Raw genomic sequence first — 56,096 nt, 5'->3', positions numbered from 1 at the left:
GACTTCGACAGGGCCGCGATGCCCAGCTTGGCGGCGGAGTAGTTCGCCTGGCCGAAATTGCCGATCAGGCCCGAGGTGCTGGTCATGTGCACGAAGGAACCGCTTTCCTGCTTGCGGTAGAATTCCGCCGCGGCGCGGGAGACGAAGAAGCTGCCGTTCAGGTGCACGGCGATGACCGAGAGCCATTCCTCCGGCGTCATGCGGTGGAAGATCTGGTCGCGCAGGATGCCGGCGTTGTTCACGACGATGTCGATGCGGCCGAAGCTGTCCACGGCGCACTGGACGATGCGCTTGGCGCTCTCCCACTCGGCCACGCTGTCGGTGTTGATCACGGCCTGGCCGCCGCGCTGCTCGATCAGGGCCTTGGTCTGCTCGGCCGGAGAGGCGGAGAAGCCCTCGCCGCCCAGGGAGGCGCCGACGTCGTTGATGACGATCTTGGCGCCGGCGGCTGCCATGGCCAGGGCGATCTCACGCCCGATGCCGCCGCCGGAGCCGGTGACGACCGCGACTTTGCCTTCGAGAAGCATGCTGCGTTTCCTCTAGTTGTTGCGCTGCTGTGCAAACGCTAACCCGAGGCGGGCGCGGCGTGAAGCCCCGGCGCGCGGCCTACCGGCCGGTCAGTCCGGCTTCACATCCGCCGCCCGGATCACCTGGCCCCAGCGCTGCCGCTCCGCCGCCAGGAAGGCGCCGAAATCGCCCAGGCCCTCACCCGTCACCTCGGTGCCGATGCGGGTCATCTTCTCGATCACCTCGGGCGTCTTCAGCGCGGCGGCGAAGCCCGCGTGCAGGCGTGCGGCAACCGGGACGGGCGTCGCGCGCGGCAGCACGATGCCGTGCCATTGGGAGCCGCTGAGATAGGCCTTGCCCAGCTCCGCGCTGCACGGCACCTCGGGCAGCTGGGGGTGGCGGGTGCTGCCCACCACCATCAGCGTGCGCAGGCGGCCGTCGCGCTGCAGCGGCTCGATGGTGGAAACGCCGTTGAACATCATGTCCACATGGCCCGCCACCAGGTCGTTCATCGCCGCCGCGCCCCCGCGATACGGGATCAGCTCGAACCGCACCCGCTCCTCCAGCCGGAACATCTCGGCCAGCAGGTGGTGGACGGAGCCGGTGGTGGGGTTGGCGGCATTCAGCCGGCCGGGCTGGGCGCGCAGCAGGGCCAGCAATTCCTCCACCGTGCGGGCCTGCACGTGGTTCGCCACGCACAGCGCCAGCCGCCCCTCATTCACCCCGATCAGCGGCAGCAGGTCGCGCTCCGGGTCATAGGGCATCTGCGGGAACAGGAACTGGGCGATCGCCATGGGGCCGGGGGCGGCGATGCCCATGGTGGTGCCATCGGGCGCCGCGCGGGCCATCGCCTGGGTGCCGATCAGCCCGTTGGCGCCGCTGATGTTCTCCACCACCACGGGCTGGTGCAGTTGCAGGGCCAGCCCCTCGGCCACGATGCGGGCGGTGGCGTCGGTGCCGGCGCCGGGTGGGAAGGGCACGATCAGCTTCAGCGGCCGGCTGTCCTGAGCCAGCGCAGGCGTCGCCAGGCTGGCGGCCAACAGGGTGCGGCGGAAAAGCATGCTCTGGTCCTCATTGGCCTGACGCGAAAACTGTCCCTAGTATTTCACTGCACCGCAAGCAGGATCGGAGACCGGGCATGGAGCGCATCACAGGCAAGGTGCCCGCCGCGGTGCTGACTGCCCGCCAGCAGGGCATGCAGGACTGGATGCGCGACCAGGGGCTGGCCGCGCTGGTGGTGTTCGGCCAGGGCAGCGCGCCGGCCATGGCCACCCGCAGCCACGGCAACCTGCGATACCTCGCGGATTGGGACAGCGATTTCGCGCCCTCAGTCCTCGTGCTGCTGCCGGAGGGCGCGCCGCATCTCGTCACCGCCGGCATCTTCCAATCCGCCATGGCCGAGGACACCGGGCGCTTCGCCAGCGTCACCTTCGGCAAGGGGCCGGCGCTGTCCCAGGCGGTGGTGGGGCTGCTGCCGAAGGGGCTGGTCGCCATCGCGGGGCGGGACGAGATTCCGCTGGCCATCTGGCAGGGCTTCGCCGCCGCCGGCGCCTTGGAATGGCCGGACGCCACCCCCGAATTCGCCCGCCGCCGCATGCTGAAGGACGCGACGCAGATCGCCCTGCACCGCGAGGCCGCGGGCATCTGCGACGCCATGTTCGCGGCCCTGCCGGGCCTGTGCCTGTCGGGCCGCAGCACTTGGCAAATCCAGGTGGCGCTGGAGGCCCTGGCCAAGAATGCCGGCGCCGAGCTGTGCAAAACCTGGCTGACCATCGCCCCCGCCGCCGACCGCTGCCGCTTCTGGCGCGACGAGAACGCGCGCATCCCGCAGCCGGGCGACCAGGTGGCGCTGGGCATGATGGTGCTGTTCCACGGCCATTGGGGCCATGCCATCCGCACCATGCACATGGGCGCGCCCGGTCAGGCCGCGCAGGCCATGTATGACGTGGTGCGCCGCGCCTACGACGCCATGCTGGCGCGGCTGCAACCGGGGCTGAAACTGGCAGACGCCAACGCGCCCTTCGAGGCCGAAACCGGCGCCTGCCTGGAGCGCCTGGGCCACCCGCCAGGCCCCCGTGGGGAGTTCCGCTTCCGCGCCGCCCACGCGCTGGGCCACAGCTATGAGGACCCCATCGGCACCGCCGAGTTCCCCCAGCCCTATGACGGGCCGGCGGCGGTGGCATCCGACCTGCTGGTCCAGCCCGGCATGCTGTTTGAGCTGCACCCGAACCTGTTCGTCCCCGGCGTTGCCGGCGCCTCGATCGGGGACATGGTGCTGATCACGGAAGGCGGGCCGGAAGTGCTGACGCGGTATCCGACCGGCCTGACCATCATCAGTCCATCGTGACGTTGCCGGCGCGCACCACCTCGGCCCATTTCGCCGTCTCCGCCGCCACGAAGGGCGTGAACTCGGCAGGCCCCACGGCCTCCACGATGAAGCCCTGCGACGCGAAGCTGTCCTTCACCTCCGGCAGGGTCATGATCTTCGCGATCTCCGTGTGCAGCTTCGCCACCACCGGCGCCGGCGTGCCCGCCGGCGCGAACACCCCCTGCCAGGAAGTCGCGGTGAAGCCCGCCAGCCCTGCCTCCTGCATGGTCGGCACGTCGGGCAGCATGTGGTGGCGTTCCGGCGAGGTCACGGCCAGCGCCCGCAGCTGACCGTCGCGAATCAGCGGCATCGTCACCAGCATGTCCGCGAAGGAGGACAGCAGCCGCGCCGCGATCAGGTCCGTCGTCATCTGCGCGGTGCCGCGATAGGGCACATGGGTCAGCTGCGTGCCGGTGGCGTTGGCGAACATCACGCCCGTCAGGTGCATGGAGGTACCATTGCCCGGCGTGCCGTAGGTCACGCCATTGGGCTGCGCCTTGGCGGCCGCCACATAGCCCGCGACATCCGTGACGTTCATCGAGGGATGCGCCACCAGCACCAGCGGCGCCGAGATGACGCGCGTGACCGGCGCGAAATCCCGCACCGGGTGATAGGGCAGGGCGCGGAACAGGCTGACGGCGATGGCGTTGCTGCCCGTGACCCCCATCAGCAGCGTGTAGCCGTCGGCGGGCGATTTCGCGACCATGTCGGCCCCGGTGGTGCCGCCGGCACCGGGCCGGTTCTCCACCAGCACGGTCTGGCCCAGCGCCGTGCTCAGCTTCTCGCCGATGCGGCGCGCCAGCACATCGGTGCTGCCGCCGGGCGGGAAGGGCACCACCAGCCGGATGGGCTTTTCAGGCCAGGATTGCGCCAAGGCCGGCGTGGCCAGGACAGACAGGCCCAGGGCGCGGCGCCCGAACTTCAGAGACATCATGCGAGCTACTCCTGTGTGCGTGACACCGTCATTGGCTGGCTTTTCTTGTTCATGCGGCCCGGCGGAAGCGCGTCGGGCTGAAGGGGGTGATGTCGACCTGCGGCGCGCGCCCGGCGACGAGGTTCGCGACCTCGCGCCCCGTGCTGGCGGCGCCGCACATGCCCACATGGCCGTGGCCGAAGGCGAACCACACATTCTCCGCGCGCGGCGCCCGGCCGATCACGGGCAGGCTGTCCGGCAGGCAGGGGCGGTGGCCCATCCATTGGGTGGTGCGGCTGGTGTCCAGGTGGGGGAACATCTCCTGGCCCTTCGCCAGCAGGCTGGCGGAGCGCCGCCAGTCGGGTGCCGCCTTCAGCCCCGCGAATTCCACCGTGCCCGCCAGGCGCAGCCCCATCTGCATGGGGTTCACCATCATGTTGTGCTCGACCGCCATCACCGTGTGGGTCAGGGCCAGGTTGTTGCTCTGGACCGTGACGTGATAGCCGCGCTGGGTCTCCAGCGGGATCGACGGTCCCAGCTGGTTGGCCAGCTTCGCGGACCACGCGCCGCCCGCCAGCACCACGCCGTCCGTCTCGTGCCGCGTGCCGTCATCCAGTTGCACGGCACGCACGGTGCCGGATGCCATGTCGAAGCCCGTGACGCGCCGGCGCACCACCGCCGCGCCGTCCTTCACGCATTGCGCGAAGATGGCTTTGGTGAAGGCGGCGGGGTCCAGGGTGGAGCCGTTCTCGGGCGCCAGGATGCCGAAGCGGAAGCGCCCCTTCAGGTCGGGCTCCAGGCTGACGAGTTCTTCCTCATCCACGTCGCGCATGACCACGCCCAGGTCGCGCCGCAGCTTCATTCCCCAGGCCCATTGCCGCGCGGCTTCCTGCCCGGAATAGACATAGAGGCAGCCGCTGCGCCGCATCAGCCCCATCGCACCCGCGCGTTGCAGCAGGGGCTCATAGCATTCGAAGATCGGCTCCAGCAGGCCGCGCATGGCGGTGGCGATCCGCACCACCTCCTCTCGGTCCGAGGCACGCAGGAAGCGCACCAGCCAGGGTGCGACGACCGGCGCATACCACCAGCGCACCGCCAGCGGCCCCAGCGGGTCCAGCAGCCAGGACGGCACCTTCTTCCACATGCCCGGCATGCCCACCGGCAGGCAGGCGCTGGGCGAGAGGGAACCCGCATTGCCGAAGCTGGTGGCCTCGGCCGGGCCCAGCGGGTCGATGAAGGTGACGTGGTGGCCCTCACGCTGCAGCCAGGCGGCGGCGCACGCACCCATGATGCCATTGCCGATGACGGCGATCTTCATGCCCTTACCCCTACCCGCGAGAGCGGCCACGCGCAGAAACTCAAGGTGACGCCCGCCAGCAGCAGCGGCACCGCCGACCACCCCCAGCCGAAGCCCACCGCCGCCGCGATGACGGGCGGCGTCAGCACCTGGCCCAGATTGTTGCACTGGATCACGAGGCCCATGGCGGGCCCCGTCAGCGCCGGATCGGGCACCACCAGCGGCACGGTGGCGAACAGGCAGGCCGGAACCGCGCCGCCCACCAGCGACGCCGCCATGGACAGCACCAGCGCCGGCACCAGCCCCGGCGAGGCCGCGTAGCCGGCCGCCGTCAGCACCGACATGGCCGCCCCTGTGACCAGCACCAGGCGCCCGGGGTTCAAGCCGCGCCGCAGGGCCTCGCCGGCCAGCAGGTTGCCGATGACATTGGCCACCGCCGCCACCGCGCCGATGGCGCCCGCCAAGGCGAGACTGGCGCCGAAACGCTCGATGACGAAGGCGGGCAGGAAGGCCGCGATGCCGAAATAGATGGCGACATAGCTGGCGAAGCAGCCGGCCACGAGCAGCGGCCGCCGCGCCGCCACCAGCGCGCGCAGCGCGGCCAGCGGCGAGCCCAGCCCCCGCTGCGGCCCGCCCACCAGTCGCGGCACGAACACCATGGCGACCACCGCCCAGCCCAGCGCCAGCAGGCTGGCCAGCACCCAGGCGCCGCGCCAGCCCCAGGCCTCGATCAGCGGCGCGCCCAGCATGCCCATCGCGATGCCCGCCGGCATGAAGGCCGCCCAGATGGCGAGCGCCAGCGCCCGGTCGCGCGGGGCCGCGCGCTGCGCCACCAGCGTGGGCGCGGAGACGACGACGGCGAGAAATCCCAGCCCCTCGACCAGCCGCGCGGCATAGAGCAGGGGCACCCCGGGTGCCGCGGCCAGCCCGAGGCCCGCCAGCCCTGTCAGCACCAGCCCGCCCACCAGCGCGCGGCGCGTGCCCAGCCGCGCGGCCAGGCTGCCCGCCACGCAGCCCATCAGCCCGGTCAGCAGCGCGAAGAAGGACAGCAGCATCGCCGCCCCCGGCAGGCCGAAGCCGAATTCCTGCGCCACCACCAGCAGCGCGGGCGGCACCTTGCCGGTCTGCAGCGCGCCGATCACGCCGGCACCCACCAGCGCCGTGATTTCCCGCCAGTCGGTGCGCTCAACCATCGGCCTGCCTGCCGAGCGCGAACCACCAATGGATGGCCCGGCGTTCCATCGCGACGAACCCCCGGTTGAGCGCATAGCCCAGCACCGCGAGCAGGATGATGGTGGCGTACATTTCGGGCGCCCGCCCGGCGAACTGCATCATCACGAGATAGTGGCCGATGCCGGCCTCGCCCGCGATCATCTCCGCCACCACGGCCACCACCAGGGACAGGCCGAGGGCGACGCGCACGCCGGCCAGCGCATAGGGGGCGGTGGCGGGCAGCACGATGAAGGCCGCGCGGCGCAACGGGCCCACGCCGAAGGTGCGGCCCATCTGCACCGCCTCGGCCTCCACGGCGGCCACACCCTGCATGGTGTTGGTCAGCACCGGGAAGAAGGCCGTGAGGGCCACGACCGTGATCTTCATCGGGTCGTCCAGCCCCAGGAACAGCACCAGCGGCGGGATGATGGCCGGCACCGGGATGGGCCGCAGCAGCTCCACCGCCGGGCCCAGCAGAAGCCGCGTGACGGGCGCCAGGCAAAAGGCGAGCCCCACCACCACCCCCGCGATGCTGCCCGCCGCCAGCCCCGCCCCCATGCGCCACAGCGTGCCGCCGATCAGCGGCGGCAGCTCGCCGGAGGCGATGTCGTGGAACAAGGCGACGACCACGGTGCTGAGGGGCGGCCAATTCGGGCTATCGACCCAATGCAGCCGGGCCGACACCTCCCACAGCGCCATCAGCGCGAGCACCAGCCAGAGGCCGGAGCTTGGCCTCATTGCGCCGTCTTGTGGATCAGGCTGACGCTGGCCGGGTAGCGGCCCGTCAGGCCATAGCGCTGCATGGTGCCCACCAGCTCGTCGATCTCGGCGGCCGTCACGTTCTTGGCATAGGCGGGCAGGGCCACGTTGCGCATGCGCTCCATCGGCACGCGGGAGAAGTTGGAGATGAGTTCGAGCAGCGCGGGCTGGCCCAGGCGCTCATTCACCCAGTCCACGCCCTTGTGCAGCGCGCGGGCCCAGCGGTCGAAGATCTCGCCGTTGCGGGCCAGGTCCGGGCCCATGCCCACGTAATGCGCGTTGGTGCAGCCGGGCTGAGTCTCGCTCATCGGCCAGCCGATGCGCTCGATCTGCCCGGTCTCCAGCGCCGCGGCCACGAAGGGTTCGGAGGAGATCACGGCATCCACCCGCCCGCCGATCAGCGCGTCGGCCATCTGCGGGAAGGGGATCTCGACCGTGTTCACCTTCCGCCAGTCGCCGCCGGTCTTTTCCACCCAGGCCATGCCGCGCAGCCAGACGATGTTGTTGCGTGTGTTGCTGGCGATGCGCTTGCCCTCCAGATCCTTGCCGGAACGGATGCCGCTGTCCTTGCGCACCAGCACGGCCAGGATGTCGGGCGGGCCCTGGGTCGCGCGGGAGGCACCGGAGATGAACTTGAACTCCTGCCCCTCTCGCACGCCCAGCATGGTGGACACGCCGTTGGAGAACACGGCGCGGAACTGCCCCGCGATCAGCCCCGGCAGGCCGGTGGCGCCGCCAGCGGTGGTGGAGGTGTCGATCTCGATCCCCTCCGCCGCGAAATACCCCTGCGCGATGGCCGCATGCAGCGGCGCCACATCCAGCACCGGGATGACGCTGACGCGCATTTTTGTAAGAGCCTGGGCGTTGAGCGCCGGGGTGGCCAAGGTGGAAGCGCCCAGGCCCATCAGGGCGGCGCGGCGGGTGGCTTGCGTCATCACTTGGGTCTCCGTCATGGTCAGCGGCGCTGCCAGAACAGCGCACGCCGTTCCGCCAGCAGGAAGATCGAATTCAGCAGCAGGCCCAGCACGGCCAGGATGACCAGCCAGGCGTACATCTGGCGCAGCTGGAAGCTGCGCTGCATGTCCAGGATCAGGAAGCCGAGGCCGCCCTGGCCGGCCAGCATCTCGCTCAACACCGCCAGCACCATGGCCAGGCCCAGCGACACCCGCATGCCGGCCAGGATGAAGGGCAGGGCGGCGGGCAGGATCATGTGGCGCAGCGTGTGGCCCAGGCCCCAGCCATGGGTGCGCGCCGCATCCAGCATCACGCGGTCCACGCCGCGCACGCCCTGCAGCGTGTTCAGCAGCACGGGGAAGGTGACGACCAGCGTGACGGAGGTGATCTTCATCGCGTCGTCGATGCCCAGGAACAGCATCAGCGGCGGTACCAGCGCGGATTTCGGGATGGGGCGGATCAGCTCCACCAGCGGCTCGAACAGGCGGAACATCGCGGGCGAGATGCCCATGGCGGTGCCGAGCGCGACCCCGATGGCGCTGCCCAGGAAGAACCCCGCGAAAACCAGCTTCAGCGTGGAGAGCAGCGGCGGCAGGAACTCGCCGGTGGAGAGCAACTCCCACAGCACCTCGGCGGTGGCGCTGGGCGGCGGCAGCAGGGCGCGGCGGATCATGCCGGCATCCACGGCGAATTCCAGAAAGCCGATGACCAGCACCAGCACGAGGATGCCCGGGCTATGCCGCATCGCGCGCCAGCAGCCGGTTCAGCAGATGGTGCCGCAGCTCCAGGAAGCGCGGCGCCTCCCGCGTGGCAATCGCATCGCGCGGGCGGGGCAGGCCCACCTCGATCACCTCGCCGATCGTGCTGGGGCGGGGCGTCAGCACGGCGATGCGGTCGGCTAGGAAGATCGCCTCCTCCACGTCATGCGTCACCAGCATCACGGTCAGCCTGCGGCGCGCCCAGATATCCAGGATCAGCGATTGCAGCTGGATGCGCGTCAGCGCGTCCACCGCGCTGAAGGGCTCGTCCATCAGCAGCAGGGCGGGTTCGGCCGCCAGCGCCCGGGCGATGGCCACGCGCTGCTGCATGCCGCCCGAGAGCTGCCAGGGGTAATGGTCCCCGAACCCCGCCAGCCCTACCGAGGCCAAATGTTCGTCCGCCGCCGCGCGCGCCGGTTTGCGGCCGAGGCGATGCTCGGTCGCGAAGGCCACATTGTCCCGGCAGTTCCGCCACGGCAGCAGGGAGCGGTTGTATTGCTGGAACAGATAGACCGCCTCTGGCGGCGGGCCGGCCACGGCGCGGCCGTTGATGCGGGCCTCGCCCTCGCTGGGCGTGGCAAGCCCCGCGACCATCTGCAGCAACGTGGACTTGCCGCAGCCCGAAGGGCCCAGCACGGCCAGGAACTCGCCCTCGGGCACCTCCAGCGAGATGCCCTGCATGATCCGCGCGGGCGCGGCCCCGCCCGGCTGCGGGTAGAACTTTCCGAGTGCGTCCAGCCCCAGGAAGGCCATCGTGACCTCCCTAAAACAGCTCGAAATATTCCCGGTGTTCCCATTCCGAGACCTCGGCCTCGAAACGCGCGATCTCGGCCCGCTTCAGCCGCAGGTAGTAGTCGATGAAGCCATCGCCGAAGCTGTCGCGGATCAGCCGGTCGGCATCCAGCGCGTCCAGCGCCTCGGCCAGGCTGCGCGGCAGCAGGGGGGCCTCGGCCTCATAGGGGCGGTCGGCGCTGGGCCCGGGGTCCAGCTGCTCCGCGATGCCGGCCATGCCGAAGGCGAGCTGGCTGGCGATGTACAGATACGGGTTCGCCGCCGGCTCACCCACGCGGTTCTCGATACGGGTCGCGGGGTCGCCCAGCCCGCCCAGGGCGCGCAGCATCACGCCCCGGTTGTCGATGCCCCACAGCGCGCGGTCGGGCGCCAGGGAGTTCGCGCGATAGCGGCGATAGCCGTTCAGCGTGGGCGTGGCGAAGGCCGCCGCCGCGCGCGCATGGGCCAGCAGCCCGCCCATGTAGTGGCGTGCCTCGGGCGAGAGCATCTCGCCCTCACCCATGAAGGCGTTGCGGCCGGTGGTGATGCGCTTGATGGACTGGTGCAGATGCCAGCCGCTGGACATTACCTGCGGGATGCGCGGGCGGCACATGAAGGTGGCGTGGTAGCCGTGCCGGCGCGCCACCTGCTTCACGGCGGAGCGGAACAGCACCATCAAATCGGCGGAGCCCATGCCCGGCAGGGCAGAGAAGGTGAACTCCACCTGGCTGGGGCCGAACTCCACCTCGATGGAGCGCAGCGGCAGGCCCAGCGCCTGGACCTCGCGGCGGATGATCTCCACGGCGGGGTCGAGCTGGTCGTAGCGCAGCTCGGTCAGGTAATTGTAGCCCTGGGTCAGCAGCGCGACCTCGGGCGGGGTGCCGGGCTGGCCGGCATCGGCCGGCGACAGCTTGGGGTCCAGCAGCTTGAACAGGTGGAACTCCACCTCAAGCCCGGTGATGAGCTCAAACCCGCGGGCTTCCGCGCGGGCCAGCTCCTGCTGCAACAGCGCGCGGGTGGCGAAGGGCGCCACACGCCCGTCGGGCATATAGGCATCGCACAGCATCCAGCCCGTGTGCGGCGCCCAGGGCAGCACCTTGAACGTGCCGGGATCAGGGATCAGCACCAGGTCGGCGGCACCCTGCATCGAGGTATCGCCAAGCCCGCCGCCCGGCGTCCAGACCGGAAACACCGTGCGGTGCGAGGTGTCCTTCAGCAGCAGCGTGGTGGTCATGGCCACGCCGTTTTCCATGGCGCCGCGCGCCTCTGCGGCGACCAGCGTCTTGCCGCGGAGGATGCCGTGCTGGTCCGGGAAGGCCAGGCGCAGCATCTCCACGCCGCGCGCCTCCATTTCCCGCAATACCTCCGCCCGCTGGGCGGAATCCGAGAGGGAATGCCGTGCGACGAAGCTCACGCGCCGGTCACTCCGCGGCCAGGGCGGGCGGCGCCCAGGGGGCGGCACCGCGCCGGCGGGCCACCGCCTGCTTCCAATGCGCTTCCCATGTCTCGGCCGGGGCCATGCAGTCGATGGTGGAGGGGCCGGTCAGCGCCCCGGTCGCCTCGCCCTGCATCAGCGGCGGGCGGCGGCCTTCCTCGATCGCGGCCATGGCGCGCAGCAGCAGGCGGCGGTTGGCGGCGATCGCCTTGTCGGTGCTGGCCAGGTGTTCGCGCGTGCGGTCCTGGATGCGGCCCTGGCTTTCCACCGCCCACTGGTCGTGGACGTTGATGTCCTCACCCATGCCCGTGTAGGTGCTGTGCGCCTGCTCATGCGGGTCGAAGCCGTAGTCGTTGGTGGCGTTCTTCTTCGGCAGGTAGTCAGGCAGGGAGTAGCTGTCGAGGCGCTGCGCCCGCATCTGGGCGCGGTCCACGGGGCCCGCGAAGCTGGTGAAGATCGCGACCCAATAGCAGTTCTCGTCATCCACCGGCATGTGCCACTGGGTGATGGTCATTTCCGCGCTCATCGGGATGACGAAGGCGGTGGGGAAGAAGCTGTTGGTTACCCGCACATGGGTGGTCTTCTCGTTGATCTCGCGCAGGGCATAGACGCGCAGGCCGTGGTCGGTGTTCTCCACCTCGATGCGCGGGCGCGGGAACTCCCGCAGCACATAGGTCATCGGCAGGTCGGACCCGTCGGAGGTCGCGCGGAACTGCTTGCCATAGGCCTCGGCCTCGTCGCCATCCTCGAAGAAGCGGTGCAGGAAGCTGGCATGGGCGGGGTCGATGCCGACCTCCAGCGCCTGCAGCCAGTTGCACTCGATCAGCCCCTTGAAGGCGAAGGTGTGGGTGTCGGGCGCGGCGAAGCAGTCGAAGGCGGGGAAGGGCGCGGGCTCCATGTCACCCAGCCAGGCGAAGATGACGCCGGAACGCTCCACCACCGGATAGCTCTTCTGGCGGATGCGCTGGCACAGGGTGCTGCCCTCGGGCTCGGCCGGGGTGTCCAGGCAGGTGCCCTTGGTGTCGAACAGCCAGCCATGGAAGGGGCAGCGCAGCCCGCCATCCTCCAGCCGGCCGAAGGCGAGGTCCGCATTGCGGTGCGGGCAGTCCCGGTCCAGCAGGCCGAGGTTGCCGGCCTCATCGCGGAACAGCACGAAGTTCTGGCCCAGGGCGCGCACGGGGCGGATGGGGCGCTCGCCCGCCACCTCATCGGCCAGGGCGATGGGCTGCCAATAGTGGCGCAGCACGGCGCCCCCCGGCGTGCCGGGGCCCACCCGCGTCAGGCGGTCATTCTGTTCGGCGGTGATCATTCGCGTCTTCTCCCGCTGGCGGCGGCGAAAGGGAGTGTTCGCAGAGCGAACATATGTGCGATGATAGCGAGACGGTTTGACGCGCATCAACGGTGAAGCCGTGCACCGCAACAGAAGAAGGATGCTGGCCCTGCCCCGATTGCGCGAAGCTGATGCGCAGCTGCGCAAAGCAGCGGCAAATGGCCCGGATTTCCTGGAGGCATTGGCCCGCGGCCTGGCCGTCATCCAGGCCTTCGGCGTGGAGCGCCGGCCGATGACGCTGGCCGAGATCGCCCGCGCGGTGGACCTGCCCCGTGCCACGGCCCGCCGCGCGCTGATCACGCTCGAAGCACTCGGCCATGTCGAGAGCGACGGCAGGCTGTTCCGCCTGACGCCGCGCGTGCTGACGCTGGCGGCGGCCTATCTGGGTTCCAACGGCGTCACCACCGTGCTGCAGCCGGCGCTGGAGGCCCTGGCCCTGGAGCTGGGTGTGGCCTGCAGCGCCGCCGTGCTGGACGGGCCGGATGTGGTGTTCGTCGCCTATGCGCGGGCCACCCGCATGCCCAGCCTGTCCTCCATGATCGGGGAACGCCTGCCGGGCTTCTGTTCCGCCCTGGGCCGCGTGCTGCTGGGCGCGATGGAGGATGCGGCGCTGGACGCCTTCCTGGCCGGGCTGTCGCCCCAGCCCGTGACGCCCCACACCGTGCTGGACCCTGCGGCCATCCGCGCCGCCATCCTGGCCGCGCGCGCCGACGGCCACGCGCTGGTGGAACAGGAGGCCGAGCAGGGGTTTCTGTCGCTAGCCATCCCGCTCAGGCGCTTCGACGGGCGGGTGGTGGCGGCGGTGAATATCGGCTGCCCGGCAGGGGGCGGCGGCGCCAAGGCCAGACTGCTGGCCATGCTGCCACGGCTGCATGAGGCGGTGGCGGATGTGTCGGGGCAGATGGTGTAGTATTCTTCTTTTTCTGTAGAAAAAGAAGCAAAAAGACTTTTGTGAGTTTAGTGGTGGGGCGCCGTGCCCCACCACTAATTATACATCAAGCTGACAGAAGTTTTTTGGTTCTTTTTTCAAAAAAGAACAATCAACTACCCATTCAGATGGCACGCACTCATATGCCCCGGCGCGATTTCCTTCAGCGCCGGCCGTTCCAGCTTGCACCGGTCCATCGCATGCGGGCAGCGCGGGTGGAAATGGCAGCCCGAGGGCGGGTTCAGCGGTGAGGGGATTTCGCCCTTCACGCTCGTGAACTCCCGCTTGCGGCTTTCGATGCGCGGCACGGCGGCCAGCAGCGACTGGGTGTAGGGGTGGTTGGCGCGGGCGAAGATTTCCTCCGTCGGCGCCTGCTCCACCACCCGGCCCAGATACATGATCACCACCCGGTCGCTCAGATGCTCGACCACGCCCAGATCGTGCGAAATGAACAGGTAGGTCAGGTCCAGCTCACGCCGCAGATCCATGAACAGGTTCAGCACCTGCGCCTGGATCGACACGTCGAGGGCGGCCACCGCCTCATCGCAGACGATGAATTCGGGCTGCACGGCCAGGGCGCGGGCAATGCCGATGCGCTGGCGCTGCCCGCCCGAGAACTGGTGCGGGTAGCGCGTCTTGAAGGCCGGATCGAGACCCGCGCGGCGCATCTGCTCATCCACATAGGCCGGCCAGTTGGCGCGGTTCACCAGCCCATGCACCAGCGGCGCCTCACCCACGATCTTGTCGACCTTCATGCGCGGGTTCAGCGACGCATAGGGGTCCTGGAAGATCATCTGGGTGGCGAGCTTGGCCTTCTTCGCCTCATCCGGGCTCATGTGCCGGATGTTCTTGCCGCGCCAGTACACCTCGCCATCGCTGGTGGGCATGATGCCGGCGGCCATGCGGCCCAGGGTGGACTTGCCGCAGCCGGATTCACCAACGAGGCCCACGACCTCGCCCTTCTTCACGGCCAGATCCACGCCGTCCACGGCGTGCACCACTTCCTCGCGCATCGGGAAGCCGGCCTTCTTGAGCATGCGCCCCGCGAGGTCGAGCTTCTTCTCGAAGCGGCGGGAAATGCCCTTCAGCTCAAGGATGTTCTCGCTCATGCCTCGGCTCCCACATGGGGGTGGACGCAGCGGGCGAAGCGCCCGGGCGAGAGTTCGTCGAGGTTCGGCATCACGTCGCAGGCGGCATCGGCGCGGTTGCAGCGCGTCTTGAACGCGCAGCCCGGGGCCAGGGAAAGCAGGGAAGGCGTCATGCCCGGGATCTGGCGCAGCGGCTCGCCACGCTTGTTCCGGCTGGGCACGGACCCGATCAGGCCATGGGTATAGGGATGATAGGGTGCATCGAGCACCGCGTTCACCTCACCCTGCTCGACCACGCGGCCGGCGTACATGACCGCGATCTCGTCGGCGAGGCCGGCGACGACCGACAGGTCATGGGTGATCCAGACCAGCGAGGTACCGAGATTCTGCGCCAGCTTCTGCACCTCGGCCAGGATCTGGCCCTGGATGGTGACGTCGAGCGCGGTGGTGGGCTCATCCGCCACGATCAGGTCGGGGCGGTGCAGCAGCGCGATGGCGATCGCCACGCGCTGGCGCATGCCGCCCGAGAACTGGTGCGGATAGGACTTCAGGCGCTCATCCGGAGAGGGGATGCCGACCATGCCCAGCGCATCGCGCGACCGCTGGCGGGCTTCCTCGCGGCTTACCTTCTCATGCGCCAGAACCGTCTCGATCATCTGCGTGTCCACACGCAGGACCGGGTTCAGCGTCATCATCGGGTCCTGGAAGATCATCGCGATGCGATTGCCGCGCAGCCGGCGCAGCTCTTCCTCGGGCAGGCCGACCAGGTTCTTGCCCTTGTACAGGATCTCACCCGAGACGACGCGGCCCGGCGGGTCCACGAGGCCGAGGATGGAGAAGCCGGTGACGGATTTGCCCGAACCGGATTCACCCACCAGCCCCAGCACCTTGCCGCGGCCGATGGAGAAGGACACGCCGTCCACCGCCTTCACCACGCCGGCGCGGGTGAAGAAGTGGGTGCAGAGATTCTTGACTTCGAGGGTGTTCATTACTTCTTCAGCCTCGGGTTCAGGACGTCGCGCAGCTGGTCGCCGACCAGGTTGATCGCGACGATGGTCACCAGCAGGGCGATGCCCGGGTAGAAGCTGATCCAGTATTTGCCGGACAGCATGTATTCGTAGCCGTTGGAGATCAGCAGGCCGAGCGAGGGCTCCGTGATCGGCACGCCGAGGCCCAGGAAGGACAGCGTGGCCTCCAGCGCGATGGCGCGCGCGATCTGCATGGTCGCGACCACGATCAGCGGCGGCAGGCAGTTCGGCAGCAGGTGGCCGAACAGGATGCGGCGCGGCGGCAGGGCCAGGCAACGGGCGGCCTCGATGTATTCGCGCTGGCGTTCCACCAGCGCGTTGCCGCGCACGGTGCGGGCGTAATAGGCCCATTCGACCACCACGATGGCGAACACCACGTTCATGATGCCCTTGCCCAGGAAGGCCAGGATCATCAGCGCGGCCAGGATCGCCGGGAAGGAAAGCTGCAGGTCCACCAGGCGCATGATGACGGTGTCGGTCTTGCCGCCGACATAGGCGGCCAGCAGGCCCAGCGTCGCGCCGACGGCGGCCGCCAGCACGGCGGAGCCCACGCCCACCAGCAGCGAGATGCGCAGCCCGTACATGATGCCCGACAGCATGTCGCGGCCCTGGTCGTCGGTGCCGAGCCAATAGGTGATGCCGGAGCCACCCTGGCTGCCCGGCTCAAGCCGGCCGTCCATGATGTCCAGCACGGCCAGGTCATAGGGGTCCTGCGGGGCGATCCAGGGCGCCAGGACGGCGACCAGGATGATGGCGCTGATCACCACCAGGCCCACGACGGCCAGCTTCGAGGCGAAGAACTCCGACACGAAGCGCTGGAAGGGTGTCTCCACCCGGGGTGCGGTGGTCGCGCTCATGCCTTGCCCTCCAGGCGGACGCGGGGATCAAGCAGCGTGTAGACGAGGTCCACCAGCAGGTTGATCACGATGAACATCAGCACGATCATCATCAGGTAGGCGACGATGACGGGCCGATCCAGCACGTTGATGCTGTCGATGATGAGCTTGCCCATGCCCGGCCACGCGAACACGCTTTCCGTCACGACGGAGAACGCGATGGTGCCGCCCAGCTCAAGGCCCAGCACGGTCACGACCGGGATCATGATGTTCTTGAACACATGCACGAAGGTGACGCGGAAGGGCGTCAGGCCCTTGGCGCGCGCGAACTTCACATAGTCCATCAGCATCGTCTCACGCACGCCCGCGCGGGTCAGGCGGATCACGAGGCTGATCTTGAACAGGGACAGGTTGATGGCCGGCAGCAGGATATGCGCCAGGCCGTCGCCCGTCAGGAAGGACCAGCGGATGCCGAACAGCATCGCGGTCTCGCCACGGCCGGTGCTGGGCAGCCAGCCCAGCTGCACGGCGAACAGCATGATCAGCATCAGGCCCACCCAGAAGCTGGGCAGGGAGAAGCCGAGGATGGAGCCGGCCATGATGGTCTTGCTGAGGCGCCCGTCGGGGCGCAGGCCCGCATACAGGCCCAGCGGCAGGCCGATCAGCACCGAGATGAACATGGCGCCGAAGGCCAGCTCCAGCGTGGCCGGCATGCGCTGCAGAATCAGCTGGATGGCGGGCTCGTTGAACACGAAGCTGCGGCCGAGGTCGCCCTGCAGCGCCCGGCCCAGAAAGACCAGGTACTGGTGCCACAGCGGCAGGTCGAGGCCGAGGGCGCGCACCGCACGCTCGCGTTCCTCCTGGTCGGCATCCGGGGAGATCAGGATCTCCACGGGGTCACCCACCGCGTAGACGCCGAGGAAGACGAGGAGGCTCATGGCAATCAGCACGAAGCCGGACTGCATGAGCCTGCGGATCAGATAGAGCGCCATTGTATCCCAGACTCTTAGCGATTGGCCTGCTTATCCGCTTCCCTCGCCGGAAATCCAGCGAAGGAAGGGGCAGGGTAGAATTTTAGAGACAGCTGTTGCGCCGCTACCCAGCCGGGCCGGGTAGCGGCCGCGCCCTCAATTGGCGGGGCGGACATCCTGGGCGCGGGTCAGCTCATCCGCGCGCGGGGTGATGGCGAAGCCGCGGCGGGCGGCCCAGACATTGGTCTGGATGTGCAGCGGGATCACGGCCACATCCTCCAGCGCCATGCGCTCCAGGCCCAGCAGCTGCTGCTCGCGCGCCGCCGGGTCCAGGTTCTGGGACGAAGCGGCGAGGCCGCGGTCCAGTTCCGGGTTGCAGTAACGGCCGCGGTTGCTGGCACCCAGGCCGGTGTCGCGGTTGTAGCACGCGATCAGGTTGCGCAGCGGGTGGCTGCCGTCCGGGTTCATGCCCCAGCCCAGCAGGAAGGCCGAGAACTCCTGCCGGCCGGCGCGGCCGACGAAGGTGGACCAGGTCTGCGCCTCGACGGCCGTGCGCACGCCCGCGCGCGTCCACATCTGGCCGATGGCCTGGATGATGCGGGCATCGTTCGGATAGCGGTCGTTCGGGCCGTGCAGGGTGATGCGGAAGCCGTTGGGATAGCCGGCCTCGGCCAGCAGGCGGCGGGCGCGGTCGGCGTCGAAGGCCGGCACCGGGTAGCCGGGGATGTGGCTGTGGATGCCCTCGGCCAGGAACTGGCCGGTGGCGGTCGCGCTGCCTTCCATCACGCGGGCCACGATGGCCGGGCGGTCGATCGCGATCGACAGCGCCTGGCGCACGCGCAGGTCCTTCAGCGGGTTGCGGGGCAGGGGGCGGCCGTCATTGTCGGTGATGAAGGGGCTGCCGTCCTCGCGCATGTGGTCCAGCGAGAGGTAGATCAGCCGCAGGCCCGTGATTTCCTGGAGCGAAACGCGGTTGTCGCGGCGCAGCCGCGCGATGTCGGCCGTCGGCACCTGGTCGATCACGTCCACGTCGCCGGCCAGCAGGGCGGCGGTGCGGGCGCTGTCGTTGGTGATCATGCGGTAGGTCACGCGGGCATAGGCCGGGCGCTCACCGAAATACTGGTCGTTGCGCTCCAGCTCGATGCGGTCGCCATTGGCGTGGCGCGTCATGCGGAACGGCCCGGTGCCGATCGCCAGCTCACCGGAGTTGAAGCGTTCGGTGGTGGCACCTTCATGCGTCTCGCGGTCGAGGATGAAGATGTTGGTCAGGTCCATCGGCAGCAGCGGGTACGGCGTGGCCGTGTGCAGGCGGATGGTCAGGGGGTCCACCACCTCGACGCGCGTGATCGGGCGCACGAAAGTGGTGAAGGAGGCCGGGCTGTTCGGCACGGTGGGGATGCGGGCCAGGGTGAAGGCCACGTCATCGGCCGTGAACTCGCGCCCGTTGTGGAAGCGCACGCCGGGGCGCAGCTTGAATTCCCACACGGTGGGTTCTACGGCGGTCCAGCTCAGCGCCAGGCCCGGCTGCATGCGCGCCAGGTTGTCGGTCTCGACCAGGCGCGAGTAGATCATGCTGGCCGCCGCGTTGTTCGGCGACAGCTGGTGGTAATGCGGGTCCAGGCTCGTGACCGGGGCGCCCACGGCCATGGTGAGATTCTGCGCCTGCGCCACTCCGATAGCCGAAGCGAGCGCCAGCCCGATGGCAGCCGCTGTACGAAGCATCCCCGTCTCCCTGATGACGAATTTGTCACGCGCTCCTAGCAGCTTGTGACGTTGACGGCTAGGTAAGGCGCCATTGCATCAGGCGCCGGGGCTGCCGGGCAATGCCCAAACATGCGGCAAAGCCCGAAAGCCACCGGTTTCGACAGGGAGCCCAGCCCATGACCCTTCCGCTTTCCCGCCGCGCGCTCGCCATGGGCGCCGTGGCGGCCGCCGCACCCGCCGCCGCGCAGCAGCCCACGGCGCTGACCATCGCCACCGGCGGGTCCGTCACCAGCCTGGACCCGCATTATTTCAACGCCGCACCGAACTCGGCGCTGGCCACCCATTTCTTCGATACCTTCACCCGCCGCGACGCCACCGCGCAGATCGTGCCGAACCTGGCCGAGAGCTGGCGCGTGGTGGAGCCCACCATCTGGGAGTTCAAGCTGCGCGCGGGCGTGAAGTGGCATGACGGCCGCCCCTTCACCGCCGACGACGTGGTGGCGACGGTGGAGCGCGTGCCGAACGTGCCCAACACCCCCAGCAGCTTCGCCGGCTTCCTGCGCAGCATCGCGCGCGTGGAGGTGGTGGACCCGCTGACCATCCGTTTCCACACCCGCTACCCGAACCCGATCCTGTCCAACGACCTGGCCTCTGTCTTCATCATCAGCCGCCATGCCGGCATGACCACGACCGAGGAATACAACAGCGGCCGCGCCGTGATCGGCACCGGTCCCTACAAGTTCGTCAGCCACAGCATGGGCGACCGCACCGTCATGGAGCGCAACCCGGAATACTGGGCGGGCCCCCAGCCCTGGGAGCGCGTGACCTATCGCTTCATCGCCAACGACGCGGCGCGCACCGCCGCGCTGATCGCCGGCGACATCGACGTGATCGACCAGGTCGCGAGCAGCGACCTGGAGCGCCTGAAGCGCGACAACCGCGTGCGCGTGGCCGAGACCGAGGGGCTGCGCGTCGTCTACCTGATGCCCGACTACAGCCGCACCGGGCCCGTGCCGGGCGTGACGGACAACGCGGGCACGCCGCTGCCGCGCAACCCGTTCCATGACGTGCGCGTGCGCCAGGCGCTGAACATCGCCATCGCGCGCGACGCCATCGCCAGCCGCATCATGGAAGGCCAGGCCACCGCCACCCGCCAGTGGCTGCCGCCCGGCACCTTCGGCTATGTGAACGACCTGCGCCCGGCGGCCGCCGATGTGGATGGTGCCAAGCGCCTGCTGGCCGCCGCCGGCTTCCCGCAGGGTTTCAAGCTGGTGCTGACCACGCCGAACGACCGCTTCCCGAACGACAGCCGCATCGCCCAGGCCGTGGCCCAGGCCTGGACGCGCATCGGCGTGCAGACCACGGTCGAGGCGCTGCCCTGGTCCAGCTTCTCCACCCGCGGCAGCCGCCAGGAATTCGGCATGCGCCTGACCAGCTGGGGCAGCAGCCCGGGCGAGGCGAGCTACACCCTGGCCAACATCCTGCACACCTATGACCGTGAGCGCCGGACGGGTGCCTCCAACGCCGGGCGCTTCTCCAGCCCCGAGCTGGACGCCATGACCCAGCGCGCCCAGGCCACGATGGATGACGACGACCGCCGCCGTCAGCTGGAGGCCGCGGTGCGCTGGGTGGCCGAGAACGCGCCCATCATGCCGGTGGTGCAGCTGATGCACAGCTGGGCCAGCAAGCGGAACCTGGTGGTGACGCCGCGCATGGACGAGCGCACGACGGCGCTGGAAGTGAAGCCGGCCTGACCCGGCCCGGGGGGGGGCGCGCCCCGCCCGCCCGTTTCAGCCGGACAACGTGACCCGGTTTCGAACGCTCGGCCGCGCCTGCATGCGGCCGTGCCATTCCTGCAGGGCGTCGCAGCCCTCGGGGATGGGCAGCTTCACGATCTCGGCGAAGATCATGCCGCCGATCAGCGCGATGTCGGCCATCGAGAAGGCGTCGCCCGCCACGAAGGGCCGCCCGCGCAGCACCTGATCGAAATAGCGCATGCCCCGCAGCGCCTTGTCCCGCTGGCGCAGGCCCCATTCGGGGTTCTGGTAGAGCTCCACATCAGGCCCGAGCCCCGGTGTCGCGTGGTGGAAATAGACGCTGATGGGGTCCAGCACCTCCAGCTCCGCGCGCTTGTTCATCATGTGGATCATCCCGGCCTCACGCGGGGTGGCGCCCGTCAGCGTGGGCGGGCCGGCCAGCGTGTCCAGGTACTGGGTGATGGCGGTGCATTCCGCGATGAAGGCGCCATCGGGCAGTTCCAGCACCGGCAGCGTGCCTGAGTAGTTCTTCGCCAGGAATTCCGGCCGCTTGTGCTCGCCCTTGAACAGATCGACCGAGCGGAAGCGCACCTGCCCGGCCAGCCCCTTCTCGGCCAGCGCGATGCGGACGCGCGCGGGGTAGGGGCCGGTGGCCCAGTCGTGGATGATCATCATCTCGTTGTCTACCTATCAGATGGTAGACAACCGGTAGGGCTTCCGAAGCGGCTTGTCGAGTCCTATCTATCACTTGATAGATTGGGGCGCGGCGATGAATGCGAATGCGAAGGAGGCCATCCTGGCCGCGGCGAAGCGGGCGGCGCAGGCCCGTGGCTATGGCGGCCTGAACTTCCGCGACCTGGCGGCGGAGGTCGGGATCAAATCCGCCAGCATCCACTATCACTTCCCGACCAAGGCCGATCTCGGCGCCGCGGTCGCCCGCCGGTACCGAGAGGATGCGATGGCCGCGCTGGACGCCCTGCGGGCCGAGGCACCGGACGCCCTGGCCGCGTTGCGGCGCTATCCCGAGACGTTCCGCCACGCGCTGCTGGCCGGCAACCGCATGTGCCTGGCCAGCTTCCTGGCCGCCGAGCACGACGACCTGCCGGAACCCGTTCTGCGGGAGGTGCTGGCCTTCATGGAGGCGAACGTCGCCTGGCTGGCCCGGCAGCTGGCGGAAGCGGGCATCACCGCCGAGGAGCAGGCCGAGCCGCGCGCCCGCGCGGTGATGGCGGCGATCGCCGGCGCGCAGCTGATGGCCCGCAGCCGCGCGGATGTCGGGGCCTATGACGCGCTGATCGCGGGCTATCGGCAGGCGGGAATGTTGCCGTAACGCATTAAAACTATGTGGTAACCACCGGCGTGTATTCCTGGCGCCCGATTGCCGGCCGAAGGAAGTACCTGTGTCCCAGTCCACCGTGCCCCGCCCCGCAGAAGCCGATACCGGCGTGCAGGAGGGCGCGATCTTCGTTGACCGGCGCGCGCTGGCCTTCAAGGAGCGCGGTCTGTGCGATGCGCTGAACGCCCTGTGGAAGGAAAACAGCACCGGCGTGCGGGCGGCGGCGGCCAAGTTCCTGACCGCGCAGCAGCAGGTGGTGCTGACCCTGAATGTGGGTGAACAGATCGAGCGCCGCACGCTCGGCGCGGCCGAGCTGGCGCCTCTCCTGATCGGCTATTGCATCGGCGCGCGGCTGCCGCTGCCGGCCAGCGCGGTGAAGACCGTGACGGTCAGTCCGGGCGGTGTACTGCTTGATTTCATGCTGGTTTATACAACCATGCCCCCCTATCGCGGCATGAAGACACCCAGCGCGCGTGTATTGGGTGAATGGACCCGCTGATCCCCTTCCCCTCCGGGGGTCGCTTGCCATACATCTTGTGCGTGGGGAAAAGCTGGCACCGGCCCGAAGCATCGGGAAGGAGGCCACACTGCGAGTCTTGCTGGTCGATACGGAGCCCGAGCGTGCAGCCAGGCTTCGACTGGGACTTGAGGAATCAGGATTCAGCGTGGTGGCCGTCTCCTCCGACGCCGCACGGCTGACGGAGCTCGTCCGCGCCTCCCAGGCCGACATCATCGTCTGCGACATGGATGACCCCTCGCGCGACTCCCTGGAGTCCATGCGTGCCCTGCATCGCGATGAGCCGCGCCCGGTGGTGCTGTTCGCCGGCCGCGCCGCGCCCGAGCTGATGGCCGATGCCCTGCAGGCCGGCGTCGCCGCCTATGTCACGGAGGGGCTGGACCCCGCCCGCGTGCGGCCGGTGCTGGAAATGGCCAACATGCAGTTCAAGGCCTTCCATGCCCTGCGGGAACAGCTGGCGCAGGCCCGCGCGACACTCGCGGAGCGCGAGACGGTGGACCAGGCCAAGCGCCGCATGATGCGCGAGATGCGCCTGACCGAACCCGAGGCGCACAAGCGCCTGCAGCGCATGGCGATGGAGCGCGGCGCGAAAATGGTGGATGTGGCACGGAGTGTTCTGGCTAAAATATAGCCTTTCAGCACAAAACACGATCAGTAAAACGCTACGTGCCCGCCAAATGATCGATATTGAATCATTTTCACTTGGCAATCCCCTGAGTGCCGTGCAAATAGGCAGCAAGCGGAGGCTGCAACGAAGCAGCCGGTAGCCCGCTCCTGTTCATCGCGGTCCAAGGGCGGCCCGCCAGCAGCGCTGACAGCGCGCGGTAACCGCCATGCCCGACGATTCACACCAGGAATCCCCCCGTACCGCCCGCCGTCATGCCGCGCAGGTGATCCGCCTCGGCTTCGTGCCGCTGCTGGATGCCGCGCCGCTGCTGGTGGCCGAAGCCCTGGGCCTGTTCGAGGCCGTGGGCCTCAACGTCGCCCTCTCCGCCGAGCCCAGCTGGGCCACGCTGCGCGACCGCATCGCCTTCGGTGGGCTTGAGGGCGCGCACATGCTCAGCCCCATGCCCATCGCCCTGGCGGCCGGGCTGGGCGGCGTGCAGGCCGACATCACCGTGGCCTGCGGCCTGGGCCGGCAGGGCAACGCCATCACCCTGACGCCCAAGCTCGCCAGCGCCTTCGCCCAGCAGGGCGGCAAGGCCCTGCGCGGCGCCACCCTCAGCGTCGTCTTCCCCTTCTCCTCCCATAATTACCTGCTGCGCCACTGGCTGGCCCGCCAGGGGCTGGATGCCGACCAGGACATCCGCCTGGTGGTGGTGCCCCCGCCGCAGGTCGCGGCGTTCCTGGCCTCCGGCCGGATCGACGGCTTTTGCACCGGCGCCCCCTGGGGCAGCCATTCCGTGGCCATCGGCGCGGGCCGGGTCATCATGAACACCGGCGACATCTGGCCCGGCCACCCCGAGAAGCTGCTGGGCTTCGACAGCGCCTGGGCCAAGGCGAACCGCGAGGCCGCGATCGGCATCACGGCGGCCACCATCGCCGCCGCCCGCTGGCTGGATGAGCCGGAGAACCACGACGACGCCGTGCGCATCCTGCGCAGCCGCGCCTTCGCCCATCTGGAAGCCGAGACCATCGCCAAGGGCCTGGGCTCCGTGGGCCAGCTTTCCTTCCGCGACGCCACCTTCCCCTTCCGCTCCGAAGCCGAATGGTGGCGCGGCCAGATGCGCCGCTGGGGCCACCTGCCCGCCGCCGCCGACAGCGCGGCCCTGCTCGACAGTTGGGACCCCGACCTCTGGCGCGCCGCCGCCGGCCGCATCGGTGAGCCCGAACCCCTTCACCCTCCTCAATCCACCCCGCCGCTGGAGTAGCCCCGCATGAATCGCCGCGCCGCCATACTCTCCACCACCGCATTGCTGGCCGCAGCCAGGGCAGCCGCGCCGCGCGGCGCCTTCGCGCAGGGCGCCACCACGCCTGAGGTGCGCAAGGCCACGCTGGGCTACATCGCCCTGACCGACAGCGCGCCGCTGATCATCGCCAAGGAGAAGGGCATCTTCGCCAAGTACGGCATGCCCGATGTCGAGGTGAGCAAGCAGGCGAGCTGGGGTGCGACGCGTGACAACCTGGTGCTGGGCGGCGGCGCGGGCGGCATCGACGGCGCGCATCTGCTGACGCCGATGGCCTACATGATCCACACCGGGCGCATCGTGCAGAACAACCAGCCGGTGCCGATGGCGATCCTGGCGCGGCTGAACACCAACGGCCAGGGCATTTCGGTCGCGGCCAAGCACGCCGCCCTCGGCGCCAAGCTGGATGCCTCGCCGCTGCGCCGCGCCCTGACGCCCGAGAGCAAGGTCGCGATGACCTTCCGCGGCGGCACCCACGACCTGTGGATCCGCTACTGGATGGCCGCCGCCGGCATCGACCCGGACCGCGACGTGTCCACCATCGTCGTGCCGCCGCCGCAGATGGTCGCCAACATGCGCGTCGGCACCATGGATGCCTTCTGCGTGGGTGAGCCCTGGAACGCCCAGCTCGTCGCCCAGCGCCTGGGCTACACCGCCGCCATCACCGGCGAGATCTGGAAGAACCACCCCGAGAAGGCCTTCGCCCTGCGCGCCAGCTTCGTCGAGCAGAACCCGAACGCCACCCAGGCCCTGACCGCCGCCGTGCTGGAGGCCGCGCAGTGGTGCGACGTGCCGGGCAACAAGGCCGAGATGGCGAGCATCCTCGGCCGCCGCGCCTGGTTCAACGTGCCGGCTTCGGACATCCAGCCGCGCCTGCAGGGCATCGTCGATTACGGCGACGGCCGCACCGTCACCAACCTCGACCTGACCATGAAGTTCTGGCGCGACCACGCGAGCTATCCGTTCCAGTCGCATGACCTCTGGTTCCTGACCGAGAACATCCGCTGGGGCGTCATCCCGGCCGACACCGACACCCGCGCCCTGGTCGCGCAGGTGAACAAGGAACAGCTGTGGCGCCAGGCGGCGGAACGCGCGGGCGTTGCGGCCTCCGCCACGCCGACCGGCACCAGCCGCGGCACCGAGACCTTCTTCGACGGCAAGGTATTCGACCCGGAGAATCCCTCCGCCTACCTCGCCTCCCTTTCCATCAAGCGCAGCGGCGGGGGTGCCTGAACCATGAACGTCCAGACCAAGCCCGTGGCGGCGGTTGCCGCCACGACCAGCACGGCGCCGGCCAAGCCGCGCGTCGCCCCCGTGATCCCGAGGGAAAGCCGCGCGCGCGCCATCGCCGCGCAGGTGCTGCCGCCCTTGCTGATCCTGGCCGTGCTGCTGACGATCTGGGAATTCGCGGGGCGCCAGCCCGGCGCGACCCTGCCCGCGCCCAGCCAGGTCTGGACGAACAGCTACGACCTGATCGTCAACCCGTTCTACGACAATGGCGGGCTGGACAAGGGCCTGTTCTGGCACCTGTCCGCCAGCCTGACGCGCGTGTTCATGGGCTTTGCCATCGCCACCGTGGTGGGCATCGGCACCGGCCTGCTGATCGGCACCTCCACCTTCGCGATGCGCGGCCTCGACCCCATCTTCCAGGTGCTGCGCACCATCCCGCCGCTGGCCTGGCTGCCGCTGTCTTTGGCCGCCTTCCGTGAGGCTCAGCCGAGCGCGATCTTCGTGATCTTCATCACCTCGGTCTGGCCGATCATCATCAACACCGCCGTCGGCGTGCGCAACGTCCCGCAGGACTACCGCAACGTCGCGGCCGTGATCCGCCTGCGCGGCCCGTCCTACTTCCTGAAGGTCGTGCTGCCGGCCGCCGCCCCCTACATCTTCACCGGCCTGCGCATCGGCATCGGCCTGTCCTGGCTGGCCATCATCGCGGCCGAGATGCTGATAGGCGGCGTGGGTATCGGCTTCTTCGTGTGGGATGCCTGGAACAGCTCCAACCTCACCGACATCATCGTGGCGCTGGTTTACGTGGGCCTCGTCGGCTTCGCGCTGGACCGTGCCGTGGCTCTCATCGGCCGCCTCGTCACCCGCGGCACCATGGCGAATTGAGGAGATAGAACATGCCCGCTTTCCTCGACATTTCCCGCCTGACCATCGCCTTCCCGAAAAGCCCGGTCCCCGTGCTCTCGGATGTGGAGCTGCAGATCGAGAAGGGTGAATTCGTGGCCGTGATCGGCCACTCCGGCTGCGGCAAGTCCACCATGCTGAACGTGGTGGCCGGGCTGCTGGAACCGACCCTCGGCGGCGTCGTGCTCGACGGGCGTGAGATCGCGGGCCCCGGCCCCGACCGCGCCGTGGTGTTCCAGAACCATTCCCTGCTGCCCTGGCTCACCTGCTACGAGAACATCAAGCTGGCGGTGGACCAGACGCTGAAGTCCAGCATGGGCCGCAAGGAACGCCATGAATGGATCCTGCACAACCTGGGCCTGGTGCGCATGATGCACGCCAAGGACAAGCGCCCGCATGAGATCTCGGGCGGCATGAAGCAGCGCATCGGCATTGGCCGCGCGCTGGCCATGAAGCCCAAGGTGCTGCTGATGGACGAGCCCTTCGGCGCGCTGGACGCGCTGACCCGCGCCCACCTGCAGGACCAGGTCATGCAGATCCACAACGACCTGGGCATGACCACCATGATGATCACCCACGACGTGGACGAGGCCGTGCTGCTCTCGGACCGCATCGTGATGCTGACCAACGGCCCGAACGCCCATGTGGGTGAGATCCTGCACGTGGACCTTCCCCGCCCGCGTGACCGCCTGGCGCTGGCCAACGACCCGCGCTTCGTGAACGCGCGTGCCGCCGTGCTGGAGTTCCTGCACGCGCGCCACACCAACCCGGCGCTTGAGGCGGCCTGACGCCATGCGCATCGTGGTGATCGGGGCAGGGCCTGCGGGGACACGCGCCGCGGTGCTCGCGGCCGAACGCGTGCCCGGCGCTTCCGTCACCCTGCTGGGGGCGGAACCCGCCCTGCCTTACGACCGGGTGGCGCTGTCGCGCCTGCTGGCCGGGGAAGTCGAGACCGCCGACCTGATCACCCACAGCCTGCAGGCGCTGACGGCGCGCGGCATCGCCTTCCGCCCCGGCACCCGCGTGGTGTCCATCGACCGCGCGGCCCGGCTGCTGCGCACCGCCCGCGGGGAGGTCATCGTCTATGACCGCTTGATCCTGGCGCTGGGTTCCTCGGCCGTGCGGCTGCCCGTTCCGGGCGGCAACCTGCCCGGCGTCGTGTGCTTCCGCGACATGGCCGATGTCCGGCAGATGATGCAGGCCGCGCGTGAGTTCGGCCGCGCCGTCGTCATCGGCGGCGGGCTGCTGGGCCTGGAGGCCGCGGCGGGCCTGGCGCATCGGGGCATGCGCGTCACCGTCGTGCACGGCACCGCCTGGCCGATGAACCGCCAGATCGACGCCTTTGCCGGCGGCCTGCTGGGCGGGCGCATGGAAAGGCGCGGCATCCGCTTCGTCATGCCCGCCGCCACCATGGCCATCGAGGGCACGGAACGCGCCACCGGCGTGCGCCTGGCCGATGGGCGCGTGCTGCCGGCCGAGCTGGTCGTAATGGCGGTGGGCATCCGCCCCAACACCGCGCTCGCGGCCGATTGCGGCCTTGATGTGGGGCAGGGCATCCGCACCGACGCGGCGCTGCGCAGTTCCGACCCCGCCATCCAGGCCATAGGCGAATGCGCCGAGGTGGAGGGCGTGTGCGTGGGCCTCGTCGCCCCCGCGCTGGAACAGGCCGAGGCCGCGATCCACGCCCTGGCCGGCGATCTCGCCCGCTGGGCGCCCCGCCCGGATTCCGCCGCGCTGAAGATCTCGGGCACCGCCGTGTGGTCCGCCGGCGAGATCGACGCGGCGGACACCGAGACCCTGACCCTGCTGGATGAGCAGGAGGATTGCTACCGCCGCCTGTCGCTGCGCGACGGCAGGCTGGTGGGCGCCGTGCTGTATGGCGACACCGCCGATGCGGGTTTCTACATGGACCTCATCAAGCGTCGGGCCGATGTGGGCGCGCAGCGCCAGCTCCTCGCCTTCGGCCAGGCCTATCTGAAGGATGCGGCATGACCACGCGCACCACCTGCCCCTATTGCGGCGTGGGTTGCGGGGTGCTCGCCACCCCCGGCGCCCCGGTGAAGGGCGACACCGCCCACCCGGCCAATCGCGGCCGGCTGTGCAGCAAGGGCACCGCCCTGGGTGAGACGCTGAACCACCCGAACCGCCTGCTGTTCCCTGAAGTGGACGGCAAGCGCGCCAGCTGGGATGCCGCCCTGGACGCGATGGCCGAGGGCTTCCGCACCGCGCTGAACGAGCATGGGCCGGACGGCGTGGCGCTGTACGTCTCGGGCCAGCTGCTGACCGAGGACTATTACGCGGCCAACAAGTTCGCGAAGGGCTTCCTCGGCACCGCCAACATCGACAGCAATTCCCGCCTGTGCATGGCCAGCGCCGTGGCCGGCCATCGCCGTGCCTTCGGCGAGGACCTGGTGCCCGGCATCTATGATGACCTGGAGCAGGCGGACCTGCTGGTGCTGCTGGGCAGCAACACCGCCTGGTGCCACCCCGTGCTGTTCCAGCGCATCCAGGCCGCGCGCGCGGCGGGCAAGCGCATCGTCGTCATCGACCCGCGCCGCACCGCGACCTGCGAGGGCGCGGACCTGCATCTGGCCCTGCGCCCGGGCAGCGACGTGGCGCTGTATCTGGGCCTGCTGGCGCATCTGCACAGCGCGGGCTTCCCGGTGCCTGAAGCCGCGCTGGAGCCCGCGCGCGGGTTGGATGTGCCGGCGCTGACCGGGCTTTCGGCCCAGGCGCTGGCCACCTTCTACGCCTGGTTCGCGGCCACCCCGCGCACCGTCACGCTGTTCAGCCAGGGGGCCAACCAGTCCTCGGCCGGGGCGGACAAGGCCAATGCCATCATCAACGCGCATGTGGCCCATGGCAGCCTGGGCCTGCCGGGCGGCGGCCCGTTCAGCGTGACCGGCCAGCCCAATGCCATGGGCGGGCGTGAGGTCGGCGCGCTGGCCAACATGCTGGCTGGGCATCTGGAATGGGACCGCCCGGGTGAGTTCGAGGCGCTGCGCGACTACTGGCAGGCCCCGCGCCTGGCCCCGCGCGCCGGGCTGAAGGCGGTGGACCTGTTCAACGCCGCCGCCGAAGGCCGCATCGGCGCGCTGTGGGTGATGGCGACCAACCCCGCCGTCTCCATGCCGGCCGGCGACACGGTGCGCCAGGCGCTGAAGTGCGTGCCCATGCTGGCCGTCAGCGACTGCGTGGCCGACAGTGACACGCTGGCCCTCGCGCGCATCCGCCTGCCCGCCCTGGGCTGGGGCGAGAAGGACGGCACGGTGACCAACAGCGAGCGCGTGATGAGCCGCCAGCGCCGCTTCCTGCCCGCCCCCGGCGAGGCACGCCAGGATTGGTGGATCGTCAGCCAGGTGGCCGCCCGCCTGGGCTGGGGGCGGCACTTCGCCTGGAAGAACCCGGCCGCGATCTTCCGTGAGCACGCGGCGCTGACCGGCCTCGCGCGGCCGGCGAACCGGGTGTTCGACATCTCGGGCCTCGCTGACCTGACGGACGCCGAATACGACGCGATGGAGCCCACGCGCTGGCCGGTGGCCCGGCGCGGCGAGCTGGGCGGGCGCCTCGCCCCCGCCGCGCGCTTCGTGCCGACCGCCTTCCGCGCCCCGGTGAACGCGCCGGGTGGGGATCTGCCCTTCATCCTCAACACCGGTCGCCTGCGCGACCAGTGGCACACCATGACGCGCACCGGCCAGGTGCCGCGCCTGATGGCCCATGTGCCGGAGCCCTTCCTGGCCATGCACCCGGCCGATGCGGTCGCCCCCGACGGCGCGCTGGTGCGCGTCGAGGGCAGCCACGGCCAGGCGGTGCTGCGCCTGCGCCACGATGCCGGCCAGCGCCAGGGCGAGGTGTTCGCGCCGATGCACTGGACCGAGGCCTTCGCCCAGGGTGCGCGCATCAACAGCGCCGTGAACCCGGCGGTGGACCCCGTCAGCGGCCAGCCCGAGCTGAAGCACAGCCCGGTCGCGGTGGAACCCTTCCCGATCCGCTGGCAGGGCTTCGTGCTGGCGCGCCGCCAGCTTTCGCTGCATGCCGCCTGGCAGGCGGTGGTGCCGCTGGAGGGCGGCGTGTGGCGGCATGAGCTGGCGGGCGGCGATGCCCCCGCCCAGCGCTTCGCCGCGCTGCGCGACGCCTGTGCGCTGCCGGACGCCGCCTGGGTGGTGCTGGAGGACGCGGCGGGCGGGCATTTCCGCGCCGCCGCGCTGAAGGACGGCCGTCTGCTGGCCGTGGTGTTCATCGCGCCCGACCACCTGCTGCCCCCGCGTGAGTGGCTGGCCGGTCTGTTCGCCGAGACCGCGATCGGCAGCGCCGCGCGGCGTACCATCCTGGCCGGCGCCCCCGCCTCCGGCCCCGCGCCGTCGCCCACCATCTGTGTCTGCAACGGGGTTTCCCGCGCCACCATCGAGGCGGCGATCGAGGGCGGCTGCTGCTCGGTCGCGGCCGTCGGCGAAACAACCCATGCAGGAACCGGCTGCGGCAGTTGCAGGCCGGAGATCGCTTCACTAATTGCAGTTGCCCGCCAGCCGGAGCCAGCGTGATGCGCCATTTCCCCGCCTTCCTGAAGCTCGACGGCCGCACCGTTCTGGTGCTCGGCCTGGGTGAGGTCTCGGACCGCAAGGCCGAGCCCCTGGCCGCCGCCGGCGCCGTGCTGCGCCGCGCCGCGCGGTTCACGCCCGAATTGCTGGACGGCTGCGCGCTCGCCGTCGGTGCCGATGCGCCGGAGGCGGAGCTGTTCGCGCTTTCCGAGGCCGCGCAGGCGCGCGGCATCCCGGTGAATATCGTGGACCGGCCGGAGCTGTGCAGCTTCATCATGCCCGCGATCATCGAGCGCGACGACGTGACGGTGGCGGTGTCCACCGGCGGCGCGGCGCCCGTGCTGGCCCGCATGATCCGCAGCCGCATCGAGGCCGCGCTGCCGCCCATGATCGGCCGCGTGGCAGCGCTGGGCGAGAAGTTCCAGGCCGCCGTGCGCGCCAGGCTGCCGAACCTGCCGGCGCGCCGCGCCTTCCTGGAGCGCGCCTTCTCCGGCCGCCCGGCAGAGCTGGCCCAGGCCGGCCGCCAGGCCGAGGCCGAGGCCGCCTTCGCCGAGCAGCTGGAAAGCGCGGACGTGACGCCGCCCGGCATGGTCTATCTGGTCGGCGGCGGCCCGGGTGCGGCGGACCTGCTGACCCTGCGCGCCCAGCGTCTGCTGGGCGAGGCCGATGTGATCGTGCACGACAAGCTGGTGGGCGAGGCCGTGATGGCCATGGCCCGCCGCGATGCGGAGCGCATCTTCGTCGGCAAGTCCCGCGCGAACCACTGCCTGCCGCAGGAGGAGATCAACCGCCTGCTGGTGCGCCTGGCCCGCCAGGGCAAGCGCGTGGTGCGGCTGAAGGGCGGCGACCCCTTCGTGTTCGGCCGCGGCGGCGAGGAAGCGCAGGAACTGGCGCGCGAGGGCGTGGCCTTCGAGGTGGTGCCCGGCGTGACCGCCGCCCTGGCCTGCGCCGCCCAGGCCGGCATTCCGCTGACCCATCGCGGCGTGGCGCGCGTGCTGACCTTCGTGACCGGCCACACCAAGGAAGGCCGGCTGGACCTGGACTTCGCCGCCCTGGCGCGGCCGGGCCAGACCCTGGCGATCTACATGGGCATCACCACCATGCCGCAGCTGCTGGAAGGGCTGACCAGCCACGGCTTGCCCGCCGCAACGCCCGCCGCGCTGATCGAACGCGGCGGCACGCCAGACCAGCGCGAGCTGCGCGGCCCGCTGGCGCAGCTGGTGGCCCAGGCCCCCGGCTGGGTGGCGGGCGGCCCGGCCCTGCTGGTGATCGGCGAGGCGGTGGCCGAGGCGGCACTCGTCTCCGCCGCGCGCGACGTGGCGATGTGCTGAGCCAGCCCAGGCGGGGGCATGGAAATCACGAATTGCTGAACTGGGTGGCGGTGTTTATCACGTAATTGTGACGATCGCCGCCGACATCATCCCCCGGGACCTGCGCTTCGGCATCGACCAGCATGCCGATCGTGCCTGGTTCGGCGATGACATGATGCTTTCAGCGCTGCTTGATTCCTTCGCCGTGCTGCTGCCCGAGGGCGAGCGCTATTTCATCAAGGCCCTCCGCTCTGCCCTGCCCGCCGTGACGGATCCGGAAGTGCGCGCGGGCATCCAGGGCTATGCCGTCCAGGAGGCCTTCCACACCCGCGAGCACGAAAGCTACAACGACGCGATGCGGGCGCTCGGTCACAACGTGGATGAAATGGAGGCCCGCGTGGCGGCGGCGCTGGCCGCGACGAAGGGCCTGCCGTCCCGTGTCGTGGTCACCTGCGCGATCGAGCATCTGACCTACACCTTCTCGCACTTCTTCCTGTCGCGGCCGGAACAGCTGGCGCGCATGAAGCCCGCCTATCGTCGTCTGTGGGCCTGGCATGCCCTGGAGGAGCTGGAGCATTCCGGCGTCGCGCTGCAGGTGGTGCGGGACGTGACGGGGCACTATTCCCCGGTGAAGCGCTATCTGTTCAGGGTGATGGCCCTGAACATCGTCATCGTCAGACTGGGACGGCTGGTGCTGACCAACCTGATCGCCATCATGGCGCGCAACGGCAGGCCCATGCGCATGCGTGACTGGCTGCGGCTGCTCTGGCTGGAAATCGGCCCCTTCGGTATCGGCCGGGTAGGGCTGTTGTACTACGCTGCCTATATGATTCCCGGCTTCCGCGGCCTGCCCGCACGGGATGCGCGGATGATCGAGGCAGGGCGTCGCCTGCTGGAGCAGTATACCGACGAGAGCGCGGTGCCGGCCGCGCCGCTTGCCGCCTGATGGCCGTTTCAGCCTTCCATCGCCTTCTGCGCGCGACCGAGCGTGGTGCCGCCCCCGGCCTTCGCCGCTGGATCTGGAAGGGCGCCTATAACCTGCTGTCGCTGAACTGGGGCAAGACGCCCTGGCGCTTCATGAACTACGGCTACATCCCTCCGGGAGAGCCCTTCCCGCTTCACCCGGCCGACGAGCCTGAGCGTGCCTTCATCGGCCTTTATCACCAGGCGGTGGAGGGTCTGCCGGTCGAAGGCGCGCGGGTGCTCGAGGTCGGCTGCGGCCATGGCGGCGGTGCTTCCTATGTCGCCCGCTATTTCGCGCCGGCCGGCCTGACCGGGGTGGATCTGTCGCGGGCCACCGTCGCGCGCGCGCGCCGCATGAATGCGGGCGTGCCGGGCCTGGCCTTCCAGCTGGGCGATGCCGAGGCATTGCCCTTCCCGGACGGCAGCTTCGACGTGGTGGTGAATATCGAAAGCTCCCATTGCTACGGCCGGATGGACCGTTTCGTGGCGGAGGCCGCGCGCGTGCTGCGGCCGGGCGGCTGGTTCACCTGGGCCGACATGCGCGCGCCCACCATGATGGACGGCACGGAGGCCGCCTTCGCCAATCCCGCCCTGCGGCTGGCGGAGGAGCGCGACCTGACCCAGGGCGTGCTGGCCGCGCTGGACCGGATGGACGCCGAGAAAGAGCAGGCCCTGGCGCGCCACCGGTTGCTGCGGCCGGTGATGCGCGAATTCGCCGGCATGCGGGGCACGGCGCTGCATGGGGCGCTGTCTCGCGGGATGGTCCGATACCTGGCCCGGCGCTACCAGCGCGTCTGACCCGCTTGGCGGCAACCCGCCATTCACCCATTTATGGTCATGCTGCTTCTCCAGGGGCGGTATTTGCAAATTGCGACGACAAATTGCGTTGCATTTTGCGAATACCGCTGGCCCGCGCCTTGCCATGCCAATGGCGAGTTGAGGAGTTTCATCATGCGGCACATGGCCCCCGCGGCGCCCGACGTCAGCATCATCATCCCCGCCAGCGGCACCGCCGTGGCGTTGCGCCAGGCCGTGCAGAGCATCGGCCCCGCCGACAATGTGGAAATCCTGCTGGTGACGGAGCGTGAGCCGATGACGGTGCCGGATGATCCGCGCATCATCGTGCTGAAGGCGGCGCACCAGGGCCCCAACGCGGCCCGCAACTTGGCCCTGCAGGTGGCGCGCGCGCCGCTGGTCGCCTTCCTGAACCCCGCGGACCGCTGGATGCCCGGCAAGCTGGCGGCCCAGATGGCCCTGCACAGCGCCCGGACCGAACTCGGCCTCTCCTTCACCGATTACCGCATGTTCGGCGCCGGCGGGCGTGAGAGCATGGGCATGCTGGCCATGGCGAGCGGCTTTGCCCAGCGCCACGGCTTCCGCAGCCTGGCCTTCGCGCTGGGCGACGACGCGATGGCGCAGATCTTCTCCGAGGAAATCGTCGGCACCTCGACCGTGATGGCCCGCACGGACCTGCTGCGCGCCGTGGGCGGCTTCGACGAAGGCCTGGGCGGCGCCGCCCCCTGGGACCTGTGGTTGCGCATGGCCGCCCTGGCGCCGGTCGGCTGCGTGCCGCGCATCATGATGGAACAGCGCCTGCCCCCGGCCTGGCGCCGCCATGCCGAGGCGCCGGAACGCCTGGCCCAGTTGCGTGAGGTCGCACGGCGTCATCGCGAATCGGTTCGCTTGCAGAATGCGGGCGCGCTGAAGGATTGCGCGGCCCGGCTGCTGGTGCGGGAGGCCGAGGCGCGCGACCTGCTGGCGATGTAGCCGGGCAGATAATCATGCAAACGGAACAACCGGCGCGCGGCAGCACCTTACTGCCGAATCGCACCTTGTATTGCGGTGCAGCAAGTCGTTCCGTCTGGCTGTTCAATCGCTTGCCCTGCCATGTATGAAATGAATAAATGGTTGGGTCGTAACATCTGACTTGCGTTGCGTTGCGGCGCACAGCAGTGTGATTCCGTCCAAGAAACGCCGCTCAATCGGCGATCCAGGGGGAATTCATGTCTGCGACGTCCTATTCGGCGGCCGCCACCGCTGGCCCGCGCCCGATGACCAAGGAGGAGAAGAAGGTCATCCTGGCCTCCTCCCTCGGCACTGTCTTCGAGTGGTACGACTTCTACCTGTACGGCTCGCTGGCGGTCCTCATCGGCGCCAAGTTCTTCTCCATGTTCGACGAGACGACGCGCAACATCTTCGCGCTGCTCGCCTTCGCCGCCGGCTTCCTGGTGCGCCCCTTCGGCGCGCTCGTCTTCGGCCGGCTGGGTGACCTCGTCGGGCGCAAATACACCTTCCTCGTCACCATCCTGATCATGGGTGCCTCCACCTTCCTGGTGGGTGTGCTGCCGGGTTCCGAGAGCATCGGCATCACGGCCGCCATCATCCTGATCATCCTGCGCTGCCTTCAGGGCCTGGCGCTGGGTGGCGAGTATGGTGGTGCCGCCACCTATGTGGCCGAGCACGCCCCGCACGGACGTCGCGGCTTCTACACCAGCTTCATCCAGATCACGGCCACCGCCGGCCTGTTCCTGTCGCTGCTGGTCATCCTGGGCGTGCGCGCCATGATCGGTGAGGCCGCCTTCGCCGACTGGGGCTGGCGCATTCCGTTCCTGGTCTCGGTCGTGCTGCTCGGCATCTCGGTCTGGATCCGCATGCAGATGCAGGAAAGCCCCGCCTTCCAGAAGATGAAGGAGGAGGGCACCCACTCCAAGGCGCCGATCGGCGAGGCCTTCGGCCAGTGGAAGAATGCCAAGATCGCGCTGTTCGCCCTGCTCGGCCTCGTCATGGGCCAGGCGGTGGTCTGGTACACCGGCCAGTTCTACGCGCTGTTCTTCCTGGGCAGCGTGCTGAAGGTGGACGGCTTCACCACCAACATGCTGATCGCCTGGTCGCTGCTGCTGGGCTCGGGCGGCTTCGTGCTGTTCGGCTGGCTGTCGGACAAGATCGGGCGCAAGCCCATCATCATCGGCGGCATGGTGCTGGCGGCCATCACCTATTTCCCGATCTTCAAGATGATCAGCGCGGAGGCGAACCCCGCCCTGCACCGCGCGCATTCCGAGATCGTGGTCACGGTGAACGCCGATACCTCGCGCTGCTCCTTCCAGTTCAACCCGACGGGCACGGCGCGCTTCACCCAGCCCTGCGACATCGCCAAGGCGGCGCTGGCACGGCTGTCGGTCAACTACTCGGTGGTGAACACGCCGGGTGAGGCGGTGGTCGTGAGCATCGCGGGCCAGCAGCCGATCAGCGCGGTCGGCAACCCGCAATTCGCGGCGCAGCTGGGCACGGCCGTGACGGCCGCGGGCTATCCCAGCGCCAGCAACGACAGTGTCGTGAAGATGAGCGGGCCGTTCGACATCTTCCGCGGCCATGTGGCCGTGCTGATCCTGATGCTGACGATCCTGGTGATCTACGTGACCATGGTCTACGGCCCGATCGCCGCGGCGCTGGTGGAAATGTTCCCCACCCGCATCCGCTACACCTCGATGTCGCTGCCCTATCACATCGGCAATGGCTGGTTCGGCGGGCTGATGCCGGCCACCGCTTTCGCCATGATCGCGCAGACGGGCGACGTGTATTACGGGCTGTGGTACCCGATCGTGATTGCGCTGGTCTGCGCGGTGATCGGCATCTTCTTTGTCCCCGAAAGCAAGGACAACGATATCAACCAGGACGAAGCCCGCTGAGAGCAATAAAGTCCTGGATGACACTGGCCCCGGGGGAGAAATTCCCCGGGGTTTTTGCTGGACTGCCCGTTTTTTAGGCGTGCATGTCCCACAGCTCACGCGTCACATAGGCGCGGGCCTGTTCCGGGGCCACGCCGATGTCGCGCAGCAGGCGCGGGTCCAGTTCGGCCAGTTCCGTGGTGGTCGCGCGCTCGGCGAGCACTGCCTTCGCCTTCTCCCAGAAAGCCGCGACGCGGCCAGGGCGCGCATCGGCGGCCGGCGCGGAAGCGGGGGAGAACATGGTGGCGGACATCGGAATATTCCTTTTGCGTCGATTTTGGGCACTCTGGCCCTGGGAGAGCCTTGATATGATGCAGTGCCGCAAACAAATCCAACGACTATTCTTGACGGCGCTCATCAGCGGATTTGATAATCAACCATGCTGACCATCCCGCCCGGCCTGGATCCGGATGTGCTGCGCTCCTTCGTGATCGTCGCGGAGGGCGGTTCGGTGACGCGCGCGGCAGAGCGCGTGGGACGCACCCAATCCGCCATTTCCATGCAGATGCGCCGGCTGGAGGAAATCCTGGGAACCGAGCTGCTGCGGCGCGGCCCGCGCGGGCTGGTGCCCACCGAACGCGGGCTGTGGCTGCTGGAACGCGCGCGCAACCTGCTGGCCCTGCATGACGAGATCCATGCCAATTTCCGCCTGGCGCCGCTGATCGGCCAGGTGCGCCTCGGCAGCCCGGATGACTACGCGCTGCAATGGCTGCCCGGCATCCTGGCCCGCTTCGCGGAGGCCCAGCCGCGCATCGAGGTGGATGTGGTGTGCCTCAACTCCGAGGAACTGTCCCACAAGCTGACCACCGGCGCGCTCGACCTCGCGCTGCTGACCGAGGGCCACAAGCCCAAGGACACCGAGCATGAATTATTGTGGCGCGGCCCGCTGAACTGGGTGGGGCCCGCGCACCACGCCCTGCACAAGCGTGACCCGCTGCCGCTGGCCGTCGCCCACCCCGGCTGCACCTGGCGCCGCGCGACGCTGGAGGCGCTGGCCAAGGAAGGCCGCACGCCGCGCATCAGCTACAACAGCGCGACGCAGAGCGGCTGTTTCGCCGTGGCGCTGGCGGGGCTCGCGCTCACGGTCAGCACGCCCACGCGCCTGCCGCCCGGCCTGGTCTGGATGGGCCCGAATGAGGGGCTGCCGGTGCTGCCGGACATCAGCATCGAGCTGCACCGGCGCATGCAGGCCGATTCCCCCCGCCAGGATCAGCAGAATCAAGATCAACAGGATCGGCCGGCGAAACATCGGCAAGGGGTCCCTTTCAGTCCCGGGGGTTCGGTGTGCTAGACCGGGGTGCCGTGTCACGCAACCTGGCGCAGCAGGAAACGCCCCTGCCATCAAAAGAGGATACCGCGTCCGGGCGGAAATCCATCGTCCTCATCGGCATGCCCGGTGCGGGCAAGACCTCCATTGGCCGCCGCCTGGCGGCGAAGCTGGGTCTGCCCTTCCGTGATGCCGACCATGAGATCGAATCCGCCGCCGGCATCCCGATCACGGAGATCTTCGCCAAATACGGAGAGCCGCATTTCCGCGACGGCGAACGCCGGGTGATCACGCGCCTGCTGGCCGAGGGGCCGCTGGTGCTGGCCACCGGCGGCGGCGCCTTCGCCGATGCCGCGACCCGCGCCGCGATCAAGGAAGCCCCGGATGCGGTCTCCCTCTGGCTGCGCTGCCCGCTTCCGGTGCTGCAGCGGCGCGTGGCCGGGCGTGAGCACCGCCCCATGTTCGTCAACCAGGACCCGGCCGAGGTGCTGGCGCGCCTGGCCGCCGCCCGCCACCCCATCTTCGCCGAGGCCGACCTGATCGTGGACTGCACCGATGAGCACCCGGACGCCACCACCCGCCGGGTGGAACAGGCGCTGGCCACCCACCGCGCGCCCGCGAAGCTGCATGTCCCGCTCGGCCGGCACGGCTATGACATCCTGACCGGCCCGGGCCTGCTGGCGCGCGCCGGCGGGCTGCTGGCGGATGTGCTGCCCTCGAAGAAGGCCATCATCGTCACCGACCAGAATGTCGCGGGCGTCTGGGGCCCCAGCCTGCGCCTGGGCCTGGAGGATGCGGGCTTCTCCATCCTGACCGAATGCGTGGTCGCCCCCGGTGAGGGCGCGAAGTCCATGGCCGTCTGGCAGGGGGTGGTGGAAGCCATCCTGGCCGCCCGCCCGGACCGCCGCACGGCGGTGTTCGCGCTGGGCGGCGGCGTCGTGGGGGACCTGGCGGGCTTCGCCGCGGCCTCCGTGCTGCGCGGCCTGCCCTTCGTGCAATGCCCGACCTCGCTGCTGGCCCAGGTGGACAGCTCGGTGGGCGGCAAGACCGGCATCAACACCGCCCAGGGCAAGAACCTGCTGGGCGCCTTCCACCAGCCGCGCGCCGTGCTGGCCGATACCTCGACGCTGACGACCCTGCCGGTGCGTGAGCTGCGCGCGGGCTGGGGCGAGGTGGCCAAGCACGGGCTGCTGCAGGGCCCGTTGTGGGATTGGTGCGAGGCGCATGGCGCCGCCGCCCTGGCCGGCGACCCCGCCGCGCTGACCCACGCCGTGCTGGAAAGCTGCAAGCTGAAATCCGCCGTCGTCACGGCCGACGAGTTCGAGGAAGCCCCCGAAGGCGGCCGCGCGCTGCTGAACCTGGGCCATACCTTCGCCCATGCCCTTGAGGCCGAGTGCGGCTATGACGGCAGCCTGCTGCATGGCGAGGCGGTGGGCGTGGGCCTCGGCCTGGCCGCGATGCTGTCGGCGCGCCTGGGCCACGGGGCGCAGGAATGGCCCGGCCGCGTGGTCGAACACATTGCCGCGATGGGCGGCCCCGCCCGCATCCGCGACCTGCCGCGCGGCTTCTCGATCGACCGGCTGATCGGGCGCATGCGGTCCGACAAGAAGGCGCGCGACGGCGCGCTGCGTTTCATCCTGATGCGCGGCGCGGGGGATGTGTTCACTGCCGACGGCGTGGCGGAGGAAACCGTCCGCCAGATCCTGGCCGAGGAGGGCTGCGCCCCGTGACAGCGACCCTCAGCCTCCATCTGCCGCCCACCACCGACAGCGTGACCGCCCTGCTGGAGGCGCTGGAAGCCTTCACCGACGAGCATGAGCTGCCCATCAAGGCGGCCTCCCGCCTCATGCTGCTGGCGGAGGAACTGGCGGCGAATGTCGTGATGCACGGCACGGGCGCCACCTTCTTCCAGGCCGATCTGGCGCTGGAGGGCGGGGTGCTGCGCTTCTCCCTCACCGACGACGGCCCGGCCTTCGACCCTCTCGCCGCCGATGAAGCGGACACCGAGGCGGCGCTGGAGGACCGCGAGGTGGGCGGGCTGGGCGTCCACTTCGTTCGCAAACTGGCAAGCAGCGCGGCCTATAGCCGGCAGGGCGATAAAAACCACCTCGCCCTGACCCTGGATGCGGCGGCGGAATAAGCTAGACTTACACACACAAGGATCGGGACCGACCATGCAGATCACGATGTCCTCCGCCGCCGGGCTGCAGGTGGCGAAGCTGGAAGGGCGGCTCGACACCGCCACCGCCCCCCAGGCCGAAACCACGCTGCTGCCCGCCATCGCGGCGCCCGGCCTGGTGCTGGACCTGACGGCGGTGCGCTATGTTTCCTCCGCCGGGCTGCGCCTGCTGCTGAAGCTGGCCAAGGAAGCCAAGGGCAAGGGCGCGAAGTTCGCGCTGGCCGGGCTGCAGCCGGCCGTGCGTGAGGTGTTCGAGATCTCGGGCTTCGACAAGATCATCCCGGCTTTCGCCACGCTCGACGAAGCGACCGCGGGCTGAGTTCGCGCGGCCGCGCCCTGGCCGGGCTTTCCGCCCTGGCCGGGCTGGCCCCCAGCCCGGTGCTGGAGGCGCGGCTGGACCGCGCCGCCCCGTTGCTGCGGCAACTCGCGCCGGACCCCAGCCTGGATGATGCCGGCTGGGCGGCGCTGCTCGATGCCACCACGGTGCAGGAAACCAGCCTGTTCCGCTCACCGGGGCAGCTGGCGGCGCTGGAGGCCGCCCTGCCGCCCCTGCTGCTGGCCGCGCGCGCGGCCGGCCGCCCCTTTGCCCTGCTTTCCGCCGGCTGCGCGACGGGTGAGGAAGCCTATACCCTGGCTGCCATCGCCCAGCATGCGGCCATGCTGCACGCCCCCGGCACCGCCATCCGGGTTCTGGGCCTGGACATCAGCCGCATCGCCCTGAACGACGCCGAGACCGGCGAGATCGGGCTGCGCATGGGCCAGCCCCTGGCCCAGGTGCCCGACGCCTATCGCCCCTGGTTCCGCGGCGCCGGAGAGGTGCCGCGCCTGCACCCGGCCCTGCGGGATTGCCTGGCCTTCCGCCGCGCCAGCCTGACGGACCTGCCGGATGATCTGGGTTGTTTCGACGTGGCGCTTTGCCGCAATGTCCTGATCTACATGACCGAGGCAGCGAAGCGGACGGTGCTGGAGGGCCTCGCGCGGCATGTTCTGCCCGGCGGGTTGCTGGCGCTCGGCCCCACGGACCGCGCGGGGGCGCCGTTCGTGCCGCTGGCCCATGGGCTGTACCGCCATGGCTGAATCGACCTGCCTGCTGCGCCCGCCGCTGCTGCGCCGCCTGCCGGGCGGGGGGCTGATGGGCTTTCACGCCAGCCAGGCCTGGCCCGTGATCGACCCTGAGGGCGTGGCCGAACGCCCCGGCACCCGCTGGCATTTCGACGGCGAGACCCTGCTGGCCGAACCCGGCCCCGAGCGCCCGCAGCATGAGCGCGCGCGCCGGGACCTGCTGCCCAGCCTGCCCCTCGCCCCCGCCCGCCGGGTGCGGGAAGGCACCACCCCCGGCATGCGCCTGCTGCGGCAGGGGGCGTCCGCGCTGGTCATCCCGCGTGCGCGCCTGCGCCGCATCGTTCCGATGCCGGAGCTGCGCCCGCTGCCCTTCGCGCCGGCCGGGGTGGCGGGGCTGGCCGCCGTGCCCGGCGGCGCCGCGCTGGTGCTGACCGCGCCGGCGGAACAGCCCCTGCTGGCGCTGGTCGAACTGGATGGCGGTCTGTTCGGCCTGCCCGTCACGGATGCGGCGCCCGATGCCGATGAGGGCTCGCTGGACAGCATTCCGGAGGAAGCGCGCCCCCTGGCGCCCCGCGCCCGCCAGCCCGCGCTGACCCCGCCCCAGCCCAGCCAGCCGCTGCTGCTGTGGCGCGTCGGCGCCGAACGCTTCGCCCTGCCGGCGCTGGAGGTGGAGGCCGTGCTGCCCCCGCAGCCGCTGGCCCGCACCCCGGGCGGTGAGACCGTGCACGCAGCCGTCGCCCATCGCGGCCAGGTGCTGCCGGTGCTGGACGCGGGTGAGGCGCTGTCCCTGCCGCCTGTGCTCGGCCAGGCCGAATTGCCCCTGCTGCGGCTGATGGGGCCCGTCGCCGTCGCGGTGTCGGCCATCGAGGGGCTGCGCCAAGTGCGCGAAGCCGACATCACCCCCGGCACCGGCGCGCCGATCCTGGCCAGCGCCTTCGTGGACGGCGCGCCGGTGCCCGTGCTCTCTCCCGCCTGGCTGGCGCGCGGCGCATGAGCACCGCGCCCATCAGGGTCATGGTGGTGGACGACAGCGCCTTCATGCGCCTGGCCCTGCGCCGCATCATCGAGGCCGACGGCGACCTGCGCGTGGTGGGTGAGGCCCCGGATGGCGCGGCCGCGCTGGAACAGATGACGCGGTTGCAGCCCGACGTGATCGCCATGGACATCGAGATGCCGGGCCTGGACGGGCTGGAGGCCACGCGCCGCATCATGGCCGCGCCCAGCCCGCCGGCGGTGGTGATGGTCAGCCACCATACCTCCGAGGGCTCCGCCATGGCGCTGGCCGCCATGCGCGCCGGCGCGACGGATTGGGTCAGCAAGGAAACCGGGCTGGGCGGGCTGGACCTGGGCCATCTGGACCGCGAGCTGCGCGGGCGCCTGCGCCATTGGGGTGCCGCGCATCAGGCACGCCGCGCGGCCGCCCCGCCGGTGCCGGGCGCGGAGCCGCCGCCGCGCGGTGCCGCGGAAATCGTGGTGGTCGGTGCCTCCACCGGCGGGCCCGATGCGCTGGGGGAATTGCTGTCCGCCATGGGCCGGCCGCCGCTGCCGGTGGTGGTGGCCCAGCACATGCCCGCCGGCATGGCGCCCGACCTGGCCCGTGCCCTGTCGCGGCAGAGCGGCATCGCGGTCTCCGTCGCGGCCGATGGGCTGCGCCTGGCGGAAGGCCAGGTGGTGCTGATCCCGGGCGGCGAGGACGGCGCCCTGGTCCGCCGCAGCGACGGCTTCTGGCTGCGGCTTTCCGCGCGATCCAGCGCGGCGCATCCCTCGGTGGATGTGCTGTTCGCCTCGGCCGCCATCGCCGCGCGCGGGGGCATCGCCGTGGTGCTGACCGGCATGGGCCAGGACGGTGCCCAGGGCGCGGCCGGCCTGGCGCGGCGCGGCTTCGCCCTGCTGGCGCAGAGCGCGGCCAGCTGCGTGGTGCCCGGCATGCCCGGCGCCCTGCTGGCCGTGGCCCCGGATGCCGAGACCGGCACCCCCACCGAGCTCGGCCGGCGGATCAACACCCTGGCGGCCGTGCCCGCCCCCGGTCCATGATGCCCGGCATGGACGAGGAACTGCTCGCCGCGCTGATGGAGGAATGGGGCACCGCCTGCGCCCGGCTCGCCGCCGGGGACGAAGGCGCGCGCGTGACGTTGCGCGGCCTCGCGGAGGCAGCGGGGCTTGCCTATGACGACGCGCTCTCGGCCGAGGAACTGGCCGCCCTGCCGCAGTCGCTGAACGGCCCGGCCTCCGGCGGCGGTCCCATGGGCGTGCTGATCGTGGATGACAGCCCCACTATGCGCCGCCTGATGCGGGAGATCATCGCCGCCGAACCCGCCCTGCGCCTGCTGGGCGAGGCCGAGGACGGCGAGGCCGCCCTGACCGCCATGGCCGGGCTGAAGCCCGACCTGACCTTCCTGGACATCGAGATGCCGCGGCTGGATGGCTTGGGCGTGCTGCGCCGCTGGGCGCTGACCGGCCCCGGAGAGGTCCTGGTCGTGTCATCCGCCGCGCAGCCGGGCAGCGAGGTGGCGTTGCAGGCGCTGCGGCTGGGTGCCGCCGGCGTGGTGGCCAAGCCGTCGGGCGCCATCAGCCTGGACATGGCCGAGCGGCGCGGCCACGCCGTGCTGGACGCCGCACGGCGCGTGCTGGGGTTGCCCGATGCCGCTTGATCCCGGCCTGCGCGCCGAATTCGCCGCCGAGAGCGAGGAGCATCTCGACACCATCGAGGCCACGCTGTCGCGCGGCGGCACCGACCGGCCGACGGTGGACGCGCTGTTCCGCGCCTTCCATTCGCTGAAGGGCATGAGCGACGCGGTGGGCGCCGGCGGCATGAAGGCGTTGGCGCACCGGGCCGAGGATGCGCTGGGTGCCGCCCGCAAGGGGGAGCTGGCGCTGGATGCCGCCGCCCTGCCGCTGCTGGCCGCCGCCGATGCGCTGCGCGCCGCCCGCGCCGCCCTGCTGAACCGCGATGAGGACCTGCCCGCGCCGCAGCCGGTGCTGGATGCGCTGGCCGCCCTGCTGGGCGCGCCCGCCCCCCTCGCCGCGAAACCTGCCGCGCCGGCTCCGGCCGCCCCGCGGGGCGATCCGCTGAAGGCCAGCCTGCTGGGCCTGCTACTGGAATCGGCGCCCCGCCTGGCGGCGGGCGAGGCGGACCCCGACCTGGCCTTCGCCGCGCGTGAGGTCGGGCTGCCCCGCCTGGCCCGTGCCCTGGAAGGGCCCATGGACCTGCCGGCCATCGGCCGGCTGTGGGCGATGCTGGCCCTGCTGGCCGAACAGGCGGGCGAGCCGCTGCCCGCACTGCCCCAGCCCGCCTTGCCGCCCGCGCCGGTGCTGCAATGGCTGGCCGCCGCGCCGGATGACATGGCCCGCGCGCGCGACGCGGCCGACGCCGCCCATGCGCTGGGCGACGCGGCCGCCGAGACCGCCCTGCGCCGCGTGCAGGACCTCGCCTTCCGCGCCGCCGATGCCGATGCGCGCGCCATGCTGGATGCCGGGCGCCCCGCCCTGGCGGCCGCGCTGGCGACCGGCACGCTCGGCGCGCTGGACGCGCTGGCCACGCCTGGCCTGGCGGTGGATACGCGGCTGCCGCCGGATTTCGCGGCCAGCCTGTCGGCCGATGCCGCGCGGCGCACCTTGCTGGCGCTCGATTCCGGCCAGCGCCTGTGGCGCGTGCGCGCCGTGACGGGCGGCGCGGCCGAGGACGAGGCCGCGCTGGAGTTCTGGCTGCGCGGCGCCGGTGAGGTGCTGGGCAGCATGGCCGTGCCCGGTGCCGCCACGCCGCAGCTGGACCTTCTGCTGGCGTCGGCCGCCGAGGAGGAGGCGCTGCGTGCCGCCCTGACCCTGGCGGACCCTGAGGCGCGGCATGTGCTGTCCCTGCAGCCGGCGGCCCTGCCGCCGCCCGAGCCCGCGACCCCCGCCAGCCTGCACCCCACCCTGCGCGTGCGGCAGGAGGTGGTGGACAACATCATCACCCTGGCCGCCGAGGTGCGCGCGGCCGCCGCCGCGCTGTCGGAAGTGCTGAAGGACCCCTCCGGCCCCGCCGCGCATGCCACGCTGGCCGCGCTGGAATACCGGCTCGAGGGCGAACCCGCCCGGCAGATCGCCAATGCCTCCGCGCAGCTGAGGCGGCTGCGCAACCGCGTCAGCTCCACCGAATCGCGCATGACGCTGTCCATGCGGCAGCTGGATGAGGCGGTGCTGGAACTGCGCGTGGTGCCGCTCGGCACCCTGTTCCAGCGCCTGCCGCGCGCGGTGCGCGCCGTGGCCGAGGGCGCGGGCAAGCCCGTGCGGCTGGAAATGTCGGGTGAGGATGTGCGCATCGACCGCAGCCTGATCGAGATGCTGGCCGACCCGCTGCTGCACCTGGTGCGCAATGCGGTGGACCATGGCGTGGAGCCCCCCGGCCAGCGCGGCACCAAGCCCGAGGAAGCGGTGCTGAGCGTCTCTGCCCAGCGCCTGCCGGGCCAGGTGCGCATCGTGATCGCCGATGACGGGCGCGGCATCGACGCCGCCGCCGTGCGCCGCACCGCCGAGGCGCGCGGCCTGATCCCGCCCGGCACCGCCCTGTCCGAGGCCGCGACCCATGCGCTGCTGCTGCGCCCGGGCTTCTCCACCAAGGCGGAGGTGACGGAGGTTTCGGGCCGTGGCGTGGGGCTCGATGTGGTGCATGACGCGGTGCGCCGGGCGGGCGGGCACATGGCGATCGGCAGCCGCCCGGGTGAGGGAACCTCCTTCACCCTGACCCTGCCGGTGAGTGCCGCCATCCAGCCCGTGCTGCTGGTGGAGGCGGGCGGTCATGCCTATGGCCTGCCGGCCGGGCGCGTGGTCGAGGTGCTTCCGCCGGGCGCCGAGGCGGAAGGCCTGTCGCTGGTCACGCTGGAAGCCGCGCTGGGCCTGCCGGAGGCCCCGCCGGGCGGCACGGTGGTGCTGGACCGCCCCGCCGGGCGGCTGGGCCTGACGGTGGAGCGGGTGGCCCAGCGCACCGATCTGCTGCTGCGGCCCTTGCATCCGTCTCTGGCGGCGCTGCCGGCGCTGTCGGCCGTGGGCATGCTGGGCACCGGCGAGCCGGTGCTGGTGCTGGAGCCCGACGGGCTGGGTTAGGCGACGCGCCCCGTCTGGCGCGGGCCGTGCTGCTCGAACACCTTGTAGGTGCCCTTGAACCAGGGCTCGGCGGCCAGCTTCGCGCGCCAGGGGGTGTTGCGCGCCTTCTCCCGCGCGGGTGAGGTCATGGCATCCATGCTGCCCAGGTAATGCAGCGCCAGCCGGTTGAACGGCACCGGGTCGGCCACCGTGATGGCGAAGCGGCGCACCATCCACCAATCCGGGCTTTCCATCAGCAGGGGCACATGGTCCTGCTCATACCAGGCGTCGAACTCGGCCAGCCGGTCCTCGGGCACGTTGAAGAACACGGAATAGAGCAGGGGGGCCATCAGCGCCTTGCCGCCCAGATCGGGCTTGCGCTGCACCGACATCTCGCGGGCGAGATAGCGGGTGAAGCCCGACACATTCGCCAGCATGTCCTTCGTCAGCGCGCTCGGCTGGTTCTTCACCACATCATAGGCCGGGGTAGTCAGCGCCGAGAGGTCCGTCATCTCATACACCGCCAGGAAGCCGCCATCGACGCCATAGCGCTGCCCGCTGAGGAAGCCCGGCACGGCCATGCGCAGGGGGATGTGTTCCTCGTCATACCAGGCGTGGAACGCGTCCTCACGGCCCGGCGGGGGCGTCATTTCGGAGAACAGGATGCCGGTGCCTTGCATGCGCGCCACTCCATGGTTGCGGTGTTCTTGTATGACGATATGATAAGATCACCGAAACACGCAACGCAGCCTGCAAAGGAAATTCCATGGCCCTCGAGATCCGCCGCTGGATGACCACCGTCGAGAACCGCATCGCGCCGGGCGGTGAGGCGCCGCTGCGCAAGGTGGCGGCCATCGCGGTGGTGAAGAACCCCGCCGCGGGCCGGTATGTCGAGGACCTGTCCCAGATGACCGCCGACAGCGAGGCCGTGGGCGAGCTGCTGGCCAGGATCGCCGTGGAGGCCATGGGCGGCCTGCCGATCGAGAGCTACGGCAAGGGCGGCGTCGTCGGCATCGCCGGCGAGCAGGAACACGCCAACGCCATGCTGACCACCACCTTCGCCGAGCCGATGCGCCTGGCGGTCGGCGGTGCCATGGCCTGGATCCCGTCCTTCACCAAGCTGGCCGGCCCTGGCGTGCTGATCGACGTGCCGCTGGCGCATAAGGACGCGCTGTATGTGCGCAGCCATTATGACGGCGTCTCCGTCACCCTGCCGCCCGACACCCCCGCCCCGGATGAGGTCGCGCTGATCGTCGTGCTGGCCAATCGCGGCCGTATCGGTGCCCGCGTCGGTGGCCTGAAGGCCAGCGAGATCGGGGGCAAGGACGGCCTGCGTTGAGGACCGCCATCGTCAACCTGGGCGGCATCGTCACGGGCGACATCAACGCCCCCACCGCCCCGGGTGACGCCATCCTGCTGGAGGACGGCGTCATCACCGCGGTGGGCAGCGTCACGCCTTCGCAGATCGAGGCCGCCGATGTGGTGGTGGATGCCGCCGGCACCATCGCCATGCCGGGGCTGATCGACAGCCACGTCCACATCACCTTCGGCGACTATACCCCGCGCCAGAAGGTGGTGGGCTTCCTGGAAAGCTACCTGCATGGCGGCGTGACCAGCTCCATCACCGCCTCCGAGGTGCATGTGCCCGGCCGCCCGAAGGACCCGGCGGGGGTGAAGGCGCTGGCTTTGGCCGCGCGCGCGTGTTTCCTGAACTACCGCCCCGGCGGGATGCGGGTGCATGCCGGCTCCATCATCCTGGAGCCCGGCCTGACCGAGGCCGATATCGCGGAGCTGGCGGCGGCCGGGCTGTGGCTGGCCAAGGCCGGTTTCGGCGCCTTCGAGACGCCCTATGGCTATGCCGAACCCATGGGCTGGGCCCGCAAGCACGGCATGGTCACCACCATGCACACGGGCGGCTCCTCCATCCCAGGCTCCTCGGGCATCTGGGCCGAACACGTTCTTGCCGCCAACGCCCATGTCTCCTTCCACGTGAATGGCGGCCCCGTCGCCATGCCTGAGGAAGGCTTCGCCCGGTTGGTGAATGAGAGCGATGTCGCGATGCAGATCTGCACCGCGGGCAATCTGCGCACCGCCTTGAAGACCTGGAAGCTGCTGGACGAGGCGGGGCAGCCCGAGCGCCTCCTGATCGCCACCGACACGCCGACCGGCAGCGGCATCATGCCGCTCGGCATGCTCTACACCATCAGCCACCTGGCCAGCCTGGCCGGGATGGACCCCACCCGCGCCATTGCGGCCGCGACCGGCAACAATGCCCGCACCTACCGCCTCAACAGCGGATTCCTGCAGGTGGGCAAGGACGCGGATGTGGTGCTGATCGACGCCTGCGCCGGCGGCGCCTGCGACAACGCCCTGACGGCGCTGAGCAACGGCGACGTGCCGGCGGTGGCGGCGGTGTTCACCGATGCGGTGCCGCGCTTCGTCGGGCGCAGCCGGAACACTCCGGCGGCGATCCGCAATGTGCGGGTGGCACAGTGCAGGCTGCCGATGGACTTCTCCGGGGCGGCGCATTGAAGCAGTGATCTTCTTTTCCTGAAGAAAAAGAAGCAAAAGGACTTTTCGAGCCTGGTGTGGTGCCGTTCAGCGCGGGCGCCACACCCAGTTTCCAGAAAAGAACAGAATCACCCCAGCACCGCGGCCCGCGCCTCATCCACATGCCGCGCCGCGGCCTCGGCGGCCTTGTCCTTGTCCCCGGCCTCGATCGCCGCGCACAGCTGCTCCATCTCTCGCAGGCTGTGCGGCGCGCGGCCGGGGCGTGACATGCTGGCCCGGCGCAGCGCGCTGATGCGCGCCAGCATGCGGCCGCCCACGGCGCGGATTTCGCTGTTGCCGGCGCCCCGGAACAGGGTCTCGTAGAAGTCGGCCATGGATTCCACCATGCCGCCCAGATGGGTCGTCTCCACCGCCGTGCGGAAGGCCTCGATCGCGGCGCGCAGCTGCTTCAGCTCGGTCTTGCCGGCGCGCTCCATGAACAGCCGGACGGCCGCGGGCTCCAGCATGCGCCGGAATTCGTAGATGTCGCGCGCCTGCTCGGCCGAGATGGCCGCGACCACCGGCCCGCGCCGAGGCTCCACCCGGATCAGCTGCTCGGATTCCAGCTGGCGCAGCACCTCCCGCACGGAGGTGCGGCTGATGGCCATGCGCTCGCACAGCTCGCGCTCGATCAGCCGGTCGCCGGGGTTGTAGACGCCGTCGACGATGGCGGCGCGCAGGCGGCGCAGCGCCTCGTCCCGCACCAGGTTCGGCCCCTCGGAGACGCGCAGGTCGAACTTGTTCATCTCATCTCTTTCCATCACGGCTGCCGCGTAATGCGGCACGCGGGCCCTGTCGACAGGCAGCGAGGCCCCGCGCGCTTATTTCGCGTGCAAGCCGTTTGTTGACAGGGACCGGTCCGCCTGTCCAGATTATCGTATTGTATGACAGTAGTATCAGAAACCGCATTCCGCGAAACCGCGCCGCCGCGCCCGTTGGAGAACCAGCGATGAGCCTGACCCGCCGCCAGGGCCTGTCCCTGCTTGCCTCGCCCCTCTTGGCCACCCCCGCGCTGGCGCAGAGCTTCCCCGCGCGCGCCGTGACCATCATCGTGCCGCTCGGCCCCGGCAGCGCGTCCGACATCATGGCCCGCGCCCTGGGCCAGGCCCTGCAGCAGGCCTGGGGCCAGCCTGTGGTGGTGGACAACCGCCCGGGCGCCATCGGCACGCTGGGCGCGGCACAGGTCGCCCGCGCGGCGCCCGACGGCTACACGCTGCTGCTGGCGCCCCCGCCCAGCTACATCACGCCCATGTTCATGCCGAACGCCGGCTATGACCCGGCGAAGGACCTGAAGCCGATCTCGCTGCTGGCCTATTACCCGCTGGTGCTGACCGTGAACCCGGCCATCCCGGCGACCAACATGCGGGAGTTCATCGCCTGGGCGAAGGCGAACCCCGGCGCCACCTACGGCTCGCCCGGCCCCGGCTCTCCGCTGCACCTCATCACCGCGCTGCTGGCGAAGCAGGAGGGGCTGGACCTCGTCCAGGTATCCTACCGCACCCCGGCCCAGGGCATGACGGACACCATCGCGGGCATCCTGCGCTTCTATCCTGGCCCGACGCTGGAGGTGCTGCCCAACATCCAGGCAGGCCGCCTGCGCGCGCTGGCCACCTTCGACCCGCGCCGTTCCGCGGCACTCCCCGACGTGCCCACGGCCGCCGAGCAGGGCTATCCCGCGATCTCCGGTTCCATCTGGTCCATGCTGATGGCCCCCGCCGGCACGCCGGACGCCATCATGGCCCGCCTGGCGGAAGCCGCCACCACGGCCGCCCTGGCGCCTGCCTTCCGGGAGCGCATGACCCAGCAGGGCGCCGAGGTGGTCGGCCTGGGCCAGGCCGAAAGCGCGCGATACCTGGCCGCCGAGGATGCCCGCTGGCGCCCGCTGGTGCGGGAGCTGGGCATCACCGTCACCGACTAGGCAGCGCCCGGAAGAAGTTCCAGATCATGGCGGTCGTGCCCCGCGGCCAGCCATGTTCCTCCTGGTTCAGGCTGACCAGGCGCACGGCGCAGCCATCGTAGTTCTCGATGGTCGCGTCGCCCTCGGTCTCCACGGCACGGGCATCGGTGCAGCCGTCGGCGCGGCGCCAGTACTCCAGCGCCTGCCGCACCGGCAGGAAGGGCTGGGTCTGGAACCGCGCCACGCGCGGGTTGGGGCTGACGCCGCCCTCATACGGCACGGCGGTGTCGCGCCGGCCATGGATCATCATCATGGGCACCGGGGCCTGGGCTGGCGCCTCGTCGCCGAACATGCCGCCGGCCACCACCGCCACCCCGGCCAGGCGCCGGCCCTCGGCGATGGCGATGCGGTGGGCCAGCATGCCGCCGTTGGAAAAGCCCACCACGAAGATGCGTGACTGATCGACCTGCGCCGCGCCGACCGCGTCAGCGATCACCTGATTGATGAAGGCGATGTCGTCCACGCGCTGGCCCTGGGCCTCACCGCAGCAGCCGCTGGCGTTCCAGGTGCCGGCACCGGGCATGCGGCCCGTGCCGTTGGGCACGGCCAGGATGAAGCCCTGTTCCCGCGCCGTGTCGGCCCAGCGCTGCATCATGAAGCTGGCTGACCCGCCGCCGCCATGCAGGGCGACCACCAGCGGCGCGGGCCCCAGACCCCGCCGCGCATCCAGCAGAAGGTAGTTGCGGCCGGAGGCGAGAACCCTCTCGGCGGGGGCCGGCGGCGTCATCGCGCAGGCCGAAAGCGTGGCGGCCAGCAAAAGTGCCGTGGCCGCCTTGCGCAGGATGTTCATGGGCGTCGCCTATCCTCTGGGCACCAGAGGATAAACGCCGCTCACGCGCTGGGTTGCATCAATCCGGCGTGCCCATGCCGCCGCCGCCCGGCATTTCCACCACCAGCCGGTCGCCGGCCGGGATCACCTGCATGCCCTTGGGCCGCAGATCCGGCCCGCTGCCCAGACGCACCACGCCGTTCGCGCCATCCGCACCGCCGTTGCGGCCGCGCGCGGGGTATTTCACGCGCTCGAAGGTGGCGAAGATCGCGAAGGGCTCATTATGGCGGTGGCTGACCTCCATGATCTGCCCGTCGCCGCCGCGCCACTTGCCCGCACCGCCCGAACCGTCGCGCAGCGCCTTCTTCCACACCACAAGCGGGGCCACGGTTTCCGTGACCTCGACCGGCACGTTCTTCACGCCGGAGGGGAAAGGCGTGGCCGACAGGCCGTGCTGGTTCGGGCGCGCGCCCGCGCCGCCCGAATGGAACATCACCACCATGAAGGGGTTCTCGGTGGGGCCGGTCAGGCCGGAACCCGCGCCCAGCTTCAGGTTCCACAGGTTGGACGTGCCCTCGGCCGGCACGCGGCCGGGCAGGGCCTGGTCCAGCGCGCCGTAGACCACGTCGGGCAGCATGTGGCCGATGGTGCTGCGGGCGTTCACGGCAGCCGGGAACATCGCGTTCACGATGGTGCCTTCCGGCGCCGTCACCTTGATGACTTCCAGGCTGCCGTAGTTGTTCGGCACCTCCGGCCCCACGATGCAGCGCACGCCGAAGGCGGTGTAGGCATCGGTGTAGCAATAGGGGCAGTTGATGCCGAAGCCGCTCTGGCCCGAGCTTCCGGCGTAATCCACCTCGATATGGTCGTCATGCACCGTCAGCTTGGCGTGCAGGTCGATCGGCGCCTCCATGCCGTCGATGCGCATGTGGCTGGACCAGCTGCCCTTGGGCAGCTTCGCGATCTCGGCCTGCATCGCGGCCCGGCTGCGGGTGATGATGTGCTCACCCAGCATTTCGAGGTCGTCGAGGTTGTTCTCGGTCAGCATGTCGGACAGGCGGCGTTCGCCCGTCTCGTTGCAGGCCATCAGCGCGTAGATGTCGCCTTCGACCTGCACCGGCTCACGCACATTGGCGCGCACCAGGTCCATGATCCATTCATCCACCACGCCCTGGCGGGCGACGGGCATGATCGGCAGGCGCAGCCCTTCCTGATAGACCTGCTTGGCGTCCGACGACATGCCGATGCCGCCGATATCGACGACATGCACGGTGCAGGAAAACAGGCCGACCAGCTTGCCCTTATGGAAGGCGGGCGAGGTGACGACGATGTCGTACAGATGCCCCGTGCCCATCCAGGGGTCGTTGGTGAAATAGTGGTCGCCCGGCTTCATCGTCTCGGCCGGGATGCGGTCGAGGAAGAACTTCACGCTGCGCGCCATCGAGTTGATGTGCCCCGGCGTGCCGGTCACGGCCTGGGCCAGCATGCGGCCCTGCACGTCGAACACGCCGGCCGAAATGTCGCCGGCCTCGCGCGCGCTGGTGGAGAAGGCGGTGCGGACCAGGGTGCGGCCCTGTTCCTCGACCACGGAAAGCAGGCGGTTCCACATCACCTGCAGGCGGATGTCGTTCATGGCGTGGTCTCCAGCAGGCTCTGTTCCAGCAGAATCTGGCCCGCGGCGTTGATCGTGCCCGTCCAGCCGAAGGGCACCACGGTGGTGGTCTCGTCCTCGATGATCAGGGCGGGGCCGGGCACCTGGGTCCCGGCGGGCAGGCTGTCGCGCGGCTGCACGGCGGCATCGCGGGTGATGCCGTCCGCCGGGTCGGTCAGCGGGCGAAGCGCGATGGGGGCGGGGGCCGCGAGGGCCGGCACCGCCACGACCTTGTCGGGGTCGGCCACCGGCTCGCTCAGCGACAGCGCCCAGGTCATCACCTCGGCCTGCAGGCCGGGGATGGCGCGGCCGAACACGCCGCGATAGCTCTCGACGAAGGCGGCATACAGGCTTTCGGCGGTGGCGCCGGGCGTGACCGTCACGCTGATCTCGTGGCCCTGGCCGCGATAGCGCATGAAGGCGGTGCGGGTTTCCACCAGCTCACCCTTCGGGCCGGCCTGGCGCACCACCGCCTCGGCCTCGGCGCGCATGTCCTCGAACATCGCGTCCAGCACGGCGGCATCCAGCGTCGCGATGCGCATGTAGCGCGTGCGCACCACCTCGAACCCGATCGGCGCCGCGAGGAAGCCATAGGCAGACCCCACGCCCGCACCCTTGGGCACCAGCACGCGCCGGATGCCGAGCTTCTGCGCCAGACGCGCGGCGTGCAGCGGGGCCGCGCCGCCGAAGGCGATCATGGTGCGGCCCGCGGTGTCCTCGCCGTTTTCCACGGCATGGACGCGCGCGGCGCTCGCCATCGTCTCGTCCACGATTTCGGCGATGCCGACCGCGCCATCTGAACCCAGCGGCGCCATGGCGGCGGCCGCCTTGTCCTCATGCAGCGCGAGCCGCCCGCCCGCGAAGCGCGCGGGGTCCAGCCGGCCCAGCAGCAGGTCGGCGTCGGTCACGGTGGGGTCGGTGCCGCCCAGCCCGTAGCAGGCCGGGCCGGGGACGGAGGAAGCGGAATCCGGACCCACCTGGATGCGGCCCAGCGCGTCGCGCCGGGCGATGGAACCACCGCCCGCGCCGATCTCCACCAGCTCGATGACGGGGATGCGGATGGGCAGGCCGCTGCCCTGCACGAAGCGATAGGCGCGCGCGACCTCGAAGCTGCGGGCCATGTGGAACCGGCCCTTCTCGATCAGGGTCAGCTTCGCGGTGGTGCCGCCCATGTCGAAGGCGAGAACCTTCTCCAGCTCATTCTGCGCGGCGACCTGGCGGGCCAGGATGGCGCCGCCGGCGGGACCGCTCTCAACGAGGCGCACGGGGTAGAGCCGCGCGGCCTCCACCGTGCACAACCCGCCCGAGGACATCATCATCAACACCGGAGACGCCACCCCGAAGGCCGCGAGCCCCTGCTGCAGCCGCGCCAGGTAGGTATCCATCAGCGGGCGGACATAGGCGTTGGCGATGGTGGTGCTGGCGCGGTCGTATTCGCGCACTTCCGGGCACACGTCGCAGGACAGCGAGATGGAAACGCCCGGCAGCTTCGCCGCCAGGATCTCACCGGCGCGGCGCTCATGCGCGTCATTGGTGAAGGCGTGCAGGAAGCAGACGGCCACCGCCTCGATGCGGTTGGCCTTCAGGGTTTCCACGATGCCGTCGAAGGCGGCCTCGTCCATCGGGATCAGCACCTCGCCGTCGGCGGCGATACGCTCGGGCACTTCAAGGCGCAGCGGACGCGCGACCAGCGGGGCCGGGCGCTCCATGTAGATGTCGTACTGCGCGAAGCGGTGCTCATAGGCGATTTCGACGCTGTCGCGGAAACCCTCGGTCGTGATCAGCGCGGTGCGGGCACCCTTGCGCTCGATCAGGGCGTTGGTGGCCAGCGTCGTGCCGTGCAGCACCAGCTCCACCGCGGCGGGCGAGACACCGGCCTTGGCCAGCAGCTGCTCGGTGCCGTCCAGCACCGCCTTTTCCGGGGCGGCGGGGGTGGTCAGCAGCTTGTGCGAATGGGTGCCGGATGGGGTTTCCAGCACCAGGTCGGTGAAGGTGCCGCCGATATCGACGGCCAAGCGGGTGCGCATGCGGTGTCTCGCTAGTTCTGTAGAGAGAGAAGGAGGAAGGTCAGTCGCCGATCCGGATGTTGCCGGTGGTCACCACGCGGCCCCAGGTCACGCTGTCCTGGCGAAGGAAGTCGAGGTAGGCGGCGCGTCCCATCGTGGCGGGGTGCAGCCCGGCCTCGTCGAAGCGGCGATGGGTGGCGGGCTCGGCCATGACCTTGGCGATGGCGGCGTTCAGCTGGTCCAGAATGGCATCCGGCGTGCCGGCGGGCGCGGCCAGCCCGTACCAGTTCTCACTGACATAGCCGGGCACGGCCTCGGCCACGGCGGGGGCGTCGGGCAGCAGCGGCCAGCGTTCGGGCGAGGTCACGGCCATGGCGCGCGCCTGGCCGTTGTTGACGATGCCGAGCGTCGCGGGGTCCCCGTAATAGACATCGACGATGCCGGCCGCGAGGTCGTTCAGCGCGGGGCCGGTGCCGCGATAGGGCACGTGCTCGATCGAGACGCGGGCCATCTGGTTGAACAGCTCACCGGTCAGGTGCTGGCTTGTTC

At 70.3% G+C, this 56,096-nt stretch carries 53 protein-coding genes (2 of these 53 only partly in view); 29 read left to right on the top strand and 24 right to left on the bottom strand.

Annotation, left to right across the window (positions count from 1 at the left end):
* Both EOD42_RS04025 and EOD42_RS04020 read right to left on the bottom strand, forming a co-directional pair.
* Positions 1 to 527 carry the 5' portion of an SDR family NAD(P)-dependent oxidoreductase gene (locus tag EOD42_RS04025; protein ID WP_127786117.1) on the bottom strand. The gene continues 382 nt to the left of window position 1, outside the view, so only the first 527 of its 909 coding nucleotides appear in the window; its start codon is at positions 525 to 527; its stop codon lies off the left edge, out of view.
* Between the two features lie 90 nt (positions 528 to 617).
* Positions 618 to 1,568, bottom strand: coding sequence for a Bug family tripartite tricarboxylate transporter substrate binding protein (locus EOD42_RS04020; RefSeq protein WP_127786115.1), 951 nt, complete (start codon positions 1,566 to 1,568; stop codon positions 618 to 620).
* Positions 1,569 to 1,645: 77 nt separating this feature from the next.
* Between EOD42_RS04020 and EOD42_RS04015 the strand changes: the two genes are divergently transcribed.
* On the top strand, positions 1,646 to 2,854 hold the full coding sequence (locus EOD42_RS04015; RefSeq protein WP_127786113.1) for a M24 family metallopeptidase: 1,209 nt from the start codon (positions 1,646 to 1,648) through the stop codon (positions 2,852 to 2,854).
* On the opposite strand, the gene EOD42_RS04010 is transcribed toward EOD42_RS04015, so the two are convergent.
* Genes EOD42_RS04010 through EOD42_RS03970 form a run of 9 tightly spaced genes read right to left on the bottom strand, consistent with a single transcriptional unit; the run spans position 2,841 to position 12,283 of the window.
* On the bottom strand, positions 2,841 to 3,809 hold the full coding sequence (locus EOD42_RS04010) for a Bug family tripartite tricarboxylate transporter substrate binding protein (RefSeq protein WP_206020229.1): 969 nt from the start codon (positions 3,807 to 3,809) through the stop codon (positions 2,841 to 2,843). The two genes, EOD42_RS04015 and EOD42_RS04010, sit on opposite strands and share 14 nt — an antisense overlap.
* 49 nt (positions 3,810 to 3,858) lie before the next feature.
* Complete coding sequence (locus EOD42_RS04005) at positions 3,859 to 5,106, bottom strand: NAD(P)/FAD-dependent oxidoreductase (RefSeq protein ID WP_127786111.1); 1,248 nt, start codon at positions 5,104 to 5,106, stop codon at positions 3,859 to 3,861.
* Positions 5,103 to 6,278: an MFS transporter gene (locus EOD42_RS04000; RefSeq protein ID WP_164867770.1), complete on the bottom strand. Its 1,176-nt coding sequence runs from the start codon at positions 6,276 to 6,278 to the stop codon at positions 5,103 to 5,105. The genes EOD42_RS04005 and EOD42_RS04000 overlap by 4 nt, the downstream gene beginning before the upstream one ends.
* Positions 6,271 to 7,035: an ABC transporter permease gene (locus tag EOD42_RS03995; RefSeq protein WP_127786107.1), complete on the bottom strand. Its 765-nt coding sequence runs from the start codon at positions 7,033 to 7,035 to the stop codon at positions 6,271 to 6,273. The genes EOD42_RS04000 and EOD42_RS03995 overlap by 8 nt, the downstream gene beginning before the upstream one ends.
* On the bottom strand, positions 7,032 to 7,991 hold the full coding sequence (locus EOD42_RS03990) for an ABC transporter substrate-binding protein (protein ID WP_164867769.1): 960 nt from the start codon (positions 7,989 to 7,991) through the stop codon (positions 7,032 to 7,034). The genes EOD42_RS03995 and EOD42_RS03990 overlap by 4 nt, the downstream gene beginning before the upstream one ends.
* Positions 7,992 to 8,011: 20 nt before the next feature.
* Positions 8,012 to 8,755: an ABC transporter permease gene (locus EOD42_RS03985; RefSeq protein WP_127786103.1), complete on the bottom strand. Its 744-nt coding sequence runs from the start codon at positions 8,753 to 8,755 to the stop codon at positions 8,012 to 8,014.
* Entirely contained in the window at positions 8,745 to 9,521 is a 777-nt protein-coding gene (locus EOD42_RS03980) for an ABC transporter ATP-binding protein (protein ID WP_206020228.1), read from the bottom strand. Before EOD42_RS03980 ends, EOD42_RS03985 begins: the two co-directional genes overlap by 11 nt.
* Before the next feature lie 10 nt (positions 9,522 to 9,531).
* Positions 9,532 to 10,953: a glutamine synthetase family protein gene (locus tag EOD42_RS03975; RefSeq protein WP_127786101.1), complete on the bottom strand. Its 1,422-nt coding sequence runs from the start codon at positions 10,951 to 10,953 to the stop codon at positions 9,532 to 9,534.
* A gap of 7 nt (positions 10,954 to 10,960) precedes the next feature.
* Complete coding sequence (locus EOD42_RS03970) at positions 10,961 to 12,283, bottom strand: aromatic ring-hydroxylating dioxygenase subunit alpha (RefSeq protein ID WP_127786099.1); 1,323 nt, start codon at positions 12,281 to 12,283, stop codon at positions 10,961 to 10,963.
* Between the two features lie 139 nt (positions 12,284 to 12,422).
* Between EOD42_RS03970 and EOD42_RS03965 the strand changes: the two genes are divergently transcribed.
* Complete coding sequence (locus EOD42_RS03965) at positions 12,423 to 13,214, top strand: IclR family transcriptional regulator domain-containing protein (RefSeq protein WP_240654870.1); 792 nt, start codon at positions 12,423 to 12,425, stop codon at positions 13,212 to 13,214.
* A gap of 134 nt (positions 13,215 to 13,348) precedes the next feature.
* Here the strand turns inward: EOD42_RS03965 and EOD42_RS03960 are convergent, their stop codons facing one another.
* From EOD42_RS03960 to EOD42_RS03940, 5 genes are all read right to left on the bottom strand, one after another.
* Entirely contained in the window at positions 13,349 to 14,341 is a 993-nt protein-coding gene (locus tag EOD42_RS03960) for an ABC transporter ATP-binding protein (protein ID WP_127786095.1), read from the bottom strand.
* Positions 14,338 to 15,309 carry an ABC transporter ATP-binding protein gene (locus EOD42_RS03955; RefSeq protein WP_127786093.1) on the bottom strand — a complete coding sequence of 324 codons (972 nt, stop codon included), beginning with the start codon at positions 15,307 to 15,309 and terminating at the stop codon, positions 14,338 to 14,340. The genes EOD42_RS03960 and EOD42_RS03955 overlap by 4 nt, the downstream gene beginning before the upstream one ends.
* Positions 15,309 to 16,205, bottom strand: a complete 897-nt coding sequence (locus EOD42_RS03950) for an ABC transporter permease (RefSeq protein WP_127786091.1) — start codon at positions 16,203 to 16,205, stop codon at positions 15,309 to 15,311. Before EOD42_RS03950 ends, EOD42_RS03955 begins: the two co-directional genes overlap by 1 nt.
* Positions 16,202 to 17,176, bottom strand: coding sequence for an ABC transporter permease (locus EOD42_RS03945; protein WP_127786089.1), 975 nt, complete (start codon positions 17,174 to 17,176; stop codon positions 16,202 to 16,204). The genes EOD42_RS03950 and EOD42_RS03945 overlap by 4 nt, the downstream gene beginning before the upstream one ends.
* A gap of 135 nt (positions 17,177 to 17,311) precedes the next feature.
* Complete coding sequence (locus EOD42_RS03940; RefSeq protein WP_127786087.1) at positions 17,312 to 18,877, bottom strand: ABC transporter substrate-binding protein; 1,566 nt, start codon at positions 18,875 to 18,877, stop codon at positions 17,312 to 17,314.
* Between the two features lie 158 nt (positions 18,878 to 19,035).
* Between EOD42_RS03940 and EOD42_RS03935 the strand changes: the two genes are divergently transcribed.
* On the top strand, positions 19,036 to 20,613 hold the full coding sequence (locus tag EOD42_RS03935) for an ABC transporter substrate-binding protein (protein WP_127786086.1): 1,578 nt from the start codon (positions 19,036 to 19,038) through the stop codon (positions 20,611 to 20,613).
* Between the two features lie 36 nt (positions 20,614 to 20,649).
* Here EOD42_RS03935 and EOD42_RS03930 read toward each other — a convergent pair whose 3' ends face one another.
* Entirely contained in the window at positions 20,650 to 21,291 is a 642-nt protein-coding gene (locus EOD42_RS03930; RefSeq protein WP_240654867.1) for a glutathione S-transferase, read from the bottom strand.
* A 94-nt stretch (positions 21,292 to 21,385) separates the two neighbouring features.
* On the opposite strand from EOD42_RS03930, the gene EOD42_RS03925 reads away from it, so the two are divergent.
* The 14 genes from EOD42_RS03925 (at position 21,386) to EOD42_RS03860 (ending at position 37,006) form a co-directional block, all read left to right on the top strand.
* Positions 21,386 to 21,946 carry a TetR/AcrR family transcriptional regulator gene (locus EOD42_RS03925; protein WP_127786083.1) on the top strand — a complete coding sequence of 187 codons (561 nt, stop codon included), beginning with the start codon at positions 21,386 to 21,388 and terminating at the stop codon, positions 21,944 to 21,946.
* 70 nt (positions 21,947 to 22,016) lie between these two features.
* Entirely contained in the window at positions 22,017 to 22,451 is a 435-nt protein-coding gene (locus EOD42_RS03920; protein ID WP_127786081.1) for a hypothetical protein, read from the top strand.
* 97 nt (positions 22,452 to 22,548) lie between these two features.
* Positions 22,549 to 23,100, top strand: coding sequence for an ANTAR domain-containing response regulator (locus tag EOD42_RS03915; RefSeq protein ID WP_240654865.1), 552 nt, complete (start codon positions 22,549 to 22,551; stop codon positions 23,098 to 23,100).
* Between the two features lie 202 nt (positions 23,101 to 23,302).
* Positions 23,303 to 24,340: an ABC transporter substrate-binding protein gene (locus tag EOD42_RS03910; protein ID WP_127786079.1), complete on the top strand. Its 1,038-nt coding sequence runs from the start codon at positions 23,303 to 23,305 to the stop codon at positions 24,338 to 24,340.
* A gap of 6 nt (positions 24,341 to 24,346) precedes the next feature.
* Positions 24,347 to 25,609, top strand: coding sequence for a CmpA/NrtA family ABC transporter substrate-binding protein (locus tag EOD42_RS03905; RefSeq protein ID WP_127786077.1), 1,263 nt, complete (start codon positions 24,347 to 24,349; stop codon positions 25,607 to 25,609).
* Between the two features lie 3 nt (positions 25,610 to 25,612).
* Positions 25,613 to 26,491 (top strand): nitrate ABC transporter permease, encoded by an 879-nt coding sequence (ntrB, locus tag EOD42_RS03900; RefSeq protein ID WP_127786075.1) that lies wholly within the window; start codon positions 25,613 to 25,615, stop codon positions 26,489 to 26,491.
* An 11-nt stretch (positions 26,492 to 26,502) separates the two neighbouring features.
* A complete protein-coding gene (locus EOD42_RS03895) occupies positions 26,503 to 27,297 on the top strand; it encodes an ABC transporter ATP-binding protein (protein ID WP_127786073.1) in 795 nt (264 codons plus the stop codon).
* Between the two features lie 4 nt (positions 27,298 to 27,301).
* Positions 27,302 to 28,501: an NAD(P)/FAD-dependent oxidoreductase gene (locus EOD42_RS03890; RefSeq protein ID WP_127786072.1), complete on the top strand. Its 1,200-nt coding sequence runs from the start codon at positions 27,302 to 27,304 to the stop codon at positions 28,499 to 28,501.
* A complete protein-coding gene (locus tag EOD42_RS03885) occupies positions 28,498 to 31,050 on the top strand; it encodes a nitrate reductase (protein ID WP_127786070.1) in 2,553 nt (850 codons plus the stop codon). The genes EOD42_RS03890 and EOD42_RS03885 overlap by 4 nt, the downstream gene beginning before the upstream one ends.
* On the top strand, positions 31,050 to 32,378 hold the full coding sequence (cysG, locus tag EOD42_RS03880) for a siroheme synthase CysG (protein ID WP_127786068.1): 1,329 nt from the start codon (positions 31,050 to 31,052) through the stop codon (positions 32,376 to 32,378). Before EOD42_RS03885 ends, cysG begins: the two co-directional genes overlap by 1 nt.
* 67 nt (positions 32,379 to 32,445) lie before the next feature.
* On the top strand, positions 32,446 to 33,303 hold the full coding sequence (locus EOD42_RS03875) for a metal-dependent hydrolase (RefSeq protein ID WP_164867768.1): 858 nt from the start codon (positions 32,446 to 32,448) through the stop codon (positions 33,301 to 33,303).
* Positions 33,303 to 34,118, top strand: coding sequence for a class I SAM-dependent methyltransferase (locus tag EOD42_RS03870; protein WP_127786064.1), 816 nt, complete (start codon positions 33,303 to 33,305; stop codon positions 34,116 to 34,118). Before EOD42_RS03875 ends, EOD42_RS03870 begins: the two co-directional genes overlap by 1 nt.
* A gap of 153 nt (positions 34,119 to 34,271) precedes the next feature.
* Positions 34,272 to 35,087, top strand: a complete 816-nt coding sequence (locus tag EOD42_RS03865; RefSeq protein WP_127786062.1) for a glycosyltransferase family protein — start codon at positions 34,272 to 34,274, stop codon at positions 35,085 to 35,087.
* Between the two features lie 236 nt (positions 35,088 to 35,323).
* Positions 35,324 to 37,006: an MFS transporter gene (locus EOD42_RS03860; protein ID WP_240654862.1), complete on the top strand. Its 1,683-nt coding sequence runs from the start codon at positions 35,324 to 35,326 to the stop codon at positions 37,004 to 37,006.
* 73 nt (positions 37,007 to 37,079) lie between these two features.
* Here EOD42_RS03860 and EOD42_RS03855 read toward each other — a convergent pair whose 3' ends face one another.
* Positions 37,080 to 37,298, bottom strand: coding sequence for a DUF1127 domain-containing protein (locus EOD42_RS03855; protein WP_164867767.1), 219 nt, complete (start codon positions 37,296 to 37,298; stop codon positions 37,080 to 37,082).
* 126 nt (positions 37,299 to 37,424) lie between these two features.
* Between EOD42_RS03855 and EOD42_RS03850 the strand changes: the two genes are divergently transcribed.
* Genes EOD42_RS03850 through EOD42_RS03810 form a run of 9 tightly spaced genes read left to right on the top strand, consistent with a single transcriptional unit; the run spans position 37,425 to position 46,635 of the window.
* Positions 37,425 to 38,336, top strand: coding sequence for a LysR substrate-binding domain-containing protein (locus tag EOD42_RS03850; protein ID WP_127786058.1), 912 nt, complete (start codon positions 37,425 to 37,427; stop codon positions 38,334 to 38,336).
* An 11-nt stretch (positions 38,337 to 38,347) separates the two neighbouring features.
* A complete protein-coding gene (locus EOD42_RS03845) occupies positions 38,348 to 40,042 on the top strand; it encodes a shikimate kinase (RefSeq protein WP_240654860.1) in 1,695 nt (564 codons plus the stop codon).
* Positions 40,039 to 40,452 (top strand): ATP-binding protein, encoded by a 414-nt coding sequence (locus EOD42_RS25805; protein ID WP_164867766.1) that lies wholly within the window; start codon positions 40,039 to 40,041, stop codon positions 40,450 to 40,452. Before EOD42_RS03845 ends, EOD42_RS25805 begins: the two co-directional genes overlap by 4 nt.
* Positions 40,453 to 40,486: 34 nt before the next feature.
* A complete protein-coding gene (locus EOD42_RS03835; RefSeq protein WP_127786054.1) occupies positions 40,487 to 40,810 on the top strand; it encodes an STAS domain-containing protein in 324 nt (107 codons plus the stop codon).
* A 59-nt stretch (positions 40,811 to 40,869) separates the two neighbouring features.
* The gene (locus tag EOD42_RS03830; RefSeq protein ID WP_164867765.1) at positions 40,870 to 41,568 is read left to right on the top strand and encodes a CheR family methyltransferase; all 699 of its coding nucleotides are present in this window, start codon (positions 40,870 to 40,872) and stop codon (positions 41,566 to 41,568) included.
* Entirely contained in the window at positions 41,561 to 42,547 is a 987-nt protein-coding gene (locus EOD42_RS03825; RefSeq protein ID WP_127786050.1) for a chemotaxis protein CheW, read from the top strand. Before EOD42_RS03830 ends, EOD42_RS03825 begins: the two co-directional genes overlap by 8 nt.
* Positions 42,544 to 43,587, top strand: coding sequence for a chemotaxis protein CheB (locus EOD42_RS03820; RefSeq protein ID WP_127786048.1), 1,044 nt, complete (start codon positions 42,544 to 42,546; stop codon positions 43,585 to 43,587). The genes EOD42_RS03825 and EOD42_RS03820 overlap by 4 nt, the downstream gene beginning before the upstream one ends.
* 8 nt (positions 43,588 to 43,595) lie before the next feature.
* Positions 43,596 to 44,204: a response regulator gene (locus EOD42_RS03815; RefSeq protein WP_206020227.1), complete on the top strand. Its 609-nt coding sequence runs from the start codon at positions 43,596 to 43,598 to the stop codon at positions 44,202 to 44,204.
* Positions 44,194 to 46,635, top strand: coding sequence for a chemotaxis protein CheA (locus EOD42_RS03810; RefSeq protein ID WP_127786046.1), 2,442 nt, complete (start codon positions 44,194 to 44,196; stop codon positions 46,633 to 46,635). Before EOD42_RS03815 ends, EOD42_RS03810 begins: the two co-directional genes overlap by 11 nt.
* Here EOD42_RS03810 and EOD42_RS03805 read toward each other — a convergent pair.
* A complete protein-coding gene (locus tag EOD42_RS03805; protein WP_127786044.1) occupies positions 46,632 to 47,294 on the bottom strand; it encodes a DUF4286 family protein in 663 nt (220 codons plus the stop codon). The two genes, EOD42_RS03810 and EOD42_RS03805, sit on opposite strands and share 4 nt — an antisense overlap.
* Before the next feature lie 86 nt (positions 47,295 to 47,380).
* Between EOD42_RS03805 and EOD42_RS03800 the strand changes: the two genes are divergently transcribed.
* Together EOD42_RS03800 and EOD42_RS03795 are read left to right on the top strand one after the other, a co-directional pair.
* Positions 47,381 to 47,953, top strand: coding sequence for an amino acid synthesis family protein (locus EOD42_RS03800; protein ID WP_127786042.1), 573 nt, complete (start codon positions 47,381 to 47,383; stop codon positions 47,951 to 47,953).
* Positions 47,950 to 49,146 (top strand): amidohydrolase family protein, encoded by a 1,197-nt coding sequence (locus EOD42_RS03795; protein ID WP_127786040.1) that lies wholly within the window; start codon positions 47,950 to 47,952, stop codon positions 49,144 to 49,146. The genes EOD42_RS03800 and EOD42_RS03795 overlap by 4 nt, the downstream gene beginning before the upstream one ends.
* 107 nt (positions 49,147 to 49,253) lie before the next feature.
* On the opposite strand, the gene EOD42_RS03790 is transcribed toward EOD42_RS03795, so the two are convergent.
* Positions 49,254 to 49,910 (bottom strand): GntR family transcriptional regulator, encoded by a 657-nt coding sequence (locus tag EOD42_RS03790; protein WP_164867764.1) that lies wholly within the window; start codon positions 49,908 to 49,910, stop codon positions 49,254 to 49,256.
* Positions 49,911 to 50,113: 203 nt separating this feature from the next.
* On the opposite strand from EOD42_RS03790, the gene EOD42_RS03785 reads away from it, so the two are divergent.
* Positions 50,114 to 51,082 carry a Bug family tripartite tricarboxylate transporter substrate binding protein gene (locus EOD42_RS03785; protein ID WP_127786037.1) on the top strand — a complete coding sequence of 323 codons (969 nt, stop codon included), beginning with the start codon at positions 50,114 to 50,116 and terminating at the stop codon, positions 51,080 to 51,082.
* Here EOD42_RS03785 and EOD42_RS03780 read toward each other — a convergent pair.
* The 4 genes in view from EOD42_RS03780 to EOD42_RS03765 are tightly spaced (at most 58 nt apart) and all read right to left on the bottom strand, a layout consistent with a single transcriptional unit that may run on beyond the window.
* Positions 51,072 to 51,911: an alpha/beta hydrolase family esterase gene (locus tag EOD42_RS03780; RefSeq protein ID WP_127786035.1), complete on the bottom strand. Its 840-nt coding sequence runs from the start codon at positions 51,909 to 51,911 to the stop codon at positions 51,072 to 51,074. The genes EOD42_RS03785 and EOD42_RS03780 overlap by 11 nt on opposite strands.
* Positions 51,912 to 51,969: 58 nt before the next feature.
* Positions 51,970 to 53,523: a hydantoinase B/oxoprolinase family protein gene (locus EOD42_RS03775; RefSeq protein ID WP_127786033.1), complete on the bottom strand. Its 1,554-nt coding sequence runs from the start codon at positions 53,521 to 53,523 to the stop codon at positions 51,970 to 51,972.
* Complete coding sequence (locus EOD42_RS03770; protein WP_127786031.1) at positions 53,520 to 55,568, bottom strand: hydantoinase/oxoprolinase family protein; 2,049 nt, start codon at positions 55,566 to 55,568, stop codon at positions 53,520 to 53,522. Before EOD42_RS03770 ends, EOD42_RS03775 begins: the two co-directional genes overlap by 4 nt.
* A gap of 40 nt (positions 55,569 to 55,608) precedes the next feature.
* On the bottom strand, positions 55,609 to 56,096 hold the 3' portion of the coding sequence (locus tag EOD42_RS03765) for a Bug family tripartite tricarboxylate transporter substrate binding protein (RefSeq protein WP_164867763.1). The gene runs 469 nt beyond the window's last position; 488 of the gene's 957 nt are visible here — the last part of the coding sequence; its start codon lies beyond the right edge, outside the window; its stop codon occupies positions 55,609 to 55,611.

It is taken from the genome of Rhodovarius crocodyli (genome assembly GCF_004005855.1).
Taxonomy (GTDB): domain Bacteria; phylum Pseudomonadota; class Alphaproteobacteria; order Acetobacterales; family Acetobacteraceae; genus Rhodovarius; species Rhodovarius crocodyli.
Note: the sequence above shows the minus strand (reverse complement) of the source record. Positions and strands in the feature narration are given on the sequence as shown.

Coding starts and splice junctions, on each gene's coding strand:
- EOD42_RS04020 (WP_127786115.1), bottom strand. CDS start 1,568: ATGCTTTTCCGCCGCACCCTGTTGGCCGCCAGCCTGGCGACGCCTGCG.
- EOD42_RS04015 (WP_127786113.1), top strand. CDS start 1,646: ATGGAGCGCATCACAGGCAAGGTGCCCGCCGCGGTGCTGACTGCCCGC.
- EOD42_RS04010 (WP_206020229.1), bottom strand. CDS start 3,809: ATGATGTCTCTGAAGTTCGGGCGCCGCGCCCTGGGCCTGTCTGTCCTG.
- EOD42_RS04005 (WP_127786111.1), bottom strand. CDS start 5,106: ATGAAGATCGCCGTCATCGGCAATGGCATCATGGGTGCGTGCGCCGCC.
- EOD42_RS04000 (WP_164867770.1), bottom strand. CDS start 6,278: ATGGTTGAGCGCACCGACTGGCGGGAAATCACGGCGCTGGTGGGTGCC.
- EOD42_RS03995 (WP_127786107.1), bottom strand. CDS start 7,035: ATGAGGCCAAGCTCCGGCCTCTGGCTGGTGCTCGCGCTGATGGCGCTG.
- EOD42_RS03990 (WP_164867769.1), bottom strand. CDS start 7,991: ATGACGCAAGCCACCCGCCGCGCCGCCCTGATGGGCCTGGGCGCTTCC.
- EOD42_RS03985 (WP_127786103.1), bottom strand. CDS start 8,755: ATGCGGCATAGCCCGGGCATCCTCGTGCTGGTGCTGGTCATCGGCTTT.
- EOD42_RS03980 (WP_206020228.1), bottom strand. CDS start 9,521: ATGGCCTTCCTGGGGCTGGACGCACTCGGAAAGTTCTACCCGCAGCCG.
- EOD42_RS03970 (WP_127786099.1), bottom strand. CDS start 12,283: ATGATCACCGCCGAACAGAATGACCGCCTGACGCGGGTGGGCCCCGGC.
- EOD42_RS03960 (WP_127786095.1), bottom strand. CDS start 14,341: ATGAGCGAGAACATCCTTGAGCTGAAGGGCATTTCCCGCCGCTTCGAG.
- EOD42_RS03955 (WP_127786093.1), bottom strand. CDS start 15,309: ATGAACACCCTCGAAGTCAAGAATCTCTGCACCCACTTCTTCACCCGC.
- EOD42_RS03950 (WP_127786091.1), bottom strand. CDS start 16,205: ATGAGCGCGACCACCGCACCCCGGGTGGAGACACCCTTCCAGCGCTTC.
- EOD42_RS03945 (WP_127786089.1), bottom strand. CDS start 17,176: ATGGCGCTCTATCTGATCCGCAGGCTCATGCAGTCCGGCTTCGTGCTG.
- EOD42_RS03940 (WP_127786087.1), bottom strand. CDS start 18,877: ATGCTTCGTACAGCGGCTGCCATCGGGCTGGCGCTCGCTTCGGCTATC.
- EOD42_RS03935 (WP_127786086.1), top strand. CDS start 19,036: ATGACCCTTCCGCTTTCCCGCCGCGCGCTCGCCATGGGCGCCGTGGCG.
- EOD42_RS03930 (WP_240654867.1), bottom strand. CDS start 21,291: ATGATGATCATCCACGACTGGGCCACCGGCCCCTACCCCGCGCGCGTC.
- EOD42_RS03925 (WP_127786083.1), top strand. CDS start 21,386: ATGAATGCGAATGCGAAGGAGGCCATCCTGGCCGCGGCGAAGCGGGCG.
- EOD42_RS03910 (WP_127786079.1), top strand. CDS start 23,303: ATGCCCGACGATTCACACCAGGAATCCCCCCGTACCGCCCGCCGTCAT.
- EOD42_RS03905 (WP_127786077.1), top strand. CDS start 24,347: ATGAATCGCCGCGCCGCCATACTCTCCACCACCGCATTGCTGGCCGCA.
- ntrB (WP_127786075.1), top strand. CDS start 25,613: ATGAACGTCCAGACCAAGCCCGTGGCGGCGGTTGCCGCCACGACCAGC.
- EOD42_RS03895 (WP_127786073.1), top strand. CDS start 26,503: ATGCCCGCTTTCCTCGACATTTCCCGCCTGACCATCGCCTTCCCGAAA.
- EOD42_RS03890 (WP_127786072.1), top strand. CDS start 27,302: ATGCGCATCGTGGTGATCGGGGCAGGGCCTGCGGGGACACGCGCCGCG.
- EOD42_RS03885 (WP_127786070.1), top strand. CDS start 28,498: ATGACCACGCGCACCACCTGCCCCTATTGCGGCGTGGGTTGCGGGGTG.
- cysG (WP_127786068.1), top strand. CDS start 31,050: ATGCGCCATTTCCCCGCCTTCCTGAAGCTCGACGGCCGCACCGTTCTG.
- EOD42_RS03870 (WP_127786064.1), top strand. CDS start 33,303: ATGGCCGTTTCAGCCTTCCATCGCCTTCTGCGCGCGACCGAGCGTGGT.
- EOD42_RS03865 (WP_127786062.1), top strand. CDS start 34,272: ATGCGGCACATGGCCCCCGCGGCGCCCGACGTCAGCATCATCATCCCC.
- EOD42_RS03860 (WP_240654862.1), top strand. CDS start 35,324: ATGTCTGCGACGTCCTATTCGGCGGCCGCCACCGCTGGCCCGCGCCCG.
- EOD42_RS03855 (WP_164867767.1), bottom strand. CDS start 37,298: ATGTCCGCCACCATGTTCTCCCCCGCTTCCGCGCCGGCCGCCGATGCG.
- EOD42_RS03850 (WP_127786058.1), top strand. CDS start 37,425: ATGCTGACCATCCCGCCCGGCCTGGATCCGGATGTGCTGCGCTCCTTC.
- EOD42_RS03835 (WP_127786054.1), top strand. CDS start 40,487: ATGCAGATCACGATGTCCTCCGCCGCCGGGCTGCAGGTGGCGAAGCTG.
- EOD42_RS03825 (WP_127786050.1), top strand. CDS start 41,561: ATGGCTGAATCGACCTGCCTGCTGCGCCCGCCGCTGCTGCGCCGCCTG.
- EOD42_RS03820 (WP_127786048.1), top strand. CDS start 42,544: ATGAGCACCGCGCCCATCAGGGTCATGGTGGTGGACGACAGCGCCTTC.
- EOD42_RS03815 (WP_206020227.1), top strand. CDS start 43,596: ATGGACGAGGAACTGCTCGCCGCGCTGATGGAGGAATGGGGCACCGCC.
- EOD42_RS03810 (WP_127786046.1), top strand. CDS start 44,194: ATGCCGCTTGATCCCGGCCTGCGCGCCGAATTCGCCGCCGAGAGCGAG.
- EOD42_RS03805 (WP_127786044.1), bottom strand. CDS start 47,294: ATGCAAGGCACCGGCATCCTGTTCTCCGAAATGACGCCCCCGCCGGGC.
- EOD42_RS03800 (WP_127786042.1), top strand. CDS start 47,381: ATGGCCCTCGAGATCCGCCGCTGGATGACCACCGTCGAGAACCGCATC.
- EOD42_RS03790 (WP_164867764.1), bottom strand. CDS start 49,910: ATGAACAAGTTCGACCTGCGCGTCTCCGAGGGGCCGAACCTGGTGCGG.
- EOD42_RS03785 (WP_127786037.1), top strand. CDS start 50,114: ATGAGCCTGACCCGCCGCCAGGGCCTGTCCCTGCTTGCCTCGCCCCTC.
- EOD42_RS03780 (WP_127786035.1), bottom strand. CDS start 51,911: ATGAACATCCTGCGCAAGGCGGCCACGGCACTTTTGCTGGCCGCCACG.
- EOD42_RS03775 (WP_127786033.1), bottom strand. CDS start 53,523: ATGAACGACATCCGCCTGCAGGTGATGTGGAACCGCCTGCTTTCCGTG.
- EOD42_RS03770 (WP_127786031.1), bottom strand. CDS start 55,568: ATGCGCACCCGCTTGGCCGTCGATATCGGCGGCACCTTCACCGACCTG.